Raw genomic sequence first — 55,102 nt, 5'->3', positions numbered from 1 at the left:
CCTCGCTCAGCGGGCCGCAGCAGGAGCTGGCCAGGCGGCTGTTCGTCGACCTGGTGCACGTGGCGGCCGACACCGCCGACACCCGGCGGCGGGTGGCCACCGAGCGGTTACCCGAGGAGGTGCTCGACCGGTTCGTGGCGCAGCGGCTGATCACCGCCGACACCGACGCGGTGGAGATCAGCCACGAGGCGCTGCTGACCGCCTGGCCGCTGCTGCGGCAGTGGCTGGAGGAGGACCGGGCCGGGCTGGTGATCCGCCGGCAGCTCGCCGACGCGGCGGCCGCCTGGGAACGTGAGCACCGCGACCCCGCGCTGCTCTACCGAGGCGCCCGGCTGGCCGCCGCCCGCGAGCTGGCCACGACCCAGCCGGCGGACCGCGCGTTCCTGGACGCCTCGGTCGCCCGCGAGGCCGGTGAGCTGGCCGCCGCCCGCCGCCGGACCCGGCGGCTCTACCAGCTCGTCGCGGGGCTGGCGGCGATGCTGCTGCTCACCGTCGTGGCGACCGTGGTCAGCGTCCGCAGCCTGGAGACCGTCAGCGACCAGCGCAACCAGGCGTTGTCCGGCAAGGCGGCCAACGAGGCGGTCGCGTTGCGCGGCACCAATCCCGCGCTGGCCGCGCAGATCGGCCTGGCCGCCTACCGGCTGGCGCCCACGGCCGAGGCCCGGGGGGCGTTGCTCAGCACGTTCGCGACGCCGTACTCGACGCGGATCACCGGGCACACCGGGGCGGTCTACGCGGCAGAGTTCACCCCGGACGGGCGGCTGCTCGCCACCACCGGCACGGACGGCACGGTCCGGTTGTGGGACGTCGGCGCGAGGCACGCGCCCCGGCCGCTGGCCGTGCTGCCGGGCTCCGGCGGCCTGCTCGGCGCGGCGATCCGCGGCGACGGGCGGCTGCTGGCCACCGCGGGGCAGGACGGCACCGCGCGGCTGTGGGATCTCGCCGACCCGGCCCGCCCGGCCGCCCGGGCCACGCTCAGGGGGCACGAGGGCGAGATCCGGCGGGTGGCGTTCAGCCCGGACGGGCGGATACTGGCCTCGGCCGGCGCCGACCGCACCGTCCGGCTCTGGGACGTCACGACGCCGGCCCAGGCCCGGCAGCTGTCGGCGCTGGGCGGGCACGGCGACGGCGTCTCGGCGGCGGTGTTCGCCCCCGGCGGGCGCACCCTCGCCACCACCAGCGGGGACACGACCGTGCGCCTGTGGGACGTCGCCGACCCGCGTAAGCCGCGGCAGATGGCCCAGGTCCGGCACATCGACCGGGTGCTCGCCGCCGCCTACAGCCCGGACGGCCGCACGCTGGCGACCGGGGGCTTCGACAACACGCTGCGGCTGTGGGACGTACGCGACCCCGCGCGGCCGGTCGCCCTCGCGGCCCTGGCCGGGCACGTCAACGGCATCGTCGCGGTGGCCTTCAGCCCCGACGGGCGGACCGTCGCGACGGGCAGCTACGACCTGACCGTGCGCCTGTGGGACATCGCCGAGCCCCGCTTCGCCGCCGTCCCGCTCACGCTGACCGGGCACACCGACACCGTCTACGCGGTCGCCTTCAGCCCCGACGGCCGCACGCTGGCCAGCGGCGGCCGCGACACCACGGCCCGGCTGTGGGAGGTCAAGGGCCCGGTCCTGTACGGCCACAGCGGCCCGATCCACTCCGCGGTGCCCGGCGCGGGCGGGCGGCTGCTCGTGGCCAACAGCTACCGCCGCGCGCACCTGTGGGACCTGTCCGACCCCGGCCGGCCCGCGCCGCTGGCGACGCTGAAGGAGCACACCGACAACGTCCTGACGGCCGCCTTCACCCCGGACGGCGCCCGGCTGGTCACCGTCTCCCTCGACCGCACCGCCCGCCTGTGGGACGTGCGCGACCCCCGCCGCCCGGTTCGGCTGGGCATGGTGAGCGCGCCGGCCAACCCGTTCACGCTGGCGCTGCGGCCCGACGCCCGGCTTGTGGCGGTGGGCGAGGACGGCGGCGTCGTACGCGTGTGGGACCTGTCCGACCCGCGCGCGCCCGTCGAGGTCCGCGTCCTGCGCGCGCACACCGACCGGGTGCTCGGCCTGGCCTTCAGATCCGACGGACGGGTGCTGGCCAGCGCGAGCGCCGACCGCACGGTCCGGCTGTGGGACCTGTCCGATCCGCGGCGCCCGGTCGCGCTGTCGACGATCAGCGCGCACGCCAACTCCGTGGCGGCCGTCGCGTTCGCCCCCTCGGGCGGCGTGCTGGCCAGCGCGGGCTACGACCACACCGCCCGCCTCTGGGACCTGTCCGACCCGCGCGGCCCGCGCCCGCTGTCGGTCCTGACGGGACACAGCAACAGCGTCAACGGGCTCGCCTTCAGCCCCGACGGCCGCACGCTCGTCACTGCGGGCTTCGACGGTACGGCCCGCGTCTGGGACATCACGCGCCCCCGCAGCCCCGGCCCGCCTGTGCCGCTGGTGGGCCACACCGACCGGGTGAACTCGGTCGCCTTCGGCCCCGGCGGCGCGACCCTGGTCACCGGCAGCAGCGACAGCACGGCCAGGCTGTGGGACATGGACCCGGAACGTGTCGCGCGGCGGCTGTGCGCGCTGGCCACGCCACGGATCACCGCCGCCGAGTGGCAGCGCCACTTCCCCGGTCTGGCTTTCGAGCCGCCCTGCGGCTAGGGCTGGAGATCATGTCTGATTTTGACAACCATTTTCATTTTGCCGCATAATGACTCACATGATGTCAGGACATTTCCGGGTGCGCGCTGTGGGTTTGCTCGCGGGCGCCGGACTCCTCGCCACCGCCGCCTGCGGTTCGGGCACCGCCGAGACCGCCTCCGCCGGCGACAAGCCGCGCGTGGTCACGGCCTTCTATCCCCTGCAGTGGCTGGCCGAGCGCGTCGGCGGAGCTGACATCGACGTGTCCGTGCTCACCGCCCCCGGCGTCGAGCCGCACGACCTCGAACTCGGCGCCCAGCAGATCGCCGACCTGCAGGACGCCACCCTGTCCGTCTACATCAAGGGCGTCCAGCCGGCCGTGGACGACGCGCTCGGGCAGCAGGGCGACCGGGCCTTCGACGCGGCCACCGCCGTCAAGACGCTGCCCGCCGCCGAGCACGCAGGCGAAGAAGAGGCACACGAGCACGAGGTCTCCTACGACCCGCACCTGTGGCTGGACCCCTCCAGGCTCGCCACCGTCGCGGGCAAACTCGGCGAGCGCATGGCCCAGGCCGATCCGGCGCACGGCCAGGCGTACCAGGACCGCGCGGCCAAGACGGCCGCCGACCTCGCCGCGCTCGACCAGGAGATGACCAAGGGCCTGACCAACTGCACCAGCAAGACCATGGTGACCAGCCACGAGGCGTTCGGCTACCTCGCCGACCGCTACAAGCTCAAGCAGATCGGCATCACCCTCGACCCCGAGAGCGAGCCCTCGCCCGCCCGCATCGCCGAGGTCGCCAAGCTCGCCAACGCCGAGAAGGTCACCACCATCTTCACCGAGGCCCTGGTCAGCCCGAAGGTCGCCGAAGTGCTCGCCCAGGAGGTCCACGCCAAGACCGCGGTACTCGACCCGCTGGAAGGCAAACCCGCCAGTGGTGACTACATCACCCAGATGCGGCAGAACCTCAAGACACTCCAGACCGCCCTGGGCTGCGCATGAACACCGTCTTCCAGATGACCGGCGGCCAGGTCACCCTCGACCGCCGCCCGATTCTGCGCGGCGTCGACCTCACCGTCTGCCCCGGCGAGGTCGTCGCCATCATGGGCGCCAACGGCTCCGGCAAGTCCACGCTGGTGCGCGCCCTGCTCGGCCTCACCCCGCTCTCGGGCGGCCAGACTCTCCTGTACGGCGTGCCGCCCGGCAGATTCCGCGACTGGCGGCGCATCGGCTACGTCCCCCAGCGCCTGGCCGTCGGCGGCGGCGTGCCCGCGACCGTCCGGGAGATCGTCGCCTCCGGGCGCATCGCCAGGCAGAGCAGGCTCCGCCGTACCAGCAAGGAAGACCACGCGGCGGTGGCGCGCGCGCTCGCGGCGGTCGACCTGACCGAGCGGGCAGGCGACCCCGTGCAGTCGCTGTCCGGCGGGCAGCAGCAGCGGGTGCTCATCGCGCGGGCGCTGGCCGGCGAGCCGGACACGTTCGTCATGGACGAGCCCACCGCCGGCGTCGACGCCGACAGCCAGCGACTGCTCGCCGGGACGCTCACCACGCTCGTGCGCGAAGGCCGCACCGTCGTGCTCGTCGCCCACGAGCTCGGCCCACTCGAACCCGTCATCTCCCGCGGCGTCGTCGTCCGCGCCGGCCGCATCGAACACGACGGCCGGCCGCCGCAGCCCGAAGGAGAATGCGCCAAACCCGGACACGAGCACGTCCACCCGCACGCCGAGGAAGCCGTCACCGGCCCGCTGACCGACCTCCGCGTCAAACCGTAGCCGCCCACCCCCGACCGATTGGCAAGTGCACCCGTGAGCGACCTTCTGCAGAGGGAGTTCTTCCAGCTCGCCCTCATCGCCGCCCTGCTGGTGGGCCTGTGCGCGCCCGCCGTCGGCACGTTCATCGTGCAGCGCCGCCTCGCCCTGCTCGGCGACGGCATCGGCCACGTCGCGCTGACCGGCGTCGCCCTCGGCTTCCTGACCGACACGGCGCCGGTGCTCACCGCCGTGCTCGTCTCCGTCGCCGGCGCCATCGCCATCGAGCTGGTACGGGCACGCGGGCGTACCAGCGGCGACGTCGCCCTTGCCCTGCTCTTCTACGGCGGCATCGCCGGCGGCGTCATGCTCATGGCCATCGCGCCCGGCGGCAGCAACGCCAAACTCAACTCCTTCCTGTTCGGCGCCATCGCCAGCGTCACCCGCCAGGACATCTGGATCATCGGCGGGCTCGCGGTCGCGGTGCTGGCGGTCGTGGGGTTCTTCGGGAGAGAGTTGTTCGTGCTCTGCCAGGATGAGGAGGTGGCGAAGGCGAGCGGGCTGCCTGTGCGGTTCCTCAGCCTGCTGATCGCCGTGACCGCGGCGCTGACCGTCGTCATCGCCATGCGGGTGGTGGGGCTGCTGCTCGTCAGCGCGCTCATGGTGATCCCGGTCGCCACGAGCCAGCAGCTGACCAGGGGGTTCAAGGCGACGATGGGGCTGGCGACGGTGTTCGGGATGGTGGCGGCGGTAGGCGGGCTGCTCGTGTCCACCCTCTCGCCGAAAGTGCCGCCGGGAGCCTCGATCGTCCTACTCGCGCTCGCCGGCTTCGTGCTGGCCCTCGGGGTCGGTAAGTTCGTACGGCGAGGCCGACCACAGGAGACCACATGACGACCAGACGCGATGCCGTTCACGACACGCTGCGGCGCAGCGAAGGGTTCCGCAGCGCGCAGGACGTCTACGCCGAGATGCGGCAGGATGGGGCCAAGATCGGCCTCACTACTGTTTACCGGGCCCTTCAGGCGTTGGCCGATGGGGGCAAGGTCGATGTGTTGCGTACCGACGATGGGGAGTCCGTTTACCGGGCTTGCGCGACTGACGACCATCACCACCACCTGGTGTGCCGGCGGTGCGGGCGGACGGTTGAGGTGGCCGGGCCGGCGGTGGAACGGTGGGCGGAGGCGGTAGGTAGCGAGCACGGCTTCACCGAGATCACCCATACGGTCGAGGTATTCGGGACCTGCGCTGGGTGCTCAGCCTGAAAAGCAAGGTGCTTCGCTTCGCTCCGCGCGTTCTTCCAGTCGGGGGCCAGCCCCGACTCCTGTAGGACCTCGCTGCGCTCGGACCGTCTTTTTAAGGCCCGCCCGTTGCCCAGCTAAGTGGTTAAGCAGTTGGAGCCCACCCCGGCAGATGGTGCTCCGCTTCGCTCCGCGCGCGTTCCTCCAGGGGCTTGGCCCAGGTATGCCAGGTTCCGGCAAGGTGGCTTCACGCCTCGAAGTGTTGCCCGCGGAATCGCTTGAAGACGCACCTCGGACTCCAAGTGCCTTGTGAGCTCATCAAGGGTCGCACCACATCGGGCGTTCGACAGTCCGCTCTGACGGCGCAACAGCATCGGCCAGATCGCGCACCAACCGCCACTAGCAGTGTCGAAGATCTTCGCGCCTTTTGCCGCAGGTAGTGTGCTTGGCATGATGAGCGCATTCGCGTTGGCGCGCTTGCGTGACGGTTCCGAAGTGGTCTCCGCGGACTCGGTCTTGTCCGGCCAGGTGACAGCCGACCACGACGCCGTGGCACGCATCAAACAGAGATATGACAGCATCAGAGTGAACGCGCAACCGAAAAGCGTCACCCACAAGGCGATAGAGGATGCGATCAGGAAATGGACCGGGTGAATCTCGACGACGCCGCATGGAGAAAGGCCACGGCCAGCGGCGACAACGGGCAATGCGTGGAAGTCGCCACGAATCTCCCTGGCATCGTCGCAGTCCGCGACAGCAAGGACCCGGATGGCCCAGCACTGGTCTTCACCGACGAGGAGTGGGCGGGGTTCCTGGATGGCGACGGGCCGGGCATGAACGTCGCCACCGACCTTGCCGGCATGGTCTCCCTGCGCAAGAGCGGAAACCCTGACGGCCCCGCGCTGACCTTCACCGACGGCGAGTGGGTGGCATTCTGGGACGGCGTCGACAAGCACGAGTTCGACGTCTGAATACCTGTTCTCAGGTTGGCAAGCCCTGGCACTCGGAAGGTCCCCATCAATGACTTACCGCCCTCACGCTTTCCCCGTGTCGGTAAAAGGAGTAATCATCCGAGACGGACGGGTTCTACTCCTTCGCAATGAACGCGATGAATGGGAATTGCCCGGCGGAAAACTGGAACTGGGCGAGGACCCGCCGGCCAGGCTCGCGCAGGAGATCAGCGAGGAGGCCGGCTGGAAGGCCACGGTCGGCCCAATCCTCGACTCGTGGCAGTACCACATCCGTGAGGGCGTGGACGTGCTGATCGTGACGTACGGCGCCACGATCGACACCGACGCCGCCCCAGTCCTCAACCACGAGCACAAGGAAGTCGGCATGTTCCGCGAAGACGAGATCGCCGACCTGCCGATGCCCGAAGGGTACAAGCGGTCGATCTTCGATTGGTTCGAGCGGCTTCAGGAACCCGTGAAGTAGCCATGCACCGCACAGCGTGTGGTGTGACGAAGAGCGGGCCGCGAATACGGCCTTTGTGCAGGCGGGCAGCGGCTGGGCGGGGCCGCGTCCCATTGCTGCCGTGACTGCGGTGGTCACCTGCTAGCTCTGGCAGCCAGCGCTCAAGCAATTCACGCCAGCATTTGGCGGGAGCAGCAGACCTATGGTCAGCAATTGGCTGGCAGTTGAGGGTTGTCTCTGCTCAGATCTACGGTGCTTGATCGTGCTGCGGATGCCCAGAGTGCCCGCAGCGGCTCACCATTCTGGGCCCTCTCCGGGGGATAGGCGCCCTATTCGATGGCCGCGTCGACCAGTGCCGAGCCGAAGACCATGAGGAGGTCTGGGCGATGAAGTCGGCTGGGAAGCCGGTGGTGTGCTCCAGCCGGGCGCTGCTGTCGGGTGGCAGGGTGAGGTCGAGGGCGGCGAGGTTGTCGCGGAGCTGGTCGGCGCCGCGCGCGCCGAGGTCGTCGGCGACTTCTGGATGACGTGGGCGACGGTGTGGTCATGGGCGGAGAGGGAGTCAGTGGTGACCCGGGTGCTGGCCGTCGGCCCGTTCTGGCGGGTGCATTTGCCGGACAGTACGCCGCCGGCCACGGGGCTCCAGGCGGTGACGCCGAGACCGAGTGTTTCGGCCATCGGGAGCAGTTCGCGTTCGATGTCGCGCTGCATAGTGCGTCTTTAAGGCCAGCGTGAAAGATCTCGAGAGGACAGTCCGGCGCCGCTTAGTTTGATCGCATGCACCCATGGCTATGGCGTTCTGTGGTCATGGTGGTGTTGGCCCTTGTCGCGGCTCTGGTGCCGGTTTCTGGGGCGGAAGCCGTACCGCCGAAAGGACCGAGACGCCCATCGTCCACGAGCAGCCGGACGGAACGATGACCGCGACATTGAGCGCGGTCCCCGTCCGGGTCGAGGGCGCGCTGGGGATGGACGGGCGTCGACACCACGCTGGTACGGCACGCCGATGGCCTGGTGCGTCCGAAGGCGGCGGCGGTCGGCCTCACGCTGCCCGGCGGAGAGAAGGCCCCGCCGGGCATGCTGGAGGAAGGCGGCAAGTCGGTCGCGCTGACTTGGCCGGGCCCGATACCGGGGCCGTGCCTGGCCGGGTCGATCGCGACGTACGCCGAGGTGTTGCCCGGCGTCGACCTGCGGGTGCGGGCCGACGCCGGGCAGCGCCTGGGGGTCAAGGACGCGCAAATAGCGCGTCGGCTGAAGAGCATCAGGTACTCGGGGGTCACGGTGAAGGCGGGCAAGGACGGCGGGGTGGCGCTCGACGCGGAGGGCAAGACGGTGTTCAGCGCGCCCGCCTCCGCCATGTGGGACGCGGCGGGGCAGGCGGCCTTGCATGAGCCGGACGGGGCGGGGCGAGGTGCTGCGGACCGTGGTCGAGGACGGCACGGTCGTCGTCACGCCGGACCGGGCGATGTGGACGGACTCGGCCACCCCGTTAACCGATGGCCCCGGGTCCGGGTGGTGCTACGGCGTGTCGCCCGGATCCGCAGCCGAGGACGGGAGGCGGGCGCCGAGGGCGGCGGCGAAGACGGCCAGGGGGAGTCCGATCAGGGGGAGGACGACGAGGCAGATGGTCAGGGCGTCGGCCAGGTTCGCGCTGACGGGAGCCAGGCCGCTCTCGTCGACCAGGGAGACGCCGCCGGACAGCCCCTGGGGGAGCCACACCGCGTAGGTGAGCGGGATGGCCGCGGCGACGGTCCAGATCGCGGCCCGCAGGCCCGCACGGAAGGATCGGCCGACACGCCCGGCCACGAACGCGGGCACGATGAAGGCGGCCAGTGGCGCGCCCACGATCAGGGGCGCGGTCAGGAGCGCGACGACCGGCGAGGGCTCGTTGCGCTCCATGAAGTTGACCACCAGGAACCACGCGGCGAACCCGACGGCGCCCGCAGTGGCCAGGCGGGGTGCCGCCCGGTCGGTTCCCAGCCACCGCGGTGCCCCCAGAGCGATCCACAGACAGCTGGCAAGCACAGCCGCCACGTAGATCGCCGCGGCTGGCGGCAGGTGCTGTGCCGCGGCCGGTTCGGTGCGGAAGAAGATCACGGTCATGACGATCGCGGCGGCCACGCCCGAGACCACCAGCGCGGTCGCGATCGGCGCCGGGAGCCGTAGTCGCGGCGCTCGGGCGACGGTCAGCACCGCCATCGCGCCGACGATCGCGGTGAAGCTCGCCGCCAGCACGGTCAGGCCGGGCGCCAGCGTGCCCATCGCGGTTCCCGCTGCAACGGCGGCGGCCACCGCGGCGGCGGCCGTGAGGACGAGGGCCGGCCAGCCGCCCGCCGGGCGCAGCCACAACATGGCCCGCGCGCTGCTGAGCGCGAACTGCCACCGCGCCGTACGCCCCTCGATCCCGGCCAGTTCCGCGATCATCGCCAGGCCCCATTCGCGGCGGCGTTCCGGCAGTGCCGCCACCGCGGTGGTGAGCAGCCGCTGCGGCGGGTCCATCACGGACATGCGCTCGAGGGTCGAGCCCCACCAGTGGTGCAGGACGAGGGCGGCGGTGCCCGCCCACACCACGGGCGGTCCCACCAGGTAGAGGATGGCGGCGTCCGGCGCGGGCAGCTGCTCGGAGTTCACCAGGATGACGGCGTAGGCGGCCACCCACACCACGACCACGGCCCCGGCCGCGCCGGCCAGGAATCCATGCCGGGTCCACTTCATGCGCCCTGCCACCTCTCGCGCGTTCCGAACGGACTCGGGGCCGGCTCGGCGGCGAGTTCGGTGGCCAGGGCCCGGCCGGAGCCGGTCAGCCGGTAAAGGTGCCGCGGTGGCCGGCCGGCGAGGACGTCGGTGTCCCAGGAGGTCTCCAGCAGGCCACGGTCGGTCAGCCGCATCAGGATCGGGTACATCGAGCCCGGCTTGATGTCCAGCTGCCGGCAGAGCTCGTAGCCGTAACGCCAGGCGGTGGGCTGCTCCGCCAGCGCCAGCACCACCGCCATGGTCTGCGGAGAGGGCCGTCGCATGCGGGTCACGCGCTTAACTCTATATATGCAGAGTTACCCGGTCAACGGCCGCCGTCGTCGCGGTTCAGCCGCTCGCGGGCCGGTAGCGCAGCCACACCACGCCCGACCGGTACGGCGTCGCCGCCACCAGCTGCAGCCGGACCGGGCCGACGCCGTCGAAGAAGCGCGGACCCGTCGCCCACAGGGCCGGGTGGACCCAGATCCAGAACTCGTCGACCAGCCCCTGCCGGGTGAGAGCGTGCACGAGCCCGCCGGCGCCTGAGACGATCAGGTTGCCGCTGTGCGCCTTCTTCAGCTCGGGTACGGCCTGGCCGAGCTCGCCCTTGATCAGGCTGGCGTTCCACTCCAGCGGCTCGGTCAGCGTGCGTGAGGCGACGTACTTCGGCATGGCGTTGATACGGCTGGCGTAGCGCCCCATCGCCGGGTGGTCGGCCAGGTGTGGCCAGGCGGCGGCCAGTCCTTCGTAGGTCTTGCGGCCGAGGAGCATCGCGTCGGCCAGCCACAACTGTTCCAGTGAGGCGTTGGAGCTGTCGTCGTCGAGCACCAGCCAGTCCTCGGGCGACGGCGCCTCGAAGGCGCCGTTGGCGCTGATGGAGTTGTGGACGATGAGCTGTCCCATGGCGGGTTCTCCGTTCTGTGGCTCACCGGGAACGCTAGAAGCGCGGACGGCCGGCCGCATCGGTCGAACTACTGGCGCCGGCCTGACGTTCCGGAGGGCTGCGTCGTCGGAGTACTGACAACAGGTTGTTGAACGGAGGATGAGATGACTTCGAGCGAGTCCGAGGTTAGGGCGTTTTTGGAAGGCCGCGTCGAGGCCGCCCGGGAAAAGGACATCGACCGGCTCATGTCGCACTACGCCGACGGCATCGTTTATTTCGACGTCGTTCCACCGCTGCAGTTCGCCGGGACCGACGACGTCCGCCGTAATTTCCTGCGGTGGTTCGACGGCTACGAAGGTCCGATCGGCCTGGAAACGCACGAGCTGAACGTCGCGGTGAGCGGGGACGTCGCGTTCGCGCACATGCTGCATCTGGACTCGGGAACGCGGAAGATCCCTCTTGAAAGTGAGGTCTGGGTGCGATCGACCGTTTGTTGCCGGCGGTCAAATGGCCAATGGCTGATTACGCACGAGCATATCTCGGTGCCGATCAGCATTCCCGGCCATTAACGGGTTCCGCTGATGTCATGGGCGACGTCGGTGAGGTAGACCGTGTTCACCCGCGGGTCGTCGAGAAGCCTCCTGACGTCGCTCAGCTTCCAGCCGTCGACGAACAGACCGTAGACGACGCCCTTCTCGGCCGCCTCCGTGAGCCAGTCGTGGTCCAGTTCGAACGCGTAGAGGTCGTCTCCTTCGTCGAGCTGCCCCACCCACCTGCGGAACTCCTGCAGCGCCGGACCGGGCTCGTTCTCGCACTGGTACCTGACCTCCGGCATGTAGTCGTGGCGGGTCATGTCGCGGTTCCAGACGACCGCGTTCATGGAGTCGGGGTCGCTGGAGTCGTCGGCGAAGGACGGATCGTAGACGTAGGAGACGTCGGGGCCGCCGCAGATCTTGTGCGTGCGGTTGAAGGCGATGAGCTGCGCGGAGGTCATCTCGCGGGCGAACTCCACGACGGCGACCGTCTTGAGCGTCTGGGGCAGCGCGTCGATGATCTCTTTGGCCTGGTCCTTCTGGGCCGGGCCGGAGTTCGGTTCCACGAAGCCGATCGCCTCGGCCACGCTGCCGGACGGCACGTCGAGGAAGGGAGCGCTGACGGAGCCGAACACGTTCTCCGTGATCTCGTAGTACGTCGGGCCCGTGCTGGGTCCGGCTCGGCGCGGCTCGCCTTGCAGTGTGTACGTCCGCCCGAGCAGCCAGGAACCGCCGCTCCAGCCGTGCAGGAGGCGTTTGTCGGGGTTGGCGATGCGGGCGGCGGTGCCGTACACGATGGCGGTCCTGTCGGGGCTGGAGCCGATGAACAGCCACAGCGCCCGGTCCGCCACGCTTGAGGCCAGGAACAGTGCTGTGGTGACGACCAGGACCTTGACCACGGACCAGGCCACATGCGCCCAGTCCGGCTCTCTTGTCTCCAGCACGAACGCTCCGCGTGATCTCCGGCAAATGGTGTAGGGCGCACCATAGCGTCAGGGTTCTGGGCGCATCACGAAGTTGGCCACCGTCAAAGCGAGCCCCACGAAACCGGCCCCTGCCCCCACGCCCGCGGCTACCGCCAGGGCGGGGTGCAGGCCGCCGAGCCAGAAGAGCGCGCCGGCGAGGGCGGCGACGACCAGGCCGGCGGTGGCGAAGATGGCCACCCAAATGCCGCGAACGTTGTTCATGCGGATGTCCTCGTCTTGTCGTCGGCCCAGAAGTCGATGAGTTCGGTCTCGGTGAGCTCGTCGATCGGCAGGCGCAGCGGGATGCGTCCGCTGGACAGCGCCCAGGTGGTGACCAGTATGATCAGCAGCTGGTCGTCGTCGTCCATCCACGACCAGGGCGGGTCATGGGTGATGTGGGGGAACGGCGGGCGGACGATCGTGGCGGGCATCGGAGACCTGGCTTCCTCAGGGGTGGAAGGCCAACCTTGGAAGCCGCGGGGTAGATCCGGCCATCACATCGCCCATGTCCGGAAAAACCCGGATCGTTGGGTGGATTTCCTGTCTTGTCCGGACTTTGGGATCCGGTCTCATCCGGTTCGGTCCGGTTCAGTCCGGGCTTTGACGTTTCCGGCCGAACGCCCCGAAGTCGCACATCCGGATAAGGCGGGAAATGTGAATCCCTCCCCATATTGGCCACCAGTGGTGTCAATATGACTTGCGTTACTCCTGGTGGATCAGTGATCACGACATAGGGACGATGGCAGAACACAACGGCGATGACCGACGACCACCCTGCGGCGGCGCGCACCGCCTTCATCGATCAGCTCAACGACCTGCGCGAGCGGACGGGAAATCCCACGCTCAAGGAGCTGCGGCAGCTGTCTCTTCGCACCGACAGCCGCGATAACCAGTATCGGGAACTGGCTACGAGCACCACTCACGACATCCTGACCCATAAACGCAAACGCCTTCCTGATTGGCGCTGGGTCGCGTTGTTCATCGAAACCTGCCACCTGGCGGCCGAGGTGAAAGGCCTGCGGCACGAGCCGCTGGGCGGCCTGCAGGACTGGAACGCACGCTGGATCGAAGCACGAACCTCCCGGCGCACCCCGGCATCGCCCAACCCGGCGTCGCCTACTCTGGCGCCGCCCAACCTGGTGCCGCCCAGCCCGGCGTCGCCCAACTCGGCATCGCCTATACCAGCGCCGTCAACATCGGCGCCGTCCATGCCGTCGTCCATGCTGCCGCCGCACACGGCGCTGCCCACGGTGGCGTTGCCCGTCGCCACGCCGCGGGTCAGGGATCTGCGGCCGGCGTGGTCGCAGGACCAGGACCGGCTGGTCGAGACCTACGGCAGGACCGGCGTCCGCCTGCTGGAACGGCTCGACACCAGTGACACGCACGCCTGCCTGCTCCTGGCGGTCATCGCGATGCTGCGCGGCTACCCGGAAGAGAGCCGCAACTGGCTGCGCAAGCTGGCCAACGCGGGCGACATGGCGGCGCTGCGGCTGTTCAACGACCCCGCCCCCGAAACAGCCGCGGCCGAGTTGGCCTACCGCTACGGCCGCGAACACCTGGAGGCACATCCGGGCCGCGACAGCCTGGCCATGTTCCTGTACCGGCTCGCCGCCGAGCACGACCACGTCGACGCCGCCTTCCAACTGGCCGTCTACCACCAGCGCAGGGAGGAGTACGGCCCGGCCGCCGTCTGGTTCGAGCACGCGGCCAAGCGCGGCCACCCCGACGCGGTGGTCAGATCCGGCGACCTGGCGGCCCAGGTCATGGCCGAGCAGGCGATCGCACCAAGCTGAGCCGCACCCTTCAGGCCCGGCCGCGCAGAGGAGCCGCACGTCTCAGACCAGCCGCGAAGAAGCAGCGCCTCAGGCCAGCCGCGCCTCAGGCTCGCCGGGACGAGGTGCCGAGTGCCTCGGCTGGTTCCGGTGCTGCGGGTGGCAGGGGTGGGGAGCCGCGGGAGCCGTACAGGACACCGATGATGATCACCGCGCACCCGGCGAGCTGCCACGGCGACGGACGTTCGTCCAGCAGGAGCGCCGACAGCGCGACCGTCGTCATCGGCTGGATGAGGAGCAGCAGCGCGGTGAGGGCGGCGGGCTGGCGGGGAAGTGCCCAGGTGATGAGCGCCCAGCCGACGACCTGGGGCCCCAGGGCGAGGGCGAGCAGCCAGCCGTGGGCGGGCCAGTCCGGTACGAAGTCGGCGCCGCCGAAGATCGGGCTGAGCACGGCCACCGAGAGCATGGCGACCGCGGCGGTGTGCGCGAGCGGCGCCATCGTGTGCGGGCCGGCGGCTTTCATCAGCAGCAGGTAGGCGGCGTAGGCGACCGAGGTGGCGAGGCCGAACACGACGCCGAGCCTGGGGTCGGCGCCGTAGGCGGCGCTGTCGAAGAGGCCGGAGATCAGGACGACGCCGGTGAACACCACCGGGGTGCCGATCATGAGCCGGGTGGAGGGACGTTCCCGGAAGATCGCCCAGGCGGCGAACGCCACCAGGAAGACCTGCAGGTTGCCGAGCACGGTGGCCAGCCCGGCGCCGACGTACTCGATCGCGGTGTGCCAGAACAGCAGGTCGAGGGCGAAGATGAAGCCCGCCGCCCAGGACAGGTAGCGGCCCTTGGCGGGAAGGGGGCCGAGCCGGCGGCGTTCCAGCCAGGCCAGCAGGAGCAGGGGCGGCACCGCGTACGCCAGCCGCCAGAACGCCGACGTGGCAGGCGACACGCCGGACAGCCGCACGAGCGGCCCCGACAGGGAGATGACCAGTGCGCCCACCACCGCGATCAGCACGATACGGCGATGTGCACTCACCGAGGACCCCCGCCCGCCCGTTGTAGAGATACGCTTCGTCCACGCTATGAGCAGGCGTAGACAGGAGTCAATATGCCGTTTGGCCATGACATGGTGCACTCGCTGGCCACCGTCGTCGAGCTTGTGAACACCTCACCCTCCACCGGGGGCGACGACGGCCTGGCGGATCTGGAAGACCTGCAGGCTTTCGTCGAGTCGCGGCAGGTCAGCGGCATCGGGGTGCTCACCCCCCGCGACCTCGGCCAGGTGCGCATGCTGCGGGAGGCCTTCCACCGGGTGTTCCTCGCCACCGACCAGGCCGTCGCGGTCCGGCTGCTCAACTCGCTGCTGGCCGACACGCGCATCACGCCCCGGCTGGCCGAGCACGACGGGCACCCGCTGCACATGCACTACTTCGCGCAGGACGCCGTGCTGTCCGAGCACGTGGCCGCCGACTGCGGGGTGGCGCTGGCCCATCTGCTCGTCGAGGGCGAGTGGGAGCGGTTGCGCACCTGCTCGGCGCCCGACTGCGACCGGGTGTTCGTGGATGAGTCCCGCAACCGCTCGCGGGTCTACTGCGACAGCCGTACCTGCGGAAACCGCATGCACGTCGCGGCCTACCGGGCCCGCCGCCGCGCCTGACAGGCCCCGTTGGGGGTCCGCGTGGTGCGGGCCCCCTTCCGTCTCAGCGGGCGACTTCGTTGGGTACGGCCCCGCCGTACCTTCTGTCGCGCTTGGCGTAGATCTCGCAGGCCTCCCACAGATCGCGCCGGTCGAAGTCCGGCCAGAGGCGGTTGAGGAAGACCATCTCCGCGTAGGCCGACTGCCACAGCAGGAAGTTGGAGAAGCGCTGCTCGCCCGACGAGCGCACGAACAGGTCGACCTCGGGGACGTCCGGTTCGTCGAGGTAGCGGGCGAAGACCTTCTCGTTGACCTTGCCCGGTTTCACCCGGCCCGCGGCGATGTCGGCGGCCAATTTCACCGCGGCGTCCACGATTTCGGCCTGGCCTCCATAATTGACGCAGAACTGCAACGTCAGCGTCCGGTTGCGCTCGGTCATCTCCTGCGCCGTCTCCAGTTCGGAGATCACGCTCTTCCACAGCCGCCCCGGCCGGCCCGCCCAGCGCACCCGCACGCCCATGGCGTTGAGCTCGTCGCGGCGGCGGCGGATCACGTCGCGGTTGAAGCCCATGAGGAAGCGCACCTCGTCCGGCGACCGCTTCCAGTTCTCCGTGGAGAAGGCGTAGGCCGACAGGTAGGGGATGCCCAGCTCGATCGCGCCCTCGATCACGTCGAACAGCGACGCCTCGCCCGCCTTGTGCCCCTCGGTGCGCGGCAGCCCGCGCTGCTTGGCCCAGCGGCCGTTGCCGTCCATGACGATCGCCACATGCCTGGGCACCAGGTCACGGGGGATCGGCGGCGGCGTCACGCCGGAGGGGTGGGGCGTCGGGGGACGGACGTTCAAACCGGTTCTCTTTCTACGTGTCGGAGCGAGCGGATGCCGTGCTCCAGGTGCCACTGCAGGTAGGCGGCCACCAGCCCGCTGCACTCGCCGCGGTGGCGCGGCAGCGAGGCGTCGGCCGCCGCCCAGTCGCCCTTGAGCAGCGCCGTCATGAGCCCGATGGTCTCGATCGACGGTACGGCGGAGCCCGCCGGTTTGCAGCCGCCGCAGACCACGCCACCGGCCACGATCGCGAACGCCCTGATCGCCGGGGCACGGCACCTGGCGCACGCCTCCAGCGCCGGAGCGTACCCGGCGACGGCCAGCGAGCGCAGGAAATACGCGTCAAGGACCAGCCTGGCTTCGTGCTCGCCGTCGGCCAGCGTGCGCAGCCCGCCCACCAGGAGCAGGAACTGCCGCAACGCCGGCTCCTTCTCGCCGTGGGTGAGCCGGTCGGCGGTCTCCAGCATGGCGCTGCCCGCGGTGTACTTGGGGTAGTCGATCGCCAGCGCCTCGCCGTACGGTCTGAGCGTCTCGGCCTGTGTGACGACGTCGAGCGAGCGTCCGACGTGCAGTTGAAGGTCTACGTGAGTGAACGGTTCGAGGCGCGCCCCGAACTTGCTCGTGGTGCGGCGCACGCCCTTGGCGACCGCCCTGACCTTGCCCGTGCGCTTGGTGAGCACCGTGATGATGCGATCGGCCTCGCCCAGTTTCTGCGTGCGCAGGACTACGCCCTCGTCACGATAGAGACTCACGAGGACATCCTATTGGGGCACACGGGTGGACCGGCTTTACCCAAGGCTCACTAGACTTTGACGTCTGTCCCCGCATTACCCGTTGTTCAACCCCCCGCAACCGCCTCGAAAGGGAGTCATGACCCGCGTGGTCCTGCTGGGCTCTTCGCCCGGCCCCGACACCGCTCCGACCGGCCTTCGGCTGGCCGCGCTGCCCGGCAACCCCACGGTTGGCGAGAGACTGCGCGGTCAGATCCTCTCCCTGGATCCGCAGCCGGCCACGATCGAGCCCCACGACGTGGCCGCCGCTTTGCGTGCCCTTGCCGACGTCGCAGAATCCGCAACGGACAATCTCCTCATCCTCCCGGCCAACTCCGTCATCCACGACGAGCTGATCTACCAGATCACCAAGGCCAAGCGGGGCGCCCTCGCGCTCGTGGCCAAGGAGCCGCGGCCGGACAACGGTGAGGACGCGCAGGAGGACAGCGCCGCCGACACCGTCCCGATCGACGAGGCCGAGCCCGAGATCGGCGACCGCACCCTTGAGGGCCTGCCCGTCCGGGCCCGCGCCGGAAAGTCCCGCATCGTCTCCGTCGGCACCGCCACCATCGCGGTGACCAGGCCCAACACGGTGCTGCTCGGCCCGCTGCACATCAAGGTGCAGCACATGCCGGTGCTCGCCGAGACCTGCCGCGAGCTGGCCGACCTGGCCGGCAGCTTCGGCCCCGACGACGACCTGGCGCAGCTGGTCGCGTTCGGGCTGGTGCGCAAGGGCGTCTCGGTCGGCATCCGCGGCCGCCGCGACCTGTTCTTCCGCCGGGTCTCCACCCAGGAGGAGGCCAACGAGGCCGGCGCCGAGATGGCCGGCATGAACGAGGACCGCGCCAGGCTCGACAACGCTGTCAAGGGCGCCGACGGCTTCTTCACCACCTACTTCGTCTCGACGTACTCGCGCTTCATCGCCCGCTGGGCGGCCCGCCGGGGCCTGACTCCCAACCAGGTGACGCTGATCTCCATCCTGCTCGGCGTGGCGGCGGCGGCCTGTTTCGCCACCGGTCAGCGGCCGTGGATGGTCGCCGGCGGCGTGCTCATCTACTTCGCCTTCGTCTTCGACTGCGTCGACGGCCAGGTGGCCCGCTACGCCCGCAAGTTCGGCGTGCTGGGCGCTTGGCTGGACGCCACGTTCGACCGGTTCAAGGAATACGTGGTCTTCGCCGGCCTTGCCGTCGGCTGGGTGGTCTCCGGCAACGGCGACGACATCTGGATCCTCGCGCTGGCCGCGCTCGGCCTCCAGTCCGTGCGCCACCTGCTCGACTTCTCCTTCGGCATCTCCAACCGCCGCAAGCCCCCCGCGCAGCTGCCCACGCTGGCGCTGGACGCCCCCGACGACCGCAAGCTCCGCAAGGACCTGGAGCAGCGCAAGATCGAGCGCAGCCAGGGCATCCGCGGCCTGCTGAAGATGTGGACCAAGGCCGGGCGCTACCGTGCCGTCCACTGGGCCCGCAAGATGGTCGTGTTCCCCATCGGCGAGCGGTTCGCGGCCATCGCGATCACCGCCGCCCTCTTCGACGCCCGCGTCACCTTCATCACCCTGGTGGCCTGGGGCACCGTCGCCGCCGCCTACACCCTCACCGGACGCCTCATGAGGTCGCTCGCATGATCACTCAGCCGCAGGCCGCCGCCACCCCCACACCCGACCCCGACGAGGAGCGGCGCCGTATCCAGACGGCCCGTCTGCTCGCCTACCGCGACGACGGGCTGCTCGTCCACGCCGTCGCCGGCAAGATCGGCAAGGGCCTCCCTCCGGTCCCCTCCACGCTCGCCGCGCTGCTGGTCGTCATCGCGCTGGGCGTCGCCGGGCTGCTGAAGCCGGGCCCGATGCTCTTCGTGGCGCCGCTGGTCGTGGTCCTGCTGGTGCTGCCCACCGCCCCGCGCGACCACCTGGGCCGCTTCGACTGGCTCACGCCGCCGCTGCTGCGCGGCACCGAGTTCCTGACCGTGATCCTGGTGGGCTTGGCCGCCGACGCACCGAAGTGGCTGCTGTTCGTGCTGGTCTACGTGGTCGGCTACCACACCTACGACACCGTCTACCGCACCCGCCAGAGCATCTGGCCGCCCGCCTGGGTCTTCCACGCGGGCCTGGGCTGGGAGGTGCGGCTGCTGATCATCGGCGCCGGCGCCGCCCTGAACATCCTGCTGCCGGTGCTGGCGGTGCTCACGGCGTACCTGTTCGTCCTGTTCGCGGTGGAGAGCGTCACCTCGTGGGTGCGGCTGGACAAGGCCTCCGCCCAGGCGGGCGCCGACGCCGAGCAGGACCTGGAGGCCTCCCCGGAGGAGGCGCAGGAAGCCGCCACCGGCGAAGCCGACAAGGGCTGATTTTTCCGGTACGGCAGGCCGGACGGGGCCAGGCGCGGTCGAAGCCGCCGGGCCCCGTTCTCAGCCGGTCCTCACCTGCTCGCGGCGCGGGAGCAGTATCGGCGTGGCCAGGAGCAGCACCCCTGCGGCCGCGACCGCGGCGCGGGGGCTGGTGAGCGCGGCCAGCAGACCCCAGAGGGCGGTCAGGGCCGCGATGGTGACGCTGGTGCTGATCGACCACGCGGACAACATGCGGGCGACCCGGTCGGGTTCGGTGTGGTCGAGCCGGTAGGTGGCCAGCACCGGGTTGTACACGGCGCAGCACGTCACCAGCCCGAGCTGGAGGGCGATGACCAGCACGATCCCGGGCACGCCGGGCTGGACGAACGCCAGCCCCACCGGCCAGCACGCCCGCAGCGCCCCGGCGGTGAGCATGATCCGCCGCTGCCCGGACCGGGCCACGAGCCGCCGCGCCAGCCGGGCCCCGACGAGGCCGCCGAGGCAGGGGAGCGCGAACGCGAGCGCGTACTCCCAGGGCGCGAAGCCGAGCCGGCCCAGCATGAGCACGGCCATCAGCGGCTCGGCCGCCATGATCAGGCCGTTGACCAGGATCGTGTTGACGAACAGCCGGCGCAGTACCGGCTGCCGCAGGATGCCGCGCCACCCTTCGAGCAGGTCACCAGCGCGCAGCCGGGGCGCGCCGCTCCGGGCGGGACGCGGCTCGTCCCACCCGATCGCCCGCACGCACAAAGCCGACAGCAGGTAGCTGACGGCATCGGCCAGCACCGTCGCCACCGGGCCGAAGATCCCGATCGCGGCCCCGCCCAGCGGCGGCCCGACCACGGTCGCCGACCACATCGTGGACTCGAACCGGCTGTTGGCCACCAGCAGGTCCGGCGGCGCCACGAGCGCCTTCAGGTACGCGCCGCTCGCCGCGCTGAAGGCGATCTTGGCCGCGGCCGCGACGACGGAGACCACCAGGAGCTGCACGAAGCCGAGCCGCCCGAGCACGAACGCGACCGGGACGCTCACCAGCGCCACGAACCGGATCAGGTCCATCGCCACCATCACCGGCCGCTTGCGCCGGAACTCCACCCACGGCCCGAGCGGCACCGCGACCACCGCCCCCACGGCCAGCCCGGCGGCGGACAACGCCGACACCTCGGCCGGCCCGGACCGCAGCACGAGGACCGCGATCAGGGGAAACGCCCCGAACCCGAGGCCCGTGCCGTACGAGCTGACCGCGTACCCCGCCCACAACCACCCGAACCGCCGCCTGTCGATCACCATGGGCATCCAAGCGGCAACCAGCCGGCCGGATCAAACAACCGAATCGCCCCTCGGACACAACCAAACGTTGTGCGACTACCATCGGTCGGCGTGGATCTCGATGCCGTGCGCACCTTCGTGGCCGCCGCCGACGCGGGGCGCTTCCAGGACGCCGCCGACGAGTTGTCGATCACCCAGCAGGCCGTGTCCAAGCGTGTCGCCGCGCTGGAGCGCGACCTCGGGGTGCGGCTGTTCACCCGCACCCCGCGCGGAGCCCAGCTCACCATCGACGGGCAGGCGTTCCTGCCGCACGCCCGCGACCTCCTGCGGGCGGAAGAGCGGGCGGTCGCCAGCGTCCGCCCCGGCAGCCGCGCGCTGCGCGTCGACGTGATCGGCCGGCGACTCGCCCCCGCCGCGCTGCTCGGCGCCTTTCACCGTGCGCACCCCGAGATCGAACTCGACGTCGTGACCCTCTTCGACGCCGACGCGGCCGTCGCCGCCCTCACGTCCGGCACGATCGACGCGTCCTTCCGCGCCGTCACCATGCCCGGCAGGCAGCTTCCCGACGACATCGAGGCCGCCCGGGTCCACGACGAACCCATCCAGCTCCTCACCGGCCCCGCCCACGAGCTGGCCGCCGCCCGCACGGTCACGCCCGCCGGCCTGGCCGGACACCGGATCTGGATGCCCGGCATCGTCCCCGGAACCGAGTGGGCCGCCTACTACGCCGACCTCGCCGCCGCGTTCGGGCTCACCATCGAGATCACCGGGCCCGACTTCGGGACCGAGCCCTTGCTGGACACGATCGCGGACTCGCGGACGCTGGCGACGTTCGTGGGGGAGCAGACCCGGCTCGTCTGGCCCGCCGACCATGGGCTGCGGCGCATCGCCGTACGTGATCCGATGCCCGTCTACCCGCACTCGCTGACCTGGCGCCGCGACAACCCGCACCCGGCACTCGCCGCCCTGCGCGACCACTTCGGCTCCCGGCGGTCCGGCGGCCAGGCCGACGAGGTTTGGACACCTGCCTGGGCGCATCCGCGCTTGATCTAACGCCGAGGCCCGCATCGGCGGTCTTCGCGCCGGTGCGGGCCTCGTGGGTGGCGTTCGTCCGGGTCTAGCTCCGGTGCTTGGCCTCGGCGGTGGTCTTCAGGTCACGCAGCCAGGACTCCAGGCCCTGGCCGAGGAACTGGGTGGCCAGGGGGACGTTGGATTCGATCTGCTTGCCGGCGTGGGTCTCCTCGGTGCGTACGAGGACACCGCCCTTGACCTTCTTGAACGTCCAGACGTGCACGCCCTGGTCGATGCGCAGGCCCTTGCCGATCGCGGGCCCGGTCCAGCGGATGCAGGCGTCCTTCTTCAGCTGCTTCACCGTTGAGGTGATGACGAGCGTGGTGGGCGGGCTGACCGGGGTGGCGGGCACAGGGGTGGTCCAGCGGAACCGCGAGTGCTCGCGGAACGGGCCCTTGTCCAGGCGCTTCATGGTCGCGACGGGCTTCTGCCACGTGGGCCAGCGTGCCACGTCGGTCTGCAGGTTCCAGATGGTACGCAGCGGCGCCTTGACCAGGATCTCGCTCCGGTAGCGGACCTTGGCGGCGGGGTCCACGCCGGCGCCGCGGCACGTCAGCCCGGCGGTCGGCGGCGTGGTGGCCTGGGCGGCCGAGATGTTGCCCGCGAGGATGGCGGCGGTGGCGACGGAGACGGTGAGGGCGGCGAAGCGGGACATTGGGTTTCCTTTCGGGGTGTCTCGTTGAGGAGGGGGCGTCCGGTCAGCCGCGGCGGGCGCGGAAGACGGCGACGATGAACGCGGCGGACGCGGCGACGATCAAGGCGACGAAGCCGGGGTGGATGTCCTTGGACATGCTCGGCGCGCCGTCGGGGCGTACCTGCCAGATGACGAACGGGATCGTCCACGAGGCGGCGACCACCGCGGCCGTCCACCGGACCAGCCGGTCGCGGGTGTGACGGAACGCGCCGACCAGGGCGATGACGACCGGGATGATCGCCAGCATCGCGAACTGGCCGATCACCATGACGGGAACCGCCCAGGCGGAGATGGTCACCGCGAGCGGAGTGCGGCGGGTGGTGGGGGTGAGAGAGGCGGTGGTCATGGCGTTCCCCTTTGCTTGTTAGGCCTTCGTGCTTACGTTAGAAGTTATAACTGTTCCAAGAAGGAGGCGTCAATAGGTTTCGTGATACCTTCTAGCGAAATCTTCAAGATGTAAGGTGGCGGGAGATGCCGGAGCCGACGATGACCCCCCGCGAGCGCTACCGGAGTCAGGTACGCGCGGAGATCAAGCAACACGCGTGGGAACAGATCGCCACGACAGGCGCCTCCGCCCTCTCCCTCAACGCCATCGCCAAACAGATGGGCATGAGCGGCCCCGCCCTCTACCGCTACTACGCCAGCCGCGACGACCTGATCACCGAGCTCATCAGGGACGCCTACCGAAGCCTCGCCGACACCGTCCAGGCCGCCGCCGCGGCCGGCGCCGACCTGGCCGGGCTGGCCCACGCGATGCGCGCCTGGGCGTTGGAGGACCCCCACCGGTACCTGCTCATCTACGGCACCCCCGTCCCCGGCTACAAGGCGCCCGACGACATCACCCTCATCTCCGCCGAGATCATGACGGCCCTGCTGGACGCCGCCGTCAAGCTCCCCGCGCGCACCCCCTCGACCCCGCTCGACGCCCACCTCGCCGACCACCGGGACTGGGCCGCCGGCCACCCCGCCCCACCCGAGGCCCTGCACCGGGCCCTGAGCTTCTGGACCCGCGTGCACGGCGTCCTGTCCCTGGAACTCGCCGGCCACTTCAGCGGCATGCGCATCGACACCGCCCTGCTCTTCGAAACAGAACTGAACGACCTCCTGGCCCCCTGACCCCATCCACCCGCGTCATCCGTCCTGTCGGCGACGAGCAGGACCTGCGGCCCGGCCTGTTTCGGATGATTCAATGCAGGTCAACGGCTGCGCGCGGTCGACCCCGAACTCCCTTGCGTTGCAACCTCCGAGCCGCGCTCCGTCCATCGTGATCAAGCGGCAGACTTATGCGCGGCGAGGATGTCCCGTTCACTCGACAGCCTGGAGCGCACGGCCATGAAGTACACCGTCTCGATCGAGATCGCCCTGCCGCGGGAGAGGTCGGTCCAGTTGCTCGCCGACCCGGCACACACGCCGAAATGGCTACGGGGCCTGGTGCTGCACGAGCCGCAGAACGGGGTGCACGGGCAGGTCGGCACCAAGTCGCGGGTCGTGATCCAGACGGGGCGGCAGAAGTTCGAGGCCACCGAAACCATCACACGCCGCGACCCGGCAGACCTGAACGCGATCCCGGCAGGGAGCGTCGTTCACTTCGACCGCGAGATCGTCGGCGAGGGCATGTGGAGCGTCGCACGCGAACGGCTGACCGAAGCCGGACCGGAGACGACGCTCTGGGTGAGCGAGAACGAGTACCGGTTCAGCGGCTTGCTGATGCGGCTGGTGGGTCTCCTGATGCCCGGCGCCTTCCGCAAGCAGTCGCTACAGCACATGCAGGACTTCAAGGCGTTCGCCGAGCAGGGAAAGGACGTCCGCGAAACGAAGGACTGATCCAACTGGCCCGGACGTCGCGTCGCTTCTTCGATCCGCCCGACAGGGATCAGGCCGTCGACGACGAACTGGGGTGCGGGGCATGGCTTCGAACTCGTCTCGTGAGTCGTCGTTCAGCCCCGTGTGCGTATCAGGTGACGGATGCTCAGCGATGGCTGGGCTCGCCGGTCAGTCGATGCCGTCGATGATGCGGAAGTCGCGCTCGAAGCCGTCGGGGAGGGCCACCAGCGCCTTCTGGTATGCCTCACTCTCGTATGCCGCGACGGCCTGTTCAAAGCTGTCGAACTCGATCAGAACGACGCGTTGCGTGATTCCGGCCTCGTGGGCGACGACTCGACCGCCAACGGACGGGATCCGGGACAGAACGCGCCCGCCCCCAGCCTGGACAGCCGCACCGGCCAGCTTGTCGTAGGCAGTCAGCCTCTCAGGGTCGGTAGTGGCGGGGTAGACACTGACCCAGTAGCCCTTGGCCATGGAGACCTCCTGTGTTCGGCCGGACACGTCCGACTTCGAATTGACACTCAGATCGATCGATCCCGCCGACGGGTACTGCGGTCAGTTGAATCGTCATATGCGCAGGTTAGGGCGTGATGTGCGGGCGAGGGAAAGACCGGTACGGGATAGACTCAGAACGGATCGTTATCAATCGCCAGGGAGGGCACGTGGCGCCGGATACCGTGAGCCTGCGGTACTTCCTGGTGCTGGCGCAGGAGTTGAACTTCACCCGCGCGGCCGCACGGATCGGTATCGCACAGCCCGCACTCAGCGCCCGGAGGCGCCGCTTGGAGGCGGAACTCGGTACGGCCCTGCTGGTCCGCAACACGCGTAGCGTCGTATTGACCACAGCCGGTGCGGCTTTGGCGGAGTCCGCTCCGCCCGCGCTGGCGGCCCTGGACCGGGCATGGGACACCGCCCGGAGCGCGGCGGTCGGCGAACTGGGCACGCTGCGCATCGGATACAGCCTCAGCACCGGGGCCGAGACGGCACCGGCACTGGTGGACAGGCTGATGCGCGGCAACAGCGGACTCGAGGTCGGCGCGGTCCCGATGGCGACGCCGGAGATCTCCCCCGCGGTCGCCGACGGCCGCATCGATGCCGGGATCACCCGTGGTGAACAGCCGGGCCGTGGCGTGCGCCGGTTCCTGCTGCGGCGTATGCGCGTCGGGGTCCAGCTGGCGCAGCACCATCCGCTGGCCGAACACCCGGAGATCGAGATCGCCGACGCGGCCGCGTATCCGCTGCGACTCCCTGACCGTGCGGCCAACCCCGTGATCCACGATCAGCTGTCCGCACTGTTCCGAGACACCCGGCCACACCCCCGATTCCACACGCCTGCCGTCTCTTTCGACCTGTCTCAGCGCGACCTGCGCGACGGGGTCACCCTCGCCCCGGCCGGAGAAGCCGCGGCCACGGCACAACCGGCCGGTCTCACCTGGCGACCGCTGCTGGGCGCGCCCAGCCTGACGATCCACCTGGTTCTCCCACGCGAGCTGTCGCCGCTACACCGCCGCATCCGTGCCGTCGCCAAAACCCTGGCGGACGAGCTGCACTGGCTGCAGGACTGACGCGCAAGAGGTCAAGCGAGACGGACGCCGCACGGACAAGAGCGACGACGTGGCCACCAATCTTCCTGGCGTCGTCGTAGCACGCGACAGCGGGAACCTCGACGGTCTGGGACTGACTGACCATCGCCGCTTTCGATTGGCTTTCCCGACAATCGTCGGCCCGCTACTCCCATTCCGCACAGGACTACAGAGCGCGGCATCTCCTGCCGGTGATCCCCGCTGTGCCCAACCCAGCCGGGACTCCGCTGGGTGCCGCCCCGCCAGACGACGTCAGGGCGGCAGCAGCGGCTCGATCGCTGTCAACGTTGAGCCGCCGCTGACCCCACCGGGTAAGGCCGGGCAAGCGCGGACTAAGGATCTTCCCCTATCACTGGATATCAGGCACCCGGTATTCGATCCGTAGGATCCGAAGGTTGGGGGTTGGTTCTTGGGTCGCGACCCCGCCGGTCAAGGCTCGGGGGACCGGGGGCCGGGAGGCCCCCGGCAGGGGGTCGTGGGGGGCTGGGCCCCCCACTGAGGGGAGCCCGGAGCTTATGGCGCGAAGCGCCCAGAGCGCGGAGGCCCTTTTGCGCGGAGGGGCTGGTGGGATGCCGGACGGTGTCGGGGGCACCGGAGCACCGTGCGGCATCCCGTCATCATCCCGGACTGCGTCCACCGGCAGAGCCGAGGCCGGTGGCCGGGGTGACGTCGAGGCGGTGCTCGCCGGTATAGACGTTCATCGACTCCCCCCGCAGGAAGCCGATCAGCGTCATCCCCTCCTCGGCGGCCAGTTCCACGGCCAGGGAGGAGGGTGCGGAGACGGCGGCGAGCACCGGTATCCCGGCCATGACCGCCTTCTGCACCAGTTCGAAGGAGGCGCGGCCGGAGACCATCAGGACGGTTTCGCGCAGCGGCAGCAGGTCGCCGCGCAGGGCCCAGCCGAGGAGTTTGTCCACGGCGTTGTGGCGGCCCACATCCTCTCGTACGCACATCGCCTCGCCGGAAGGAGTGAACAGCCCCGCCGCGTGCAACCCCCCGGTCCGCTCGAACACCCGCTGGGCCGAGCGCAGCCGATCCGGCAAAGCGGTGATCGTCTGGCGGCTCAGCCTGATCGGGTCCTCGCGCGGCGTCCAGCGGGCGACGGTGCGCACCGCCTCCAGCGAAGCCTTCCCGCACACGCCACAAGAAGAGGTGGTGTAGAAATTGCGCGGTTCGGGGTGCGGCACGCCCGGCGCCAGCCGTACATCCAGGACGTTGTACGTCTGCGTCCCGTCGGCCAGCGCCCCCGCGCAATAGCGGATGGCGGACACATCGGCGGCACGACCAACGGCGCCCTCACTGACCAGAAACCCGGCAGCCAGGTCGAAGTCATCCCCGGGAGTACGCATGGTCACGGTCAGCGGGGTGCCGTCGAGCCGGATCTCCAGGGGTTCCTCGGCGGCCAGGGAGTCGAAGCGGCGGGTGGTGGTGTCGCGGACGCGCAGAATGGGGCGCTTGATCGTCACTCTAGACATAGCCGTAGCCGAAGCGTCCCTTCACGCAGAGGTTGCCGTGGGTGACGGGGTTGTCGTGCGGCGACGTCACCTTGACGATCTTGTTGTCCTGGACGTGGAGGGTGAGGTTGCAGCCGACGCCGCAGTAGCTGCAGATGGTGGTGGTCTCGCTCTGGCGGTCCTCGTCCCAGGTGCCTTCGGCGCGCATGTCGAACTCGGTCTTGAACGACAGCGCCCCGGTCGGGCAGACCTCGACGCAGTTGCCGCAGTAGACGCAGGCGGAGTCGGTGAGCGCGGCGTCCCATTCGGTGGAGATGGTGGCGTCGAAGCCGCGCCCGGCCACGGAGATGGCGAAGGAGTTCTGCCACTGCTCGCCGCAGGCGTCCACGCACTTGTAGCAGAGGATGCATTTGCCGTAGTCGCGCACGTAGAGGTCGTTGTCCACCTTGGGAGGCTGTTCGACGGTGGCCGCGTCCTCGCCGAACCTGGCCGGGTCGGCCCCGTATTCGGCCATCCATTCCTTGGCCCGCGGGGTCGTGGACAGGTCGGTGGAGGAGGCCAGCAATTCGAGGACGACCTTGCGGCTGTGGCGGGCGCGCTCGGTGCCGGTGGCGACCTTCATCCCGGCCTCGGCCTTGCGCGAGCAGGCGGGGGCGAGCGTCCGCGCGCCCTCGACCTCGACGACGCAGACGCGGCAGGCGTTCTTCGGGGTGAGGGTGTCGCCGTGGCAGAGCGTCGGGATGTCCTTTCCCGCCGTCGCGCAGGCGTCGAGGAGCGTCGCTCCTTCAGGCACGCGTACGGCTTCGCCGTCGATCTCGACGTCGATCAGCCGCCGGGGTGGCTGCAACGGGATCACTTGAAGACTCCCAACCGGTCGATGGCGGATTCGACCGCGTTCCAGGCGGTCTGGCCGAGCCCGCAGATGGAGGCGTCGCGCATGGTCTGGCCGACTTCGCGCAGCAGGACCAGGTCGGAGTGGTCGACGCGGCGCGAGAGGCGGTGCAGCGCCTCCTCCTGCCGGACGGTCCCGACCCGGCAGGGCACGCACTGCCCGCACGACTCGTCGCGGAAGAACTCGGCGATGCGCAGCAGGATGGCCTTGAGGTCGACGTCGTCGCCGAGCACCAGCACGACGCCGGAGCCCAGGGTGGCTCCGGCCTGCCGGGTGCCCTCGAAGGTCAGCGGGATGTCCAGGTCGGTCACGAACGCCCCGGCCGCGCCGCCCAGCAGCACCGCCCTGACCGTGCCGGTCGGCCCGGCCAGGTCGAGGAGCTCTCTGAGCGTGGCGCCGAAGGGCAGCTCATAGACCCCCGGTTTCACGATATTTCCGGATACGCAGAACAACTTGGGCTCCGCGTCCCGATACGCCTGCGCACCCCGCTCCAGAATCGGCAGCACGTTGACCAGCGTTTCCACGTTGTTGACCACGGTCGGCTTGCCGAACAGGCCCTTCTCCACCGGGAACGGCGGCTTGCTGCGCGGCTCGCCACGCTGCCCCTCGATGGAGTTGAAGATCGCCGTCTCCTCCCCGCAGATATAGGCGCCCGCCCCCCGCCGGAGCTCGATGTCGAACGAGAACCCCTGGCCCAGGATGTCCGCGCCGAGCAGACCCCGGGCACGGGCCGTGGCCATGGCGTTCTCCAGCGCGTGCCGCGCCCGCGGATATTCGCCCCGGATGTACAGGTAGCCCTTGGCGCACCCGGTGGCGTAGGCGGCGACCGTCATGGCCTCGATCAGCGCGTACGGGTCGCCCTCCATGATCACGCGGTCCTTGAAGGTGCCCGGCTCGCTCTCGTCGGCGTTGCAGACCAGGTAGTGCGGATGGTCGGGCTGGCGGGCCGTGGCCTCCCACTTGCGGCCGGTCGGGAACGCGGCGCCGCCCCTGCCGACCAGCCCGGACTCGGTGACCTCCCTGATCACGCCGGTGGGACCGAGCTGGAAGGCCCGGCGCAACGCCTGGTAGCCGCCCTGCGCCCGGTAGTCGTCCAGGCTCAGCGGGTCCACGACCCCGACCCGCCGCAGCAGGACCAGCCCGTCCTGCCCGGCCTGCGGCACCGCCGCAGCCACAGGTGGCTCACCGCCCTGACCACCGGAATAAGGTGCATCCACGGCGGCCGACGGCGGATCGCCCGCCGTCAACGTCAGACAGGCCGGCGCCCGCTCGCACAACCCGAGACACGGACTCTCCTGCCAGGACGTCCCCGGCGGTCCGAGCCGGTCGGCGACGGCCTGCCGTACCTCGGAAGCGCCCTGAGCGTGGCAGGCCAGGTCCGTGCAGACGTGCAGCACGGACGCGGGCCTTTCGGACAGTGAGAACAGCGAGTAGAACGACGCCACCCCGTAAGCCTCGGCGGGCGGCACGGTCAGCCGGCGGCAGATGTAGTCGAGCGCGCCCTCGCTGATCCAGCCCACCCGGTCGTTGACCGCGTGCAGCGCGGGCAGCAGCAGGTCCCGCGCCGGTTCGGCGCGGGCGGCGAAGCGCAGGTCGGCGGCGGTTCTGTCGCCGCCGTCCCACGCGGTGGCTGGCGGTCCGAGCAGCGCGTCGACGGCGGCGCGCTCCTCGTCGGTGGGCTGGGCGTCGCGGAAGCGCAGGTCCATCAGCCCACCGCCACAAGCTTCTCGACGCGTACGGCTGCCGCCTTGAACTCGGCCGTCCCCGCGATGGGACAGGTCGCCTCGATGGTGAGGGCGTTGGTGTCGACCTCGTCGGGGAAGTGCATCGTCATGAAGACCAGTCCGGGGCGCAGCGCGGGATCGATGAAGACGGGCGCGACGACCGAGCCGCGCCTGGAGGTGATCCGCACCTCCTCCCCGGCGGCGAGCCCGAGCCGCGAGGCGTCCTCGGGACACAGTTCGATGGTCTCGCCGCGGCGCAGCGGCGAGGCGAACCCGGAGGACTGGACGCCGGTGTTGTAGGAGTCGAGCCGCCGCCCGGTGGTGAGCCGGAGCGGGTATTCCTCGTCGAGCAGGTCCACCGGCGGCGAATGACGCAGCACGGCGAAGGGCGCCGGTGTGCCGCGCTTGACCGGGTCGCTCTCCCAGAGCCGCCCGTGCAGGTAGGGCGGTTCGACGGAGTCCTCGGACGGGCAGGGCCACTGGATGCCCTGCAGGTCGGCCAGCCGCTGGTAGGTCATTCCGGCGTGGGCGGGGGAGAGGGCGCGCAGTTCGTTCCAGACCTCTTCGGCGCCGTCGTAGTGCCAGTCGTGGCCGAGCCTGCGGGCCAGCTCGCACATGATCCAGATGTCGTCGCGGGCCTCGCCCGGCGGGTCGAGCGCCTTGCGGACACGCTGGACGCGGCGCTCGCTGTTGGTGAAGGTGCCGTCGCTCTCACACCAGGCGGCGCTGGCGGGCAGGACGACGTCGGCCATCTGGGCGGTCTTGGTGAGGAAGATGTCCTGGACGACCAGGTGGTCGAGCATGGACAGGCGCTTGACGCAGGCGAGCGAGTCGGCCTCGGACTGGACGGGGTTCTCGCCGATGAGGTAGCAGGTGGTGACCTCGCCCTCGGCCATCGCCTCCAGCATCTGGGTGAGATTAAGACCATATTTCGGCTGAATCCCGATGTTCCAGGCTGACTCGAAGCGCCGCCGTACCGTCGGATCCAGGATGTCCTGGAAACCCGGCAGGCGGTTGGGGATGGCGCCCATGTCGCCGCCGCCCTGCACGTTGTTCTGGCCGCGCAGGGGTGACAAGCCGGAGCCGTAGCGGCCGACGTGGCCGGTGAGCAGCGAGAGGTTGATCAGCGCGCGCACGTTGTCGGTGGCGTTGTGGTGCTCGGTGATGCCGAGCGTCCAGCACAGCTGCGCGCGGTCGGCGCGGGCGTAGGCGTGGGCCAGCTCCTTGATCGCCTCGGCCGGTACGCCGGTCACCTGCTCGGCGGCGGTGAGCGTCCACGGCTCGACCGAGGCGGCGAACTCCTCGAAGCCCGCCGTCGCCCGCTCGATGAACGCCTTGTTGTGCAGACCGGCGTGGATGATCTCGCGGGCCACGGCGTGGGCGAGGGGGATGTCGGTGCCGACGTTCAGGCCGAGCCAGCGGTCGGCCCACTGCGCGGTGCCGGTGCGCCGGGGGTCGACGGCGAACATGCGGGCGCCCTTGTGGATGCCCTTGAGCACGTGGTGGAAGAAGATGGGGTGGGCGTTCCTGGCGGCCGAGCCCCACATCACGATCACGTCGGTGTCCTCGACCTCCTGGTAGGAGGAGGTGCCGCCACCGCTGCCGAACACCGCCGACAACCCCGCCACGCTGGGTGCGTGGCAGGTGCGGTTGCAGGAGTCCACATTGTTGGTGCCCATGACCACACGGGTGAATTTCTGGCCGATGTAGTTCATCTCGTTGGTGGAGCGGGCGCACGACAACATCGCGAAGGTGTCGGGGCCGTGCCGCTCAACGGCGCGCCTGAAGCCCTCGGCGGCGCGGTCGAGCGCCTCGTCCCAAGTCGCCTCGCGCAGCACGCCGTCCTCGCGCACCAGTGGATGGGTCAGGCGGTCGTAGCTCATGATCCCTCCATTCTGTATACAGCCTACGGTATGCCTGGCTAGGCCGTAGGAGCAACGTTCTCGTTCAGCAGGTCGCTGACCGCGTGGATCGCACGCAGCACCGGTACCTCGGCGCCGGTCAGGTCGGCCAGTTCGACCACCGCCGCCAGCAGGACGTCCAGTTCCAGCGGCTTGCCCTTCTCCAGGTCCTGCAGTGTGGAGGTCTTGTGTTCGCCCGCCTTCTCGGCGCCGCGCAGCCGCCGTTCGATCGACACACCCGGATCGCACCCGACCCTTCCCGCCACCTCGACCGTCTCCCGCATCATGGCCATGACCAGCTCGCGGGTGCCCTGGTGGCGGGCGATCCCGGCCATGGTGGCGCGGGCCAGGGCGCTGATCGGGTTGAAGGCGATGTTGCCCATGAGCTTGATCCACACATCGCGCCGGACGTCGGCCTCGACCGGGCACTTGAGCCCGCCCTCGACCGCGGCCCGGCTGAAGGCGGCGCACCGGGCGCTCAGCTGCCCGCTCGGTTCGCCGATGGAAAATCGGGTTCCCTCGAGGTGCCGGATGACGCCCGGCGCCTCGATCTCGGTGGCGGCGTAGACGACGCAGCCGATCGCGCGCTCCAGCGGCAGTGCCGCGGTGACGGCTCCGTCCGGATCGACGCTCTCGATGCGGTAGCCCTGGTAGGGGCTGTTGAGCCCGTGGAAGTACCACCACGGGATGCCGTTCTGCGCGGCGATGATGCTCGTGGCCTCGTGCAGCAACGGCTTGATCATGGGGCCCGCGGCGGCGTAGCTGTTCGCCTTGAGGCCCAGGAAGACGTGGTCCACCTGGCCGACGTGGGTCGGATCGTCGGTGGCATGGGGGTGGGCGACGAAATCGCCCCGGGGGCTGAGCACCCGTACTCCCTCGCGGCGGATGGCCGCAAGGTGCTCGCCTCTCGCGATCAGATGCACCTCGACTCCCGCCCTGTGCAGGGCGGCTCCCACGTATGCGCCGATGGCGCCGGCGCCAAGAACAGCGACTTTCATGCTGCGCTCCGTTCTCGCGTCGGAATCTGCATTCGGTATACAGTATGGAAAAATGCCGGTCAAGGAGCCGCCCATGAGCACGCTGTCCTGGGAGCGGGCGCGCGCCCTCGCCGCCGCCCATGCCCGCCCGCCCGCACCAGCCGATCTCCCCCTCGCCGAGGTGTACGGCTGCCGCCTGGCCGAACCCCTCCGCGCTTTGGTCCCGGTGCCGGGCGCGGACGTGTCGGCCATGGACGGCTACGCGGTCCGCGGCCAGCCGCCCTGGCGCCTGGTCGGCAGGGTGCTGGCCGGGGGAGCGGCGTACCCGTCGCTGGCCGGCGGCGAGGCGGTCGAGATCGCCACCGGAGCCCCGGTGCCCGAGGGCACCGCCGCTGTGCTGCCCTACGAGGCCGCCGACGCCGACGGCCACTGGGTCAAGGGCCCGGCCGAGAGCGGCCGGCACATCAGGCGCCGGGGCGAGGACATCCCCGAGCACGCCGTGGTGCTCGGCGCCGGAACCGTGGTGACCCCGTCCGTGCTGGGACTGGCCGCGGGGCTGGGGCACGACCGGCTCCGCGTGGTGCCCAAGCCCGCCGTGTCGGTGCTGGTGACCGGTGACGAGGTGGTCTTCGCGGGCCTGCCGGGGCCCGGCCGGGTGCGCGACGCCATCGGGCCGATGCTGCCCGGCCTGGTCGAGTGGGCGGGCGGCCGCCTGGCCGGCGTCGTCAGGCTGCCCGACGGCGAGCGGGCGCTGCGCGAGGCGCTCGCGGGCCAGGACGCGGACGTGGTCGTGGTCTGCGGGGCCTCGTCGAAGGGCCCGGCCGACCATCTGCGTGCCGTGCTGCGGGACGCGGAGGTGCTGGTCGACGGCGTGGCCGTGCGTCCCGGGCATCCGCAGATCCTGGCCAGGCTGGCGTCGGGGGCCATGCTCGCGGGCCTGCCGGGAAATCCGTTCGCCGCGCTCGGGGCGGCGCTCACGCTGCTGGTCCCGCTGCTCGGCCGGCCGTACCGGGGCGAGACGAGCGCGCTGGCGGGGCCGGTGCGGGCGCATCCGCGCGACACCCGCCTGGTGCCGGTACGGCGGGCGGAAAAGGGCGCGGTTCCCGTGGGGCACGACCGGCCGGGCTCGTTGTGGGGAGCGGCGCTGGCCGAGGCCCTGGCGGCGGTGCCGCCGGGGTGGTGCGGCGGGCCCGTGGAGTTGATCGAGTTGCCGTAGAGGTCTGGACAGGCCGTTCACAAGGGAGTAACCATTGGCGTCATACGGTATGCAGTATGCGGGAGACAGTCGCCGGGAAGGGTGCACGATGTCGGAAACGATCTCTGGCGGTCATCTGGTAGCCAAAGCGCTCAAGGCCGAGGGCGTGGATGTGATCTACACGCTGTGCGGCGGGCACATCATCGACATCTACGACGGTTGCGTCGATGAGGGCATTGAGGTGATCGACGTTCGTCACGAGCAGGTGGCCGCGCACGCCGCTGACGGCTACGCGCGCATCACCGGCAAACCGGGCTGCGCGGTGGTCACCGCGGGACCGGGCACGACCGACGCGGTCACCGGCGTGGCCAACGCCTTCCGCGCGGAGAGCCCGATGCTGCTCATCGGCGGCCAGGGCGCGCTGAGCCAGCACAAGATGGGCTCACTCCAGGACCTGCCGCACGTGGACATGATGACGCCGATCACGAAGTTCGCCGCCACGGTGCCCAGCACCGAACGCGTCGCCGACATCGTGTCGATGGCCTTCCGCGAGTGCTACCACGGCGCGCCCGGCCCGTCGTTCCTGGAGATCCCGCGCGACGTGCTGGACGCGAAGATCCCGCTGGAGAAGGCGCGCATCCCCAAGAACTACCGGGCATCCACCCGGCAGGCCGGCGACCCGGAGGCGATCGAGCGCCTGGCCGACATGCTCGCCCACGCCGAAAAGCCGTGCATCCTGCTCGGCAGCCAGGTCTGGACCTGCCGGGCCACCGACGCGGCGATCGACTTCGTCAGAAGCCTGAACGTGCCCGCCTACATGAACGGCTCCGGCCGGGGCACGCTCCCGCCCGGCGACCCGCACCACTTCCAGCTCTCCAGAAGGTACGCCTTCACCGAGGCCGACCTCATCATCATCGTCGGCACGCCGTTCGACTTCAGGATGGGGTACGGCAAGCGCCTGTCCCCGACCGCCACCGTGGTCCAGATCGACCTCGACTACCGCACGGTCGGCAAGAACCGCGACATCGACCTGGGCATCGTCGGCGACGCCGGGCTCATCCTGTCGGCCGCGGTCCAGGCGGCCAGCGGCCGGATCAGCGACGCCGCCGCCAGGCGCAAGGAGTGGATCGAGGAGCTGCGCGCGGTCGAGACCCAGTCCTACGACAAGCGCCTGCCCAGGCAGCTGTCCACCAGCTCGCCCATCGACCCCTACCGCCTCGTCCACGAGATCAACGAGTTCCTGACCGAGGACACCATCTACATCGGCGACGGCGGCGACATCGTCACCTTCTCCGGCCAGGTGGTGCAGCCCAAGTCGCCCGGCCACTGGATGGACCCGGGCCCGCTGGGCACCCTCGGCGTCGGCATGGCGTTCGCGATGGCCGCCAAGCAGGCCCGCCGCGACAAGGAGGTGCTCTGCCTGTTCGGCGACGGCGCCTTCTCGCTGACCGGCTGGGACTTCGAGACGATGATCCGCTTCGACCTGCCGTTCATCGGAGTCATCGGCAACAACTCCTCGATGAACCAGATCAGGTACGGCCAGGCCGCCAAGTACGGCGAGGACCGCGGCCGCGTCGGCAACACGCTGGGCGACATCCGCTACGGCGACTTCGCCAAGCTGCTCGGCGGTTACGGCGAGGAGGTCCGCGACCCGGACGAGATCGCCCCGGCCCTGCGCAGGGCCCGCGAGTCCGGCAAGCCCTCGCTGATCAACGTATGGGTCGACCCCGAGGTCTACGCCCCCGGAACCATGAACCAGACGATGTACAAGTGAGGCTCAGATGAAGGCTCTGGAAGGCGTCCGCGTCCTCGACATGACCCACGTCCAGTCCGGCCCTTCGGCCACCCAGCTCCTCGCCTGGCTCGGCGCCGACGTGGTCAAGCTGGAGGCGCCCACGGGCGACATCACCCGTCAGCAGCTGCGCGACAAACCCGGCGTCGACAGCCTCTACTTCACGATGCTCAACTGCAACAAGCGCAGCATCACGCTCAACATGAAGTCCGAGCGCGGCAAGGAGCTGTTCACCGAGCTGGTGAAGGGCGCCGACATCCTGGTCGAGAACTTCGGCCCCGGCGCCGTCGACCGGATGGGCTTCACCTGGGAGCGGCTGAGCGAGCTCAACCCGCGCCTCATCTACGCCTCGATCAAGGGCTTCGGCGCCGGCAAGTACGCCAAGTTCAAGGCGTACGAGGTGATCGCCCAGGCCATGGGCGGCTCGATGACCACCACGGGCTTCGAGGAGGGGCCGCCGCTGGCCACGGGCGCGCAGATCGGCGACTCGGGCACCGGCGTGCACGTGGTCGCGGGCATCCTCGCCGCCCTGTACCAGCGGGAGGGCACCGGGCGGGGGCAGCGGGTGCAGGTGGCGATGCAGCACGCCGTACTGAATCTGTGCCGGGTGAAGCTGCGTGACCAGCAGCGCCTGGCGCACGGGCCGCTGCGCGAGTACCCGAACAGGAACTTCGGCGACGAGGTGCCGCGCTCGGGCAACGCCAGCGGCGGCGGCCAGCCCGGATGGGCGGTGCGCTGCGCGCCCGGCGGGCCCAACGACTACATCTACGTGATCGTCCAGCCGGTCGGCTGGCGGCCGATCTCCGGCATCATCGGCCGCCCCGAGCTGGCCGACGACCCCGAGTGGGCCACCCCCGAGGCCCGGCTGGGCAAGCTCGACAAGATGTTCCAGCTCATCGAGGAGTGGACCATCCGCCACGACAAGTGGTCGGTGCTCGACCGGCTCAACGCCGAGAACGTCCCGTGCGGCCCGATCCTGTCGACCAGGGAGCTGGCGGAGGACGAGAGCCTGCGCGAGGAGGGCATCGTCGTCGCGGTGGAGCACCCGGAGCGGGGCGAGTTCGTCACCGTGGGCAGTCCGCTGCAGCTTTCCGACTCGCCGGTGGACGTTCTCACCCCGCCCCTGCTCGGCGAGCACAACCAGGAGATCTACGGTGCGCTCGGCGTGAGCGCGGGCGAGCTGGCCGAACTGAAGACGAACGGAGTCATCTGATGTCCGCGAGGGAAGTCATCGAGAAGGCGCTGGCCGAGGGCCGCACGGCCCTGACCGCCCCCGAGGGGAGGACGATCTGCGAGGAGTACGGCATCGCCACCCCGGGCGAGGGCCTGGCCGCCACCGCCGAGGAAGCAGTCGAAATATCAGCAAAAATCGGCTTCCCCGTGGTCTTGAAGATCGTCTCACCGGACATCCTGCACAAGACCGATGCCGGCGGCGTGCTCGTGGGACTGAAGACCCCCGACGAGGTCCGCGAGGGCCATCGGAAGATCCTCGCCAGCGCGCTCGCCTACAACCCCGACGCCCAGATCGACGGCATCCAGGTCCAGCAGATGGTCGGCGGCGGCCACGAGGTCATCGTCGGTGCCGTCACCGACCCCACGTTCGGCAAGGTCGTCGCCTTCGGCCTGGGCGGAGTCCTGGTCGAAGTGCTCAAGGACGTGACCTTCCGCCTGGCCCCCGTCTCGGGTGATGATGCCCTGACGATGCTCGACGACATCAAAGCGGCGGAGGTGCTGCGTGGGGTGCGCGGCGCCGAGCCCGCCGACCGCGCCGCCCTCGCCCAGCTCATCGAGCGTGTCGGCAGGCTGGTCGACGAGCACCCCGAGATCGTGGAGATCGACCTCAACCCCGTCTTCGCCAGCGCCTCCGGGGCCGTCGCCGCCGACGTGCGCATCCTCGTCGGCGCCGCGCCCGCGCCGGTCGAACGGCTGCCGAGGGAGCGCATCCTCGCCCAGATGACCCGCATCTTCAAGCCGAGGGCCATCGCCGTCATCGGCGCCTCCGCCGAACAGGGCAAGATCGGCAACTCGGTCATGCGCAACCTCATCAACGGCGGCTACCAGGGCCAGATCTTCCCGATCAACCCCAAGGCCACCGAGATCATGGGGCTGCCCGCCTACAAGAGCATCGCCGACGTCCCCTACGACGTGGACGTGGCCGTCTTCGCCATCCCCGCCGCCTTCGTGGCCCCCGCGCTGGAGGAGACGGGCAAGAAGGGGATCGCGGGAGCGATCATGATCCCGTCGGGGTTCGCCGAGACCGGCAACGTCGACGGCCAGCGGGAGATCGTCGAGATCGCCCGCCGGCACGGGGTGCGGATGCTCGGGCCCAACATCTACGGCTACTACTACACGCCGGAGAACCTCTGCGCCACGTTCTGCACGCCGTACGACGTGCAGGGCAGTGTGGCGCTGACCTCGCAGAGCGGCGGCATCGGCATGGCCATCCTGGGCTTCAGCCGTACCACCAAGATGGGCGTCTCGGCGATCGTCGGCGTCGGCAACAAGGCCGACGTCGACGAGGACGACCTGCTCACCTTCTTCGAGCAGGACGACAACACCCGCGCGGTCGCCATGCACCTGGAGGACCTCAAGGACGGGCGCGGCTTCGTCGACGCCGCGCGCAGGGTCGTCAAGAACAAGCCCGTCATCGTGCTCAAGGCCGGGCGCACGGCGATGGGCGCGCGGGCGGCCGGCTCGCACACCGGAGCGCTGGCCGGCGACGACAAGGTCTACGACGACATCCTGCGCCAGGCCGGAGTCGTGCGCGCCCCCGGGCTCAACGACATGCTGGAGTACGCCAGGGCGCTGCCGCTGATGCCCGCCCCGCAGGGGGAGAACGTCGTCATCATCACCGGCGCGGGCGGATCCGGCGTGCTGTTGTCCGACGCCTGCGTGGACGCCGGGCTCACGCTGATGGAGATCCCGGCCGACCTGGACGAGGCCTTCCGCGCCTACATCCCGCCCTTCGGAGCCGCGGGCAACCCCATCGACATCACCGGCGGGGAACCCCCGTCGACCTACGAGAACACGGTCAGGCTCGGGCTGTCCGACGAGCGCGTCCACGCGCTGGTCCTCGGGTACTGGCACACGATCGTCACCCCGCCCATGGTCTTCGCCGAACTCCTCGCCCGCGTGGTGGCCGAGGAGCGGGAGAAGGGCAACGTCAAGCCCGTCGTCGCGTCCCTGGCCGGGGACACCGAAGTGGAGGAGGCCTGCGCGTACCTGTTCGACCACGGAGTCATCGCCTACCCGTACACGACTGAGAAGCCGGTGGCCGTGCTCGGCGCGAAGTATCGCTGGGCCAGAGCGGCCGGACTGCTGCGTTAAGAGCCGGACGCGGCAGGCGAGGGGGCACATCGGGGCAGCCCACAGGAACCAACCTTTCCCCCCAGGAGGTCCTTAGGTGGACACATCCAAACCATCGGCGGCGGCAGCGCCACCGGTTGAGGACGAACGCGTATGGAAAGCGGGCCGGCTGGAGCCGATGCCCATCAGAAAACTGCCCGACGCGCCCCCGTCGGTGCACATTCTCGGGCCGACCGTCTTCCTGGTCGCCCTGGGCGTGGGGATGGGCGAGTCCTATATGTGGCCCAGGCTCGTCCTGCTGTTCGGGCCGGAGATCAGGTGGTTGTTCCTGATCGGCGTCACCCTGCAGGCCGTCGTGATGCTGGAGATGGCGCGGTACGCGATGGCGACGGGGGAGAGCATCTTCTCCGGCGCCGCCCGCGTGTTCAAACCGATCATGTGGTTCTTCTTCGTGACGGCCATCGCCGTCTACATCTGGCCGGGCCACCTGTCGGCGGGCGCGGCGGCCTTCGAGGAGATCACCGGCATTCCCTGGGTGGTCACCGCGGTCATCGGGCTCATCCTGGTCGGGGTGGTCTTCTCCCTGGCCAAGGTGATCTACAACGTGCTGGAGAACCTGCTGTCGGTGCTCATCGGCGTGCTCGTGATCAGCACCGCGGTGGTCGCGGCGATGGTCGGCTCGTGGGGCGACGTGGTCTCCACGATCACCGGCATGTTCGCCTTCGGCTACCTGCCGCCGGAGGCGCTGTCGGCCGCGTGGTTCCCGGTCATCGTCGGGGCGTGCGCGTTCGCCGGGCCGTCCGGGATGCAGCAGATGTGGTACACGCTGCACCTGCGCGACTCCGGCGCCGGCATGGGCGCGCACATCCCGCGCATCCGCGGCCTGCGCCACGCCGGCGAGGAAGAGGCCATGCCGACGCGCGGCTTCATGTTCGACACCGACGACCCGGCGGAGATGGCCAAATGGAAGGGCTGGCGGCGCTGGGTCACCTTCGACGCGCTGCTGCTGTTCTGGGGCGTGACCATGCTGGTCACGATCTCCTTCACGGTCATCGCCCAGGCGGCCGTCCGGCAGAACCCCGGAGTGCGCGCGGTCATCTCCGGCGACGACCGGGAGGTGGCGCTGACCGCGATGTCGGACGCCGTCTCCTCGGCGGGCAGTTCGGTGCTCGGGGTGGTCTTCCTCGGGTTCATCGCGCTGATCGGCCTCAACGCCACGCTCGGGCTGTTCGACTCGTTCTCGCGCGGACAGGCCGACATGACCTACAACTTCGTGCCCGGCGCCCGTAAGCGGAAGATGTCCCATCTGTACGCGGGCTTCCTCTGGGGCGTGATCATCTTCGGCATCCTGATCCTGCTCTTCGGCCCGGCCGACGGGCCCAGCGGGATCCTGGACACGCTGGCGTTCCTGTCGACGTTCGCCATGGGCGCCTACTGCGTGACGCTGCTGCTGGTCAACAACCGGATGTTGCCCAAGCCGATCCGGCCGAAGTGGTGGACCAACGTGATCGTCGGGTTCGGCGCGGTGTTCTACCTGGGCATGCTCTTCTACAGCCTGTTCGCGTTCGGCGTGGTCGTGGACTGATGGAGATCCGGCACAGCCTCGAACCCGCCCTGCCAGGGGCGGCGATCGGAGCCGTCGCCGGCGTGGCCGCCGGGGGGCTGACCCTGCTCGCGGGGCAGCCTCTCGGACGGGCCGCGCTGTCGGCGCTCGCGCTGGCAGTACCGCTGGCGCTGTGCGGCGGCGCGTACGGCCTGCTCATCGGACGCTGGCTCTTCCGGCCCGGGGCCTTCGCACCCGTCGCCCTGTTCTGGATGGTGGCGTTTCCGACGTCCAGACTCATCCAGGAGAGCCTGGCCGGGGTGGGGATGCGGGACGGAGTCCTGTTGTTCCTGGCCTACCAGGCGATGGTGAGCGTGGGCTTCGCCATCGGCTTCGTGTGGCTGCACGAACGCCTCACCGTGAGGAGACGATGAACCTGCCCACCTGGGTCTGGCTCGCCACGATCGGCGGCTTCGGCCTCATCCTCGCCCTCGACTTCTACCTCGTCGCCCGCAACCCGCGCGAGCCCTCCTTCAAGGAGTGCGTCGGCTGGGTCTCCTTCTACGTCGCCCTCGCCGTGCTGTTCGGCTTCGGGCTGCTGATGCTCTCGGGGCCCGCGCACGGCGGCGAGTTCTTCGCCGGCTGGATCACCGAGTACTCACTCAGCGTCGACAACCTCTTCGTCTTCCTGCTGATCATGAGCAGGTTCAAGGTGCCGCGGCAGTACCGGCAGAAGGTGCTGCTCATCGGCATCGCGCTGGCGCTGCTCATGCGCGGCGGCTTCATCGCGGCCGGAGCCGAGGCGGTGACCCGCTTCGACTGGCTCTTCTACGTCTTCGGCGCCTTCCTCGTCTACACCGCGTGGAAGCTGATCGGGCACGAGGAGGAGGAAGCGGAGTTCTCGGAGAACATCGCGCTGCGGACGGTACGCCGCGTGCTGCCTACCACCGACACCTACCACGGCGCCCGGCTGACCGTGCACCACGGCCGGCGCATGGTGACCCCGATGCTCATCGTCATGGTCGCCATCGGGACCACCGACCTGTTGTTCGCCCTGGACTCCATCCCGGCCATCTTCGGCCTGACCAAGGAGCCCTACCTGGTGTTCACCGCCAACGCCTTCGCGCTCATGGGGCTGCGGCAGCTGTTCTTCCTGATCGGCGGGCTGCTGGACCGGCTCGTCTACCTGAGCAAGGGACTGTCGGTGGTGCTGGCGTTCATCGGGGTGAAGCTCATCCTGGAGGCGCTGCATCACGACGGGGTGTCCTGGGCGCCGGAGATCCCGATCCTGGTCTCCCTCGGCGTCATCCTGGGCACCCTCGCCGTCACCACGGTGCTGAGCCTGCTCAAGTCCCGTGCCGTTCGGGACAAGGAGCCGGCTGAGCACTGACCCGGCCGCGGGCGGGCGCGGCCGTCCGCCCGTGGCTAGACGCCTTCGAGCTTCGCTACGAGCCTGGCCAGCAGGTTACTTGTCTCCATCTGATTGGCCTTGATGTCGTTGACGTCATCCCTCATGACAGCCATGGACTTCTCCATGTTGCCTACCGACCGCTGAAGGACGCCGATGTCGCCCTTCATGTCGGCGACGTCTGTCTTTAGGACGGCGACGTCCGTTTTCAGGACCGAGACGTCTGTCTTGAGGACGGCGACGTCTTCTTTCAGGACCGAGACGTCCGTTTTCAGGACCGAGACGTCGGCTTTCAGGTCGGAGATGTCGCTTCGCATCTCCTTGATGTCGGTTTCAACGCTGTCCATGCGTTGTTCGAGGTACGGCATGGAAACAAGGATAGCGGCGGGCCCGTCAGGCTCGGGGGGATCTGTGGATGTCGCGGTCGGCTGTCCACAGGCGCAGGTAGCGGTCGGCTTCCTCGGCCGAATACTGCTTTTTGAGCGCGGCGCTCAGGCCGACGCCGAAGGAGCGTCCGTCTCCGCTCTGACCCATGGGATCACCGCGGAGAAAGCTCATCAACGCCTTCATCGTCACGTCACCTCCTGTCCGGTTTCATCCTCTACCCGAGGAGGGGTCTGGCAATCGGGGGTCAGCTGGTGCGGCGGCGGCGCCGTACCTGCTTGGGGGCGGGTTCGACGGGCTGGCCCGCGCGTGACTCCAGGTAGGACGCGCGGGTGTGCTCGGTGTGCTCGCGCATGATCTGCGCGGCGGTCGCCTCGTCACCGGCCTCGATGGCGTCGATGAGCGCGGTGTGCTCCTCCCACGAGGTCATGCCGCGCCGCCTGGCCACGGGTGTGTGGTACCAGCGCACCCGCCTGGCCACCTGGGCGGCCAGCTCGGCCAGCACCTTGTTGCCCGACAGCGCCGTCACGAGCGCGTGGAGCTCGGAGTTGGTGGCGACCGCGCCGTCGACGTCGTCCGATCGCACCGCCGCGACGCCGCGCGCGCACAGGGCGCGCAGCTGCCGCACGCCGTCCTCGCCGGCGTTCTGCGCGGCCAGCCGCGCCGACTCGGTCTCCAGCAGCGTGCGTACGGCGAGCAGCTGGTCGGCCTCTTCGAGGGTCGGCACGTGCACGAAGGCGCCCTGGCCGGGGAAGAGGTCGACCCAGCCTTCGCCGCTGAGCTGCTGGAGCGCCTCGCGCACCGGTTGCCTGGAGACGCCGAGCAGCTCGGCCAGCTCGCTCTCGACCAGGTGCTGGCCGGGCTTGAGCTGGCCGGAGACGATGAGCTCCTGGATGGCCTCGATGACGCTCTCGCGGAGCGTGGCGGGGCGGGGAATCTTGGCCGCGGTCTGACCGGCCTGATCCGACAGCAACATGTTCGCGGCTCCACTAACGGTTTGTCGTCGACTGCCTACAGCATACAGTTTGCGCTTCTCGCCTTACTCGTGAGCCTCATCACACGGGGATCGTGACCGGCCTGCCGGGCGCGCGCAACCGCCGGGCGGCCGGCGCGGGCAGCCCCGCGCACGCGGCGGCGAGCAGGAGCGCGGGCGCGGCGGCCCCGGACAGCGCGAGCCAGCACAGCGCCACCGCCACCAGCCCGGCCGCGGCCTTGGCGCTGTAGACGACGGGATGGATGGTGCCGGTGCCGGCCACGCCGAAGTAGTCGCGGACCAGGCTGGCGACCAGCGGGTAGAAGGCCCCGCCGCCCAGGCCGGCCGCCACGGCCCCCGCCCGGAGGCCGAGCGCGGTGCCGGTGCTCGCATGGGCGGCCAGGAGCAGCTGACCCAGCGCGAGCAGGGTGAGCACGACGGTCAGCACCGCCGTACGGCCCAGCGCCTCAGAACACCGCATGGCCAGCGCCCTGCCCGCCCCGTTGAGCCCGACCAGGATCGCCACCGCGCCCCAGGCGCCCGACGCGGCCACGATGACCACGTCGGCGATCGAGACCGCCCCCGCGCACACCAGGATGGCGGCCAGCACCGGCAACGCCCGGGTGCGCAGCGCCTGGGCCAGCGAGAACTCGCGCAGCGCCCCGGGTGTGCGGCGCAGGACGGCGGCGTCCAGCGCGTACGTGCGGGGGTCGACGGTGTCGGGCCACCACAGGGGAGGGGGCATGCGCAGGTGGCGGGCGGTGGTGCCGATGACCAGGGCCGCGACGATCCCGGAGGCCAGGAACGCCTGGGGGAGCGTGCCGGGGAACAGGCCGGCCCACAGCAGCAGCGGCAGCGCCCCGTAGCCGAAGGCGCCGGTCACCAGGCCGACGCGCATGGCGGGCCGTTCCGGGTGCCAGGCGGCGACCGTCTCGCCGCACACGCCGTAGACGAGCCCGGCGCCCAGGCCGCCGAGCACGGCGTACACGGTGAGGAACGGCCAGGAGTCGCCGAGGCCGAGGGCGAGCAGGCCGGAGGTGGTGAGGACGCCGCCCGCGGTGAGGGAGAGGCGGCGGCGCAGCAGGGCTCCGGCCGCCTGGCAGACGATCCACACGCCCAGCGGGATGAGCGCGGCCTGGTCGCGGACGAGCAGGGCGGCGTAGCCGTACTGGAGCGGCGCTATGGCGGCCATCGAGGCCCAGGCGAGCCAGAACGTGCGCGGACGGTCGGCGGGTACGGGGCCGGGCAGGTACGCGCGGCCACGCCAGTCTCGAACTGCATTCTCCATACTGTATGGAATATCCACACAATCGGATACTTGTCGAGCCTCTGGACGAGGAATATTCCATACGGTATACCGTCTACAAAGGAGGCTCGCATGGACCTGTACGAGTACCAGGCGAAGGAACTCTTCGGTCGCCACGGCATCCCGGTCCCCCTCGGCGACGTGGCCCGCACCCCGGCCGAGGCCCGCGCGATAGCAGCCGAGATCGGCGCTCCCGTCGTCATCAAGGCCCAGGTGAAGACCGGCGGCAGAGGCAAGGCGGGCGGCATCAAAGCCGCACCGGGGCCGCAGGCCGCCGAGGAGGAGGCCGGGCGTGTGCTCGGGATGGACATCAAGGGACATCTCACCCGGGCCGTGCTCGTGGAGGTGGCCACGGTCCCCTTCGAGGAGTACTACGCGGCCTTCCTCGTCGACCGGACGGCCGGGTCGTTCCTGGCGATGGTGTCGGCGCAGGGCGGCATGGAGATCGAGGAGCTGGCGGAGCGCGACCCCGGCGCGCTGGTCAGGCTGCCGATCGACCCGGCCGTGGGCGTGGACGCCGCCGTCGCCCAGCAGCTCGTGGACAAGGCGGGCCTGCCCGAGACGGCCGCGGCCACGCTGCAGCGGCTCTGGGACGTCATGGTGACCGAGGACGCCCTGCTGGTCGAGGTCAACCCGCTCATCCTCACTACCGACCAGCGGATCGTGGCGCTCGACGGCAAGGTCACCCTGGACGACAACGCCGCGTTCCGGCACGAGCGCGCACCTGAGGAGCTGACCGGCAGCCTGGAGGGCCGCGCCCGCGCGAAGGGGCTCAACTACGTCAAGCTGGACGGCCGCGTGGGCGTGATCGGCAACGGCGCCGGGCTGGTCATGAGCACGCTCGACGTCGTCGCCGGGGCCGGCGCCGACCCGGCGAACTTCCTCGACATCGGCGGCGGCGCCTCCGCCCAGGTCATGGCCGACGGGCTGGAGATCATCCTGTCCGACCCGGACGTGCGCTCGGTGCTGGTCAACGTCTTCGGCGGCATCACCACCTGCGACGCGGTGGCCACGGGCATCGTCACCGCGCTGGAACTGCTGGGCGAACGCGGCCGGGCCCGGCCCATCGTGGTCCGGCTGGACGGCAACAACGCCGAGGTCGGCAGGCGCATACTCAGCGACGCCCGGCACCCGGCGGTCCGCCAGGTGCCCACCATGGACGGCGCCGCCCAGCTGGCGGCCAGACTCGCGGCAGGTGCGTGATGGCGATCTTCCTGACCAAGGACAGCCGCGTGCTGGTCCAGGGCATGACCGGCTCCGAGGGCGCCCGGCACACCTCGCGCATGCTGGCCGCGGGGACCGACGTGGTGGCCGGGGTGACGCCCGGCAAGGGCGGGCGCACGGTCGACTTCGGCGAGAGGACGGTCCCGGTCTTCGGCTCGGTCGCCGAGGCCGTGGGCGAGACCGGCGCCGACGTGTCGGTCGTCTTCGTGCCGCCGCGCTTCACCGGCTCGGCCGTGGAGGAGGCGGTCGCTGCGGAGGTGCCGCTGTGCGTGGTGATCACCGAGGGCGTGCCCGTGCACGACGCGATCAGGTTCCGCGCCCTGGCCCGCGGCGGTACCCGGATCATCGGCCCCAACTGCCCCGGCCTGATCAGCCCCGGCCAGTCGTCGGCCGGGATCATCCCCGCCGACATCACCACCGCCGGACGCATCGGCCTGGTCTCCAAGTCGGGCACGCTCACCTACCAGCTCATGTACGAGCTGCGCGACCTGGGCTTCTCCACCGCGGTCGGGATCGGCGGCGACCCGGTCATCGGGACCACGCACATCGACTGCCTGCGGGCGTTCCAGGACGATCCGGGCACCGACGCGATCGTGATGATCGGCGAGATCGGCGGCGACGCCGAGGAGCGGGCCGCCGCCTACATCTCCGCGAACATCACCAAACCGGTCGTCGCCTACGTGGCCGGCTTCACCGCGCCAGAGGGCAAGACGATGGGCCACGCCGGCGCGATCGTCTCCGGTTCGTCGGGTACCGCGCAGGCCAAGAAGGAGGCGTTGGAGGCGGCCGGCGTGCGGGTCGGGCGTACCCCGTCGGAGACCGCGCGGCTCATGCGGTCGGCGCTGGGCACGGCGTGACGCGCGTCGCCTGCGCGGAGGCGGTGGTCGCGGTGCTGGAGTCGGAGGGCGTGGACACCGTCTTCGGCACCGGCGACGCCGTCCCTCCCCTGGACGCCGCGCTCCGCGACAGCTCCATCCGGCACGTCACGGTACGCCACGAGGCGGGCGGCGCCCACGCCGCCGACGGCTGGGCCAGGACGACGGGCAACGTCGGCGTCTGCGTCGGCGCCTCCGGCACCAACATGATCACCGGTCTGCACGCCGCGCTGGCCGACTCCGTCCCGCTGCTCTGCGTCACCGGCCGGGAGCCTTTCCAATCGGCCGGCATCGTGGAGATCGCCAGACCCGTCACCAAATGGGCCGTGCAGCTCAGGGAATCCGCCCAGGCGCCCTGGGTGTTTCGCGAGGCGTTCCGGGTCGCCCGCTCCGGCCGCCCGGGCCCGGTGCTCGTCGATCTGCCCGCCGACGTGCAGCGCGGCACCTGCCTGTACGACCGCGCGCTGGACGCGCCGCTCCCGGTGGCCGTCCCGCGCCCGCTGCCGCACGTCGTGCGCGCCGCCCTCGACCTGGTGTGTACGGCCAGGCGGCCCCTCATCCTGGCCGGCGGCGGGGTCGTCACCGCCGGGGCAGGCGACGAACTGCTCCAACTCGCCGAACACCTCCAGATCCCCGTCCAGGTCACGCTCATGGGCAAAGGCGCCTTCCCGGAGGACCACCCCCTGTTCGCCGGCCTGGCCGGGACCGAGGCGCACAGCCGCTGGGGCAACGCCGCGTTCCTGCGGAGCGACCTGGTGCTCGCCGTCGGCGCCCGCTTCGCCGACCGGCACACCGGCGACCTCGACGTCTACCGCAAGGGCCGGCGCTTCATCCACGTCGACATCGAGCCCACCCAGCTCGGCAGGGTCTTCGAGCCGGACTTAGGGGTGTTCGGCCATGCCCAGCCCGTATTGGCTGAGATGGTGGCGGAGGCGCGCAGCCGTACGGCGGCCCTGCAACCCGGCAAATGGGTGCGCAGGGTCGGCGAACTGCGCCGCACGATGGCGCGCCGCGACGACTTCGACGACGTGCCGATCAAGCCGCCCCGCGTGTTCAGGGAGATCAACGGCTTCTACCCGCGCGACACCACCTTCGTCACCGGGACCGGGCTCCACCAGATCTGGTCGGGCCAGTTCCAGACCACCTACCTGCCCCGGCGTTACCTCGCGTGCGGGCAGGCCGGGCCGCCGGGCTGGGAGGTGCCCGCCGCGATGGGGGCCAAATGCGCACGTCCGGAACGACAGGTCGTCGCGGTCGCCGGCTTCCCGTTCCTGACGGAGGAGGTCGCGGTGGCGGCGCGGCACCGGATCCCGCTCGTCATCGTGATGATCAACAATGCGGGCCTCGGACGGGCGGAGCTCCCGTACGACATGAACGACGCCATGGACCTCCACGACGGCGAAGGCGGCGTCGACCACGTCAGGGCGATGGAGTCCCTCGGCTGCCCGGCCCGCCGGGTCGACCGGCCGGGCGACATCCGGGACGCCCTGGCCTGGGCCTCCGCCGAGGCGGCGCGAACGCGAGTGCCCGTGCTGGTGGAGGTCATGGTCGAGCGGGAGGCCAAAGCGGCCACGGGCCCCGCGCTCGACGCGATCAAGGAGTTCGAGCCCCTGCCCGAGCTCGTCACCGTCGACTGGTCGGACTAGGAGGCCAGATGCGGATCAAACCGGGCACAGCCTGGCAGGACACTTACGACAGATGCTGTACGGCGGCGCCGGAGGCGTTCCACGACGACAGGGTGCTCAACCACTGGGGCGGCTTCTGGCACCGCGACGGCCGCCCTGACACCCCGGTCTTCTCGCCGATCGACGGCACCGCCATCGCCGTACCGCCCAGGCTGGACCGGTCGGGCGCGGGCCGCGCGGTGGCCGGCGCCGAGTCCGAGCACCGGCAGTGGCGGCACGTGCCGCTCGCCGAGCGCAAGGCCCGCGTCACGGCCGCCGTCGAGGCGATGGCCGAGCACCGCGACCTGCTCGCGATGCTGCTCGTGTGGGAGATCGGCAAGCCGTGGAAGACGGCCTGCGCCGACGTGGACCGCTGCCTGGACGGCGTGCGCTGGTACGTCGGGGAGATCGACCGCATGACCGCCGGGCGCACCCCGTTGCCCGGACCGGTCAGCAACATCGCCAGCTGGAACTACCCGATGAGCGTGCTCATGCACGCCATGCTGGTCCAGGCGCTGGCCGGGAACGCGGTGATCGCCAAGACGCCCACCGACGGCGGGCTGGCCTGCCTCACGCTGGCCTGTGCGCTGGCGGTGCGGGAGGGTCTGCCGTTCACGCTGGTCAGCGGGGGCGGGGCGGCGCTGTCGCCGGTGCTGGTGGGCGGGCGCGCGCTCGGGTGCGTGTCGTTCGTGGGCGGACGGGACGCGGGGGCCCAGGTGGCGACCTCGCTGGCCGACGTCGAGCGGCGCCACGTACTCGAACAGGAGGGTCTCAACTGCTGGGGCGTCTGGGAGTACTCGGGGTGGGAGCTGCTCGCGCGGCAGATCCGCGGGTCCTTCGACTACGCCAAGCAGCGGTGCACCGCCTATCCGCGGTTCGTCGTGCAGCGGGAGCTCTTCCCGGACTTCCTGGCCGCTTACATGGAGGCGGTGGGTTCGTTGCGGTTCGGGCATCCGCTGGCGGTGGAGTCGCCGGAGGACCCGTTGCCGCAGCTCGACTTCGGTCCGCTCATCAACGCGGCGAAGGCGGCCGAGCTGGCCGGGCAGGTCGACCAGGCCATCGCGAGGGGCGGCGTGCCGTTGTACCGGGCACGGCTGTCCGAGGGACACTTCCTGCCAAACCAGGATATTTCCGCTTACTTCGCGCCGACGGCGATCCTCAACCCGCCCCGCTCCTCACCCCTGCACCACGCCGAGCCGTTCGGGCCCGTCGACACCATGATGCTCGTCGACACCGAGGCCGAACTCCTGGCCGCCATGAACGCCAGCAACGGCGCCCTGGTCGCCACCCTGTCCTGCGACGACGAGGAGACCTTCGCCCGGATCTCGCCCGAGGTGCGGGCCTTCAAGGTCGGCCACAACAAGCCGCGCTCGCGCGGTGACCGGGACGAGCTGTTCGGCGGCCTGGGAGCATCGTGGCGCGGCGCCTTCGTCGGCGGCGACCTCCTGGTCCGGGCCGTGACCACAGGCCCGGAAGGCGAACGCCTCCCCGGCAACTTCCCCACCTACACCCTGCTCGCCAGCTGACCCCACCCGCCGCCGCTCCTGGCCGTGACATCCTCAACCGGGAAACCCGCTGAGGATGCGCACGGCTGGAGGCGTGAGCCGGGGAGACCCGGGACCGTGACGAGTGGCCGGGGCGTGGGCGGCTAGAAGGCGCCGAAGCGGCTGGCCACGACCAGCAGCAGGAACGTCAGCATGGCCACCCGCAGCAGCTTGCCGCCGGTGCTGAGCGACGGCCACGACAGGTATGCCAGCAGCCCCACGAAGCCGACCACCGGCAGCACCGCCACCCCGCCCAGCCAGTTCTGCACGGCGAACCCCGCCAGCAGCAGCACGACCATGACCACCGGCGTGATCCAGCGCGGAACCTGCGTGAACAGATAGGCCATGGGAGTGGCGCTGCGTTGCTCCACGGCCTTGCGCAGGCCGGTCGCGCCGGGCGTGAAGAACCGCTCACCGGGCGGCAACGGGCGCTTGGCCTTGGCCGCCGCCCTGGGCTGGGCCAGCGGATGCCTGCGGTCATTGTCTTGGGCCACGGCCCGAGCCTAACCCCCCACCCCCCAACCCCGCCCCCACCAACCCCAACTCCCCAACCCCGCCAACCCCAACTCGACCCACCCCGGGACTCCGCACCCCACCAACCCCCCGGGACTCCGCACCCCACCAACCCCCCGGGACTCCGCACCCCACCAACCCGCCCCGGGACTCCACACCCCACCCCGAAAGCCGTCACCCGGTTCCCAGAGCCCTGGGCCTCCCCTTCCTGCGGCTTCCCCTTCCTCCGGTCGTCCCGCCTTCCTGCCAGGGCGTTGGTCAAGCGAGGTGTTGGGCAACAAGGCGAGGGAGAAGCTCCTGCCGTGAAGGACGGGCGGGGCGTGGGGGCGCGTGACAGGAGGCCATGGGGTCCCTAGGATGGGCGGCACGGCGACTCCCAGCGCCGCACCTCCTAAAAGCGAGCATCCACGCTGCCCGCCCAGCATCACGGAGGCAAAGGGGACACACGCGCCTCGGGGGACGAATCTTCGGCATAGCCCAGAGCATCGCGGCGGCCGGGGTCGGCGGGCGTGGACCGGGCCCCTGCGCGACCGCGGACACGGACACCGGTTATGACCGACAAGAAGCAGCTCAAGGCCCGCATCCGGGCACGCATGGCGAAGACCGGCGAGAGCTACACCACCGCCAGACGGCACACACTCGGTACCCAAGGGACGCCCGACGATCACGGGTGGGAGTTCAAAGGTGGGCTGCATCCCAGCACGGCGGTCGTGTCGCGGCTCACGGGGGTTCCCGAGCCGCTGGTGCTCCTGGCCGGTGGCGGGATCGGGGCCGGTTACATCCTCTGGGAGTTCAAGCGGCACGACAGCGCCGCCCTGGTCATGGCCTTCCTCAACCAGTGGCAGTACTACGACCGCTGGATGACCAAGACACTCGGCCGGCTCGGCGTGCCGTACACGAACCACACGACGGGCGGCGCCAAGGGGGCGGCGCGGCGGATGGCGGAGGAGCTCGACGCGGGGCGGCCGTGCGTGGTGCTGCCCGACCGCTACCACATCGGGTACTGGCGGCTGCCGAAGGAGCTCGACGGGTACGGCGGGCACCCCGTCATCGCCTACCGCAGGGCAGGCGGGTACGTGCATGTGGACGACCGGGGCAGCGGGCCGATCCTGGTGCCGGAGGACCGGATGGAGGCGGCCAGGGGGCGGGTCGGCTCGTACAAGAACAGCCTGTATGTGCTGGGGGAGCCGCCCGCGCAGATCGACGTGGCGGGGGCGGTGGTCGAGGGGCTCAGGGACTGCGTGGAGCATCTGTCGTCGGCGTCCGACTCGTTCTCGCTGCCGGCCTGGCGCAAGTGGAGCCGGCTGCTCACCGACGAGCGCAACGCGAAGGGGTGGCCGAAGGTGTTCGGGGACGGCACGCGGGTGGCGGGGGCGCTGCTGTCGATCTGGGAGGGCGTCGAGCCGGTGGGCATCGACGGCGGCAACCTGCGCGACCTGTTCGCGGACGGGCTCGACGCGGCGGCCGGGCTGCTGCGGCGGGAGGAACTGGGGGAGTCGGCGACCGAGTTCCGGCGGATTCATGGCATGTGGCATGAGATGGCGGAGACGGCGGTGCCGTACGAGGAGTTCGGGCGGATCCGGGAGCTGACGGCGGCGGTCCGTGAGGCGGTGCTGTCGGACGGCGCGGCCCGCGAGGAGGACGCGGAGGAGCTGTGGCGGCTGCGCGCGGAAGCCGATCGCACGGCGAGAAAGGTGGATTTCTCCGCAATCGCCGAACGGGTGAGCGCGATCTATTCGGCGGAGTCCACCGCGATCGCGCGGCTGCGGGAGATCGTCTGACATTCTAAGAAGGTGCTCGCCGTCATTCGCTACATGGTTCCGGAAGCTCAGTCCCAAGAGTTCCTCAAGCAAGGTCAGAACATCGTCGACACCCTGCGCGCCCAGCCCGGATTCCTCCGCGGGAGGCTGGCGCGTTCCGTCGACGAGCCGAACCTGTGGGCGCTGGTGAGCGAATGGGAGGGCGCGGGCTACTACCGCCGCGCCCTTTCGGCCGCGAAGATGGCGATGTATCCGTTGATGATTCTCATGGTCAACGAGCCGAGCGCCTTCGAGGACATCTACGTATCCGGACAAGAGGAATAGTCGCGCGCGAGGGCGACCGGACGTCCCCTAAGCTGGGACCTCATCCGTTTCCCCTCGCCGACCTCCAGCCGGAAAGAGACCCATCCTCATGGCACGCCGTACAGACGTCATGGACACCATCGTCAGCCTCGCCAAGCGCCGCGGGCTCGTCTACCCGTCGAGCGAGATCTACGGAGGCCTCCGTGCGTCATGGGACTACGGTCCGCTGGGCGTGGAGCTGAAGAACAACGTCAAGCGGCAGTGGTGGCAGTCGATGGTGCAGGCCCGCGACGACGTGGTGGGCCTCGACTCGTGCGTCATCCTGGCCCGCGAGGTGTGGCAGGCCTCCGGCCACGTGGAGACGTTCACCGACCCGCTGACCGAGTGCCAGTCGTGCCACAAGCGCTTCCGGGCCGACCACCTCATCGAGTCCTATGAGGAGAAGAACGGCAAGGCCCCCGAGAACGGCCTGGCCGACATCACCTGCCCCAACTGCGGCAACAAGGGCGGCTTCACCGAGCCGCGGCAGTTCAGCGGCCTGCTGAAGACCTATCTCGGCCCGGTCGAGGACGAGTCCGGCCTGGCCTTCCTGCGCCCCGAGACCGCGCAGGGCATCTTCATCAACTACCTCAACGTGCAGCAGTCGGCGCGCAAGAAGATCCCGTTCGGCATCGGCCAGATCGGCAAGTCGTTCCGCAACGAGATCACGCCGGGCAACTTCATCTTCCGCACCCGCGAGTTCGAGCAGATGGAGATGGAGTTCTTCGTCAAGCCCGGCAGCGACGAGGAGTGGCACCAGTACTGGATCGACGAGCGCTACCGCTGGTACTCCGACCTGGGCATCAACAAGGACAACCTGCGCCTGTACGAGCACCCCAAGGACAAGCTGTCCCACTACTCCAAGCGCACCGTCGACATCGAGTACCGCTTCAACTTCACCGGCTCGGAGTGGGGTGAGCTCGAGGGCGTCGCCAACCGCACCGACTTCGACCTCACCGCCCACGGCAAGGCCTCCGGCGTCGACCTGTCCTTCTTCGAGCAGGACACCGGCGAGCGCTACGTCCCCTACGTCATCGAGCCCGCGGCCGGTGTCGACCGAGCCACACTGACGTTCCTGCTCGACGCCTACACCGAGGACGAGGCGCCCAACGCCAAGGGCGTCATGGAGAAGCGCACGGTCATGCGCCTCGACCACCGCCTCGCGCCGGTCAAGGCCGCGGTGCTGCCGTTGTCGCGCAACGCCGACCTGTCGCCGAAGGCCCGCGACCTCGCCGCCCAGCTGCGCCGCCGCTGGAACGTCGAGTTCGACGACGCCGGTGCCATCGGCCGCCGCTACCGCCGCCAGGACGAGATCGGCACGCCGTTCTGCATCACGGTCGACTTCGACACCCTGGAGGACCAGGCGGTGACGATCCGCGAGCGCGACTCGATGGCGCAGCAGCGCATCGCGCTCGACCAGGTCGACTCCTACCTCCGCCAGCACCTCAACGACTGAGGTCCCACCAGACATACGAGGGCGTCCGGCACCCGCCGGGCGCCCTCCCGCGCGTCTCGGTCTCTGTTGTACGGCGGGCCGCCTCGTCTGCCCCTGCTTTTCCGGTTCGGCGGTCGCCTTCCCGCGCTTTCCGGACCGGCGGCCGTCAGAGCCCCCGTGGATCCGGGGGTTGTCACGGGCTCTCGGGGTCCGGGGCTCACGGCCTGTTGTGGGCCGGGGCGGGTCACGGGCTCTTAGGGTTCTGGGCGGTCACGGGTCTGGGGGTCATGGGCTGGTGTGGGCTGGGGTGGTCAGGGGTTTGCGGGGGCGATGAGGGTGCGGGATGGGTCCCAGGTGGTGTGGTGGAGGAGGCGGGAGCGCATGCCCGCCCATCCCGCCCATCCCGCCGGCCCGGCGATCACCACCCACGCGTCCGGCTCACCCGAGGCGAACCGGCGGGCCTGCCGCAGCCACGAGGCGGCCTCCTCCGGCCAGCTCACCACCTCGCCCACCAGCCCGCCCCCGGCCTCCCAGTCCTTGACGAACCGTTCCGCCGCCGCCACGGAGCCGGGGTCGCGGCCGTGCCCCACGGTCACGGTCACCACGCCGGGCACCTGCCACTTCAGCAGCCCGGCGAGCTCCGCCACGTCCCTGACCCGTCCTGGCTCAACCACTTCTCCTCCATTTTCGGTATTTATCCGGCAGGCACACCGCGCACGGCCGGTACCCCGCCGCCAGCGCGGTCGGTTCGTCGGCGAAGAAGACCCGGTGCCGGACGTACCCGCCCGCGGCGATGGCCCGCAGCGCGGACGGGCAGTCCAGCCGTCCGTAGATGCGTCGCCGCCGGTAGCCGCCGAGGGTCCCGGGCGACGGGGCGAGGTACGTGCGGCCGTCGGCCCCGGTCAGCACGTAGGAGCTCACTGGTGCACCATCCTCTTGTCGGTAGCCGTGAGGCTGCTGATGCACCCGAGGTGCCGCCGGGTCATCGCCCCGCTCGCTCGACGCGTGG

57 protein-coding genes (1 of these 57 cut by a window edge) are annotated in these 55,102 nt (G+C 70.3%); 31 read left to right on the top strand and 26 right to left on the bottom strand.

Annotation, left to right across the window (positions count from 1 at the left end; genetic code table 11):
- From HNR40_RS28105 to HNR40_RS28070, 8 genes are all read left to right on the top strand, one after another.
- A protein-coding gene (locus tag HNR40_RS28105; RefSeq protein WP_184966507.1) for an nSTAND1 domain-containing NTPase crosses the window boundary here: on the top strand, nt 1-2,642 show its 3' portion. The gene continues 1,003 nt to the left of window position 1, outside the view; only the last 2,642 of its 3,645 coding nucleotides appear in the window; its start codon lies off the left edge, out of view; it ends in the stop codon at nt 2,640-2,642.
- A 58-nt stretch (nt 2,643-2,700) separates the two neighbouring features.
- Nucleotides 2,701-3,624 carry a metal ABC transporter substrate-binding protein gene (locus tag HNR40_RS28100; protein ID WP_184966506.1) on the top strand — a complete coding sequence of 308 codons (924 nt, stop codon included), beginning with the start codon at nt 2,701-2,703 and terminating at the stop codon, nt 3,622-3,624.
- A complete protein-coding gene (locus tag HNR40_RS28095; protein ID WP_184966505.1) occupies nt 3,621-4,394 on the top strand; it encodes a metal ABC transporter ATP-binding protein in 774 nt (257 codons plus the stop codon). Before HNR40_RS28100 ends, HNR40_RS28095 begins: the two co-directional genes overlap by 4 nt.
- A gap of 33 nt (nt 4,395-4,427) precedes the next feature.
- Nucleotides 4,428-5,261, top strand: coding sequence for a metal ABC transporter permease (locus HNR40_RS28090; RefSeq protein ID WP_184966504.1), 834 nt, complete (start codon nt 4,428-4,430; stop codon nt 5,259-5,261).
- Complete coding sequence (locus tag HNR40_RS28085) at nt 5,258-5,632, top strand: Fur family transcriptional regulator (RefSeq protein ID WP_184966503.1); 375 nt, start codon at nt 5,258-5,260, stop codon at nt 5,630-5,632. Before HNR40_RS28090 ends, HNR40_RS28085 begins: the two co-directional genes overlap by 4 nt.
- Before the next feature lie 381 nt (nt 5,633-6,013).
- Entirely contained in the window at nt 6,014-6,262 is a 249-nt protein-coding gene (locus tag HNR40_RS28080) for a Scr1 family TA system antitoxin-like transcriptional regulator (protein ID WP_221340939.1), read from the top strand.
- On the top strand, nt 6,250-6,579 hold the full coding sequence (locus tag HNR40_RS57390) for a DUF397 domain-containing protein (protein WP_184966499.1): 330 nt from the start codon (nt 6,250-6,252) through the stop codon (nt 6,577-6,579). The genes HNR40_RS28080 and HNR40_RS57390 overlap by 13 nt, the downstream gene beginning before the upstream one ends.
- A 49-nt stretch (nt 6,580-6,628) precedes the next feature.
- Nucleotides 6,629-7,042, top strand: a complete 414-nt coding sequence (locus tag HNR40_RS28070; RefSeq protein WP_184966497.1) for an NUDIX hydrolase — start codon at nt 6,629-6,631, stop codon at nt 7,040-7,042.
- Between the two features lie 273 nt (nt 7,043-7,315).
- Here HNR40_RS28070 and HNR40_RS58175 read toward each other — a convergent pair whose 3' ends face one another.
- The 4 genes from HNR40_RS58175 to HNR40_RS28055 all read right to left on the bottom strand — a co-directional run bounded on the left by HNR40_RS58175 (nt 7,316) and on the right by HNR40_RS28055 (nt 10,651).
- Nucleotides 7,316-7,729, bottom strand: coding sequence for a hypothetical protein (locus tag HNR40_RS58175; protein ID WP_512699316.1), 414 nt, complete (start codon nt 7,727-7,729; stop codon nt 7,316-7,318).
- Nucleotides 7,730-8,533: 804 nt separating this feature from the next.
- Nucleotides 8,534-9,730, bottom strand: a complete 1,197-nt coding sequence (locus HNR40_RS28065) for a hypothetical protein (protein ID WP_184966495.1) — start codon at nt 9,728-9,730, stop codon at nt 8,534-8,536.
- Nucleotides 9,727-10,032, bottom strand: a complete 306-nt coding sequence (locus tag HNR40_RS28060; protein WP_246509592.1) for a PadR family transcriptional regulator — start codon at nt 10,030-10,032, stop codon at nt 9,727-9,729. Before HNR40_RS28060 ends, HNR40_RS28065 begins: the two co-directional genes overlap by 4 nt.
- Nucleotides 10,033-10,096: 64 nt before the next feature.
- Nucleotides 10,097-10,651, bottom strand: a complete 555-nt coding sequence (locus tag HNR40_RS28055) for a dihydrofolate reductase family protein (protein WP_184966493.1) — start codon at nt 10,649-10,651, stop codon at nt 10,097-10,099.
- A gap of 144 nt (nt 10,652-10,795) precedes the next feature.
- Here HNR40_RS28055 and HNR40_RS28050 point away from each other — a divergent pair, with 144 nt between their 5' ends.
- Nucleotides 10,796-11,200 (top strand): YybH family protein, encoded by a 405-nt coding sequence (locus tag HNR40_RS28050; RefSeq protein ID WP_184966491.1) that lies wholly within the window; start codon nt 10,796-10,798, stop codon nt 11,198-11,200.
- Here HNR40_RS28050 and HNR40_RS28045 read toward each other — a convergent pair.
- Genes HNR40_RS28045 through HNR40_RS28035 form a run of 3 tightly spaced genes read right to left on the bottom strand, consistent with a single transcriptional unit; the run spans nt 11,197 to nt 12,560 of the window.
- A complete protein-coding gene (locus tag HNR40_RS28045; protein ID WP_184966489.1) occupies nt 11,197-12,108 on the bottom strand; it encodes a hypothetical protein in 912 nt (303 codons plus the stop codon). The genes HNR40_RS28050 and HNR40_RS28045 overlap by 4 nt on opposite strands.
- A 48-nt stretch (nt 12,109-12,156) precedes the next feature.
- Complete coding sequence (locus tag HNR40_RS28040; protein WP_184966487.1) at nt 12,157-12,351, bottom strand: hypothetical protein; 195 nt, start codon at nt 12,349-12,351, stop codon at nt 12,157-12,159.
- Nucleotides 12,348-12,560 carry a hypothetical protein gene (locus HNR40_RS28035; RefSeq protein WP_184966485.1) on the bottom strand — a complete coding sequence of 71 codons (213 nt, stop codon included), beginning with the start codon at nt 12,558-12,560 and terminating at the stop codon, nt 12,348-12,350. The genes HNR40_RS28040 and HNR40_RS28035 overlap by 4 nt, the downstream gene beginning before the upstream one ends.
- A 327-nt stretch (nt 12,561-12,887) precedes the next feature.
- On the opposite strand from HNR40_RS28035, the gene HNR40_RS28030 reads away from it, so the two are divergent.
- Nucleotides 12,888-13,922: a hypothetical protein gene (locus HNR40_RS28030; RefSeq protein WP_184966483.1), complete on the top strand. Its 1,035-nt coding sequence runs from the start codon at nt 12,888-12,890 to the stop codon at nt 13,920-13,922.
- A gap of 85 nt (nt 13,923-14,007) precedes the next feature.
- Here the strand turns inward: HNR40_RS28030 and HNR40_RS28025 are convergent, their stop codons facing one another.
- Nucleotides 14,008-14,931, bottom strand: coding sequence for a DMT family transporter (locus tag HNR40_RS28025; protein WP_312896536.1), 924 nt, complete (start codon nt 14,929-14,931; stop codon nt 14,008-14,010).
- 72 nt (nt 14,932-15,003) lie between these two features.
- Here HNR40_RS28025 and HNR40_RS28020 point away from each other — a divergent pair, with 72 nt between their 5' ends.
- Nucleotides 15,004-15,552, top strand: a complete 549-nt coding sequence (locus tag HNR40_RS28020) for a CGNR zinc finger domain-containing protein (protein ID WP_184966479.1) — start codon at nt 15,004-15,006, stop codon at nt 15,550-15,552.
- A 43-nt stretch (nt 15,553-15,595) separates the two neighbouring features.
- Here HNR40_RS28020 and HNR40_RS28015 read toward each other — a convergent pair whose 3' ends face one another.
- A complete protein-coding gene (locus HNR40_RS28015) occupies nt 15,596-16,375 on the bottom strand; it encodes an isoprenyl transferase (RefSeq protein ID WP_184966477.1) in 780 nt (259 codons plus the stop codon).
- Complete coding sequence (recO, locus tag HNR40_RS28010; protein WP_184966475.1) at nt 16,372-17,106, bottom strand: DNA repair protein RecO; 735 nt, start codon at nt 17,104-17,106, stop codon at nt 16,372-16,374. The genes HNR40_RS28015 and recO overlap by 4 nt, the downstream gene beginning before the upstream one ends.
- Before the next feature lie 118 nt (nt 17,107-17,224).
- Here recO and HNR40_RS56555 point away from each other — a divergent pair, with 118 nt between their 5' ends.
- On the top strand, nt 17,225-18,745 hold the full coding sequence (locus HNR40_RS56555; RefSeq protein WP_184966472.1) for a CDP-alcohol phosphatidyltransferase family protein: 1,521 nt from the start codon (nt 17,225-17,227) through the stop codon (nt 18,743-18,745).
- On the top strand, nt 18,742-19,461 hold the full coding sequence (locus HNR40_RS56550) for a DUF5941 domain-containing protein (RefSeq protein ID WP_184966470.1): 720 nt from the start codon (nt 18,742-18,744) through the stop codon (nt 19,459-19,461). The genes HNR40_RS56555 and HNR40_RS56550 overlap by 4 nt, the downstream gene beginning before the upstream one ends.
- Nucleotides 19,462-19,521: 60 nt before the next feature.
- Here HNR40_RS56550 and HNR40_RS27995 read toward each other — a convergent pair whose 3' ends face one another.
- Nucleotides 19,522-20,730: an MFS transporter gene (locus tag HNR40_RS27995; protein WP_184966468.1), complete on the bottom strand. Its 1,209-nt coding sequence runs from the start codon at nt 20,728-20,730 to the stop codon at nt 19,522-19,524.
- 90 nt (nt 20,731-20,820) lie between these two features.
- Between HNR40_RS27995 and HNR40_RS27990 the strand changes: the two genes are divergently transcribed.
- A complete protein-coding gene (locus HNR40_RS27990) occupies nt 20,821-21,762 on the top strand; it encodes a LysR family transcriptional regulator (protein ID WP_184966466.1) in 942 nt (313 codons plus the stop codon).
- 64 nt (nt 21,763-21,826) lie between these two features.
- On the opposite strand, the gene HNR40_RS27985 is transcribed toward HNR40_RS27990, so the two are convergent.
- A complete protein-coding gene (locus tag HNR40_RS27985) occupies nt 21,827-22,435 on the bottom strand; it encodes an SRPBCC family protein (protein WP_184966464.1) in 609 nt (202 codons plus the stop codon).
- A gap of 43 nt (nt 22,436-22,478) precedes the next feature.
- Nucleotides 22,479-22,820, bottom strand: a complete 342-nt coding sequence (locus HNR40_RS27980; RefSeq protein WP_184966462.1) for a hypothetical protein — start codon at nt 22,818-22,820, stop codon at nt 22,479-22,481.
- A gap of 125 nt (nt 22,821-22,945) precedes the next feature.
- Between HNR40_RS27980 and HNR40_RS27975 the strand changes: the two genes are divergently transcribed.
- Nucleotides 22,946-23,590 carry a TetR/AcrR family transcriptional regulator gene (locus HNR40_RS27975; RefSeq protein ID WP_184966460.1) on the top strand — a complete coding sequence of 215 codons (645 nt, stop codon included), beginning with the start codon at nt 22,946-22,948 and terminating at the stop codon, nt 23,588-23,590.
- A 180-nt stretch (nt 23,591-23,770) separates the two neighbouring features.
- Nucleotides 23,771-24,298 (top strand): SRPBCC family protein, encoded by a 528-nt coding sequence (locus tag HNR40_RS27970; protein ID WP_221340936.1) that lies wholly within the window; start codon nt 23,771-23,773, stop codon nt 24,296-24,298.
- 168 nt (nt 24,299-24,466) lie between these two features.
- Here the strand turns inward: HNR40_RS27970 and HNR40_RS27965 are convergent, their stop codons facing one another.
- Nucleotides 24,467-24,772 carry a DUF1330 domain-containing protein gene (locus tag HNR40_RS27965; protein WP_184966458.1) on the bottom strand — a complete coding sequence of 102 codons (306 nt, stop codon included), beginning with the start codon at nt 24,770-24,772 and terminating at the stop codon, nt 24,467-24,469.
- 188 nt (nt 24,773-24,960) lie between these two features.
- Between HNR40_RS27965 and HNR40_RS27960 the strand changes: the two genes are divergently transcribed.
- Entirely contained in the window at nt 24,961-25,863 is a 903-nt protein-coding gene (locus tag HNR40_RS27960; RefSeq protein WP_184966456.1) for a LysR family transcriptional regulator, read from the top strand.
- Between the two features lie 635 nt (nt 25,864-26,498).
- On the opposite strand, the gene fdhD is transcribed toward HNR40_RS27960, so the two are convergent.
- The 5 genes from fdhD to HNR40_RS27935 are packed head-to-tail and all read right to left on the bottom strand — an operon-like array spanning nt 26,499 to nt 32,850.
- A complete protein-coding gene (gene fdhD, locus HNR40_RS27955) occupies nt 26,499-27,356 on the bottom strand; it encodes a formate dehydrogenase accessory sulfurtransferase FdhD (RefSeq protein WP_184966454.1) in 858 nt (285 codons plus the stop codon).
- Complete coding sequence (locus HNR40_RS27950; RefSeq protein WP_312896564.1) at nt 27,349-28,188, bottom strand: 2Fe-2S iron-sulfur cluster-binding protein; 840 nt, start codon at nt 28,186-28,188, stop codon at nt 27,349-27,351. The genes fdhD and HNR40_RS27950 overlap by 8 nt, the downstream gene beginning before the upstream one ends.
- Complete coding sequence (locus HNR40_RS27945; protein ID WP_184966452.1) at nt 28,188-29,933, bottom strand: NAD(P)H-dependent oxidoreductase subunit E; 1,746 nt, start codon at nt 29,931-29,933, stop codon at nt 28,188-28,190. Before HNR40_RS27945 ends, HNR40_RS27950 begins: the two co-directional genes overlap by 1 nt.
- Nucleotides 29,933-31,834, bottom strand: a complete 1,902-nt coding sequence (locus tag HNR40_RS27940) for a molybdopterin oxidoreductase family protein (RefSeq protein WP_184966450.1) — start codon at nt 31,832-31,834, stop codon at nt 29,933-29,935. Before HNR40_RS27940 ends, HNR40_RS27945 begins: the two co-directional genes overlap by 1 nt.
- 38 nt (nt 31,835-31,872) lie before the next feature.
- Nucleotides 31,873-32,850 (bottom strand): 2-dehydropantoate 2-reductase, encoded by a 978-nt coding sequence (locus tag HNR40_RS27935; RefSeq protein WP_184966448.1) that lies wholly within the window; start codon nt 32,848-32,850, stop codon nt 31,873-31,875.
- A 73-nt stretch (nt 32,851-32,923) separates the two neighbouring features.
- Here HNR40_RS27935 and HNR40_RS27930 point away from each other — a divergent pair, with 73 nt between their 5' ends.
- The 7 genes from HNR40_RS27930 (at nt 32,924) to HNR40_RS27900 (ending at nt 42,055) form a co-directional block, all read left to right on the top strand.
- A complete protein-coding gene (locus HNR40_RS27930; RefSeq protein WP_246509571.1) occupies nt 32,924-34,045 on the top strand; it encodes a molybdopterin molybdotransferase MoeA in 1,122 nt (373 codons plus the stop codon).
- Between the two features lie 88 nt (nt 34,046-34,133).
- Nucleotides 34,134-35,798, top strand: a complete 1,665-nt coding sequence (locus HNR40_RS27925; RefSeq protein ID WP_184966444.1) for a thiamine pyrophosphate-binding protein — start codon at nt 34,134-34,136, stop codon at nt 35,796-35,798.
- A 7-nt stretch (nt 35,799-35,805) separates the two neighbouring features.
- Complete coding sequence (gene frc, locus HNR40_RS27920; RefSeq protein WP_184966442.1) at nt 35,806-37,029, top strand: formyl-CoA transferase; 1,224 nt, start codon at nt 35,806-35,808, stop codon at nt 37,027-37,029.
- Complete coding sequence (locus HNR40_RS27915; RefSeq protein ID WP_184966440.1) at nt 37,029-39,143, top strand: acetate--CoA ligase family protein; 2,115 nt, start codon at nt 37,029-37,031, stop codon at nt 39,141-39,143. Before frc ends, HNR40_RS27915 begins: the two co-directional genes overlap by 1 nt.
- 157 nt (nt 39,144-39,300) lie before the next feature.
- On the top strand, nt 39,301-40,707 hold the full coding sequence (locus HNR40_RS27910) for an Nramp family divalent metal transporter (RefSeq protein WP_184966438.1): 1,407 nt from the start codon (nt 39,301-39,303) through the stop codon (nt 40,705-40,707).
- Complete coding sequence (locus HNR40_RS27905) at nt 40,707-41,099, top strand: hypothetical protein (protein WP_184966436.1); 393 nt, start codon at nt 40,707-40,709, stop codon at nt 41,097-41,099. The genes HNR40_RS27910 and HNR40_RS27905 overlap by 1 nt, the downstream gene beginning before the upstream one ends.
- Nucleotides 41,096-42,055, top strand: a complete 960-nt coding sequence (locus HNR40_RS27900; protein ID WP_184966435.1) for a TerC family protein — start codon at nt 41,096-41,098, stop codon at nt 42,053-42,055. Before HNR40_RS27905 ends, HNR40_RS27900 begins: the two co-directional genes overlap by 4 nt.
- Before the next feature lie 35 nt (nt 42,056-42,090).
- Here the strand turns inward: HNR40_RS27900 and HNR40_RS27895 are convergent, their stop codons facing one another.
- From HNR40_RS27895 to HNR40_RS27880, 4 genes are all read right to left on the bottom strand, one after another.
- Nucleotides 42,091-42,441, bottom strand: a complete 351-nt coding sequence (locus HNR40_RS27895) for a hypothetical protein (protein WP_184966434.1) — start codon at nt 42,439-42,441, stop codon at nt 42,091-42,093.
- A 25-nt stretch (nt 42,442-42,466) separates the two neighbouring features.
- A complete protein-coding gene (locus HNR40_RS27890) occupies nt 42,467-42,649 on the bottom strand; it encodes a hypothetical protein (protein ID WP_184966433.1) in 183 nt (60 codons plus the stop codon).
- A gap of 55 nt (nt 42,650-42,704) precedes the next feature.
- Entirely contained in the window at nt 42,705-43,433 is a 729-nt protein-coding gene (locus tag HNR40_RS27885; RefSeq protein ID WP_184966432.1) for a GntR family transcriptional regulator, read from the bottom strand.
- Between the two features lie 79 nt (nt 43,434-43,512).
- Nucleotides 43,513-44,718: an MFS transporter gene (locus HNR40_RS27880; protein ID WP_184966431.1), complete on the bottom strand. Its 1,206-nt coding sequence runs from the start codon at nt 44,716-44,718 to the stop codon at nt 43,513-43,515.
- A 90-nt stretch (nt 44,719-44,808) separates the two neighbouring features.
- Here HNR40_RS27880 and sucC point away from each other — a divergent pair, with 90 nt between their 5' ends.
- The 4 genes from sucC to HNR40_RS27860 are packed head-to-tail and all read left to right on the top strand — an operon-like array spanning nt 44,809 to nt 50,025.
- Nucleotides 44,809-45,939, top strand: coding sequence for an ADP-forming succinate--CoA ligase subunit beta (sucC, locus tag HNR40_RS27875; RefSeq protein ID WP_184966430.1), 1,131 nt, complete (start codon nt 44,809-44,811; stop codon nt 45,937-45,939).
- Complete coding sequence (gene sucD, locus HNR40_RS27870; protein ID WP_184966429.1) at nt 45,939-46,817, top strand: succinate--CoA ligase subunit alpha; 879 nt, start codon at nt 45,939-45,941, stop codon at nt 46,815-46,817. The genes sucC and sucD overlap by 1 nt, the downstream gene beginning before the upstream one ends.
- Nucleotides 46,814-48,481, top strand: coding sequence for a thiamine pyrophosphate-binding protein (locus HNR40_RS27865; RefSeq protein WP_184966428.1), 1,668 nt, complete (start codon nt 46,814-46,816; stop codon nt 48,479-48,481). The genes sucD and HNR40_RS27865 overlap by 4 nt, the downstream gene beginning before the upstream one ends.
- Nucleotides 48,482-48,489: 8 nt before the next feature.
- Entirely contained in the window at nt 48,490-50,025 is a 1,536-nt protein-coding gene (locus HNR40_RS27860; protein WP_184966426.1) for an aldehyde dehydrogenase family protein, read from the top strand.
- 122 nt (nt 50,026-50,147) lie between these two features.
- On the opposite strand, the gene HNR40_RS27855 is transcribed toward HNR40_RS27860, so the two are convergent.
- The gene (locus HNR40_RS27855) at nt 50,148-50,537 is read right to left on the bottom strand and encodes a DUF6703 family protein (RefSeq protein ID WP_184966424.1); all 390 of its coding nucleotides are present in this window, start codon (nt 50,535-50,537) and stop codon (nt 50,148-50,150) included.
- A 570-nt stretch (nt 50,538-51,107) separates the two neighbouring features.
- Here HNR40_RS27855 and HNR40_RS27850 point away from each other — a divergent pair.
- The 3 genes from HNR40_RS27850 (at nt 51,108) to HNR40_RS27840 (ending at nt 54,114) form a co-directional block, all read left to right on the top strand.
- Nucleotides 51,108-52,337: a BtrH N-terminal domain-containing protein gene (locus tag HNR40_RS27850; protein ID WP_184966422.1), complete on the top strand. Its 1,230-nt coding sequence runs from the start codon at nt 51,108-51,110 to the stop codon at nt 52,335-52,337.
- Between the two features lie 12 nt (nt 52,338-52,349).
- On the top strand, nt 52,350-52,640 hold the full coding sequence (locus HNR40_RS27845) for an antibiotic biosynthesis monooxygenase family protein (protein WP_184966420.1): 291 nt from the start codon (nt 52,350-52,352) through the stop codon (nt 52,638-52,640).
- An 88-nt stretch (nt 52,641-52,728) separates the two neighbouring features.
- Entirely contained in the window at nt 52,729-54,114 is a 1,386-nt protein-coding gene (locus tag HNR40_RS27840) for a glycine--tRNA ligase (protein WP_184966418.1), read from the top strand.
- A gap of 290 nt (nt 54,115-54,404) precedes the next feature.
- Here HNR40_RS27840 and HNR40_RS27835 read toward each other — a convergent pair whose 3' ends face one another.
- Nucleotides 54,405-54,767, bottom strand: a complete 363-nt coding sequence (locus tag HNR40_RS27835; RefSeq protein WP_184967376.1) for a hypothetical protein — start codon at nt 54,765-54,767, stop codon at nt 54,405-54,407.
- Nucleotides 54,760-55,014: an Ada metal-binding domain-containing protein gene (locus tag HNR40_RS27830; RefSeq protein WP_184966416.1), complete on the bottom strand. Its 255-nt coding sequence runs from the start codon at nt 55,012-55,014 to the stop codon at nt 54,760-54,762. The genes HNR40_RS27835 and HNR40_RS27830 overlap by 8 nt, the downstream gene beginning before the upstream one ends.
- Between the last annotated feature and the right edge of the window lie 88 nt (nt 55,015-55,102).

Source organism: Nonomuraea endophytica (genome assembly GCF_014203235.1).
Classification (GTDB): domain Bacteria; phylum Actinomycetota; class Actinomycetes; order Streptosporangiales; family Streptosporangiaceae; genus Nonomuraea; species Nonomuraea endophytica.
This window is presented reverse-complemented; position numbering and strand designations above follow the sequence as displayed.

Bases quoted from the DNA above. Each gene is read 5' to 3' on its own strand.
- HNR40_RS27985 (WP_184966464.1), bottom strand. From the start codon at position 22,435: ATGTCCCGCTTCGCCGCCCTCACCGTCTCCGTCGCCACCGCCGCCATC.
- HNR40_RS27885 (WP_184966432.1), bottom strand. From the start codon at position 43,433: ATGTTGCTGTCGGATCAGGCCGGTCAGACCGCGGCCAAGATTCCCCGC.
- HNR40_RS58175 (WP_512699316.1), bottom strand. From the start codon at position 7,729: ATGCAGCGCGACATCGAACGCGAACTGCTCCCGATGGCCGAAACACTC.
- HNR40_RS27975 (WP_184966460.1), top strand. From the start codon at position 22,946: ATGCCGGAGCCGACGATGACCCCCCGCGAGCGCTACCGGAGTCAGGTA.
- HNR40_RS27880 (WP_184966431.1), bottom strand. From the start codon at position 44,718: ATGGAGAATGCAGTTCGAGACTGGCGTGGCCGCGCGTACCTGCCCGGC.
- HNR40_RS57390 (WP_184966499.1), top strand. From the start codon at position 6,250: ATGGACCGGGTGAATCTCGACGACGCCGCATGGAGAAAGGCCACGGCC.
- HNR40_RS28060 (WP_246509592.1), bottom strand. From the start codon at position 10,032: ATGCGACGGCCCTCTCCGCAGACCATGGCGGTGGTGCTGGCGCTGGCG.
- HNR40_RS56550 (WP_184966470.1), top strand. From the start codon at position 18,742: ATGATCACTCAGCCGCAGGCCGCCGCCACCCCCACACCCGACCCCGAC.
- HNR40_RS28020 (WP_184966479.1), top strand. From the start codon at position 15,004: ATGCCGTTTGGCCATGACATGGTGCACTCGCTGGCCACCGTCGTCGAG.
- HNR40_RS27925 (WP_184966444.1), top strand. From the start codon at position 34,134: ATGTCGGAAACGATCTCTGGCGGTCATCTGGTAGCCAAAGCGCTCAAG.
- HNR40_RS27935 (WP_184966448.1), bottom strand. From the start codon at position 32,850: ATGAAAGTCGCTGTTCTTGGCGCCGGCGCCATCGGCGCATACGTGGGA.
- HNR40_RS27860 (WP_184966426.1), top strand. From the start codon at position 48,490: ATGCGGATCAAACCGGGCACAGCCTGGCAGGACACTTACGACAGATGC.
- HNR40_RS27930 (WP_246509571.1), top strand. From the start codon at position 32,924: ATGAGCACGCTGTCCTGGGAGCGGGCGCGCGCCCTCGCCGCCGCCCAT.
- sucC (WP_184966430.1), top strand. From the start codon at position 44,809: ATGGACCTGTACGAGTACCAGGCGAAGGAACTCTTCGGTCGCCACGGC.
- HNR40_RS27840 (WP_184966418.1), top strand. From the start codon at position 52,729: ATGGCACGCCGTACAGACGTCATGGACACCATCGTCAGCCTCGCCAAG.
- HNR40_RS27980 (WP_184966462.1), bottom strand. From the start codon at position 22,820: ATGACCACCGCCTCTCTCACCCCCACCACCCGCCGCACTCCGCTCGCG.
- HNR40_RS28055 (WP_184966493.1), bottom strand. From the start codon at position 10,651: ATGGGACAGCTCATCGTCCACAACTCCATCAGCGCCAACGGCGCCTTC.
- HNR40_RS28085 (WP_184966503.1), top strand. From the start codon at position 5,258: ATGACGACCAGACGCGATGCCGTTCACGACACGCTGCGGCGCAGCGAA.
- HNR40_RS27915 (WP_184966440.1), top strand. From the start codon at position 37,029: ATGTCCGCGAGGGAAGTCATCGAGAAGGCGCTGGCCGAGGGCCGCACG.
- HNR40_RS27945 (WP_184966452.1), bottom strand. From the start codon at position 29,933: ATGGACCTGCGCTTCCGCGACGCCCAGCCCACCGACGAGGAGCGCGCC.
- HNR40_RS28095 (WP_184966505.1), top strand. From the start codon at position 3,621: ATGAACACCGTCTTCCAGATGACCGGCGGCCAGGTCACCCTCGACCGC.
- HNR40_RS28030 (WP_184966483.1), top strand. From the start codon at position 12,888: ATGACCGACGACCACCCTGCGGCGGCGCGCACCGCCTTCATCGATCAG.
- fdhD (WP_184966454.1), bottom strand. From the start codon at position 27,356: ATGTCTAGAGTGACGATCAAGCGCCCCATTCTGCGCGTCCGCGACACC.
- HNR40_RS28065 (WP_184966495.1), bottom strand. From the start codon at position 9,730: ATGAAGTGGACCCGGCATGGATTCCTGGCCGGCGCGGCCGGGGCCGTG.
- HNR40_RS27850 (WP_184966422.1), top strand. From the start codon at position 51,108: ATGACCGACAAGAAGCAGCTCAAGGCCCGCATCCGGGCACGCATGGCG.
- HNR40_RS56555 (WP_184966472.1), top strand. From the start codon at position 17,225: ATGACCCGCGTGGTCCTGCTGGGCTCTTCGCCCGGCCCCGACACCGCT.
- HNR40_RS28035 (WP_184966485.1), bottom strand. From the start codon at position 12,560: ATGCCCGCCACGATCGTCCGCCCGCCGTTCCCCCACATCACCCATGAC.
- HNR40_RS27900 (WP_184966435.1), top strand. From the start codon at position 41,096: ATGAACCTGCCCACCTGGGTCTGGCTCGCCACGATCGGCGGCTTCGGC.
- HNR40_RS27910 (WP_184966438.1), top strand. From the start codon at position 39,301: ATGCCCATCAGAAAACTGCCCGACGCGCCCCCGTCGGTGCACATTCTC.
- HNR40_RS27995 (WP_184966468.1), bottom strand. From the start codon at position 20,730: ATGGTGATCGACAGGCGGCGGTTCGGGTGGTTGTGGGCGGGGTACGCG.
- HNR40_RS28070 (WP_184966497.1), top strand. From the start codon at position 6,629: ATGACTTACCGCCCTCACGCTTTCCCCGTGTCGGTAAAAGGAGTAATC.
- HNR40_RS27940 (WP_184966450.1), bottom strand. From the start codon at position 31,834: ATGAGCTACGACCGCCTGACCCATCCACTGGTGCGCGAGGACGGCGTG.
- HNR40_RS27970 (WP_221340936.1), top strand. From the start codon at position 23,771: ATGTCCCGTTCACTCGACAGCCTGGAGCGCACGGCCATGAAGTACACC.
- HNR40_RS28050 (WP_184966491.1), top strand. From the start codon at position 10,796: ATGACTTCGAGCGAGTCCGAGGTTAGGGCGTTTTTGGAAGGCCGCGTC.
- frc (WP_184966442.1), top strand. From the start codon at position 35,806: ATGAAGGCTCTGGAAGGCGTCCGCGTCCTCGACATGACCCACGTCCAG.
- HNR40_RS28040 (WP_184966487.1), bottom strand. From the start codon at position 12,351: ATGAACAACGTTCGCGGCATTTGGGTGGCCATCTTCGCCACCGCCGGC.
- HNR40_RS28100 (WP_184966506.1), top strand. From the start codon at position 2,701: ATGATGTCAGGACATTTCCGGGTGCGCGCTGTGGGTTTGCTCGCGGGC.
- HNR40_RS27895 (WP_184966434.1), bottom strand. From the start codon at position 42,441: ATGCCGTACCTCGAACAACGCATGGACAGCGTTGAAACCGACATCAAG.
- HNR40_RS27905 (WP_184966436.1), top strand. From the start codon at position 40,707: ATGGAGATCCGGCACAGCCTCGAACCCGCCCTGCCAGGGGCGGCGATC.
- HNR40_RS27965 (WP_184966458.1), bottom strand. From the start codon at position 24,772: ATGGCCAAGGGCTACTGGGTCAGTGTCTACCCCGCCACTACCGACCCT.
- sucD (WP_184966429.1), top strand. From the start codon at position 45,939: ATGGCGATCTTCCTGACCAAGGACAGCCGCGTGCTGGTCCAGGGCATG.